Origin of the sequence: Duganella hordei (genome assembly GCF_040369125.1) — a bacterium.
GTDB lineage: Bacteria > Pseudomonadota > Gammaproteobacteria > Burkholderiales > Burkholderiaceae_D > Rugamonas > Rugamonas hordei.
Genome location: NZ_BPWI01000015.1, coordinates 111,485 through 163,311 on the forward strand (window position 1 = coordinate 111,485; position 51,827 = coordinate 163,311).

General features: G+C 64.2%; 49 protein-coding genes and 1 rRNA gene (1 of these 50 cut by a window edge). 16 read left to right on the forward strand and 34 right to left on the reverse strand.

The features are described from left to right. Positions 1–532, reverse strand: the 5' portion of a protein-coding gene (locus tag ABWW33_RS26340; RefSeq protein WP_353404409.1) for a DMT family transporter. Its footprint begins 383 nt before the window's first position; 532 of the gene's 915 nt are visible here — the first part of the coding sequence; it begins with the start codon at positions 530–532; the stop codon falls past the left edge of the window. Between the two features lie 81 nt (positions 533–613). Between ABWW33_RS26340 and ABWW33_RS26345 the strand changes: the two genes are divergently transcribed. The 3 genes from ABWW33_RS26345 to ABWW33_RS26355 all read left to right on the forward strand — a co-directional run bounded on the left by ABWW33_RS26345 (position 614) and on the right by ABWW33_RS26355 (position 2,287). Beyond that, entirely contained in the window at positions 614–1,087 is a 474-nt protein-coding gene (locus ABWW33_RS26345; protein WP_176655774.1) for a MarR family winged helix-turn-helix transcriptional regulator, read from the forward strand. Next, a complete protein-coding gene (locus ABWW33_RS26350) occupies positions 1,084–1,365 on the forward strand; it encodes a hypothetical protein (RefSeq protein ID WP_176655775.1) in 282 nt (93 codons plus the stop codon). The genes ABWW33_RS26345 and ABWW33_RS26350 overlap by 4 nt, the downstream gene beginning before the upstream one ends. 85 nt (positions 1,366–1,450) lie before the next feature. Next, positions 1,451–2,287, forward strand: coding sequence for an HDOD domain-containing protein (locus tag ABWW33_RS26355; protein ID WP_353404410.1), 837 nt, complete (start codon positions 1,451–1,453; stop codon positions 2,285–2,287). 128 nt (positions 2,288–2,415) lie between these two features. On the opposite strand, the gene ABWW33_RS26360 is transcribed toward ABWW33_RS26355, so the two are convergent. The 6 genes from ABWW33_RS26360 to eat form a co-directional block, all read right to left on the reverse strand. Then, positions 2,416–3,033: a glutathione S-transferase family protein gene (locus tag ABWW33_RS26360; protein WP_176655777.1), complete on the reverse strand. Its 618-nt coding sequence runs from the start codon at positions 3,031–3,033 to the stop codon at positions 2,416–2,418. 62 nt (positions 3,034–3,095) lie between these two features. Next, positions 3,096–3,791: a helix-turn-helix transcriptional regulator gene (locus ABWW33_RS26365; RefSeq protein ID WP_176655778.1), complete on the reverse strand. Its 696-nt coding sequence runs from the start codon at positions 3,789–3,791 to the stop codon at positions 3,096–3,098. A gap of 19 nt (positions 3,792–3,810) precedes the next feature. Continuing rightward, positions 3,811–4,656 carry an ethanolamine ammonia-lyase subunit EutC gene (eutC, locus tag ABWW33_RS26370; protein ID WP_353404411.1) on the reverse strand — a complete coding sequence of 282 codons (846 nt, stop codon included), beginning with the start codon at positions 4,654–4,656 and terminating at the stop codon, positions 3,811–3,813. 11 nt (positions 4,657–4,667) lie between these two features. After that, complete coding sequence (locus ABWW33_RS26375; protein WP_353404412.1) at positions 4,668–6,059, reverse strand: ethanolamine ammonia-lyase subunit EutB; 1,392 nt, start codon at positions 6,057–6,059, stop codon at positions 4,668–4,670. A 46-nt stretch (positions 6,060–6,105) separates the two neighbouring features. Then, positions 6,106–6,924, reverse strand: a complete 819-nt coding sequence (locus ABWW33_RS26380) for a TorF family putative porin (protein ID WP_353404413.1) — start codon at positions 6,922–6,924, stop codon at positions 6,106–6,108. 23 nt (positions 6,925–6,947) lie between these two features. Next, positions 6,948–8,327 carry an ethanolamine permease gene (gene eat / locus ABWW33_RS26385; RefSeq protein WP_353404414.1) on the reverse strand — a complete coding sequence of 460 codons (1,380 nt, stop codon included), beginning with the start codon at positions 8,325–8,327 and terminating at the stop codon, positions 6,948–6,950. 159 nt (positions 8,328–8,486) lie between these two features. Here eat and ABWW33_RS26390 point away from each other — a divergent pair, with 159 nt between their 5' ends. Then, positions 8,487–9,467, forward strand: coding sequence for a helix-turn-helix domain-containing protein (locus ABWW33_RS26390; protein ID WP_353404415.1), 981 nt, complete (start codon positions 8,487–8,489; stop codon positions 9,465–9,467). Here ABWW33_RS26390 and ABWW33_RS26395 read toward each other — a convergent pair. Both ABWW33_RS26395 and ABWW33_RS26400 read right to left on the reverse strand, forming a co-directional pair. Continuing rightward, positions 9,460–9,993: a chromate transporter gene (locus tag ABWW33_RS26395; RefSeq protein WP_353404416.1), complete on the reverse strand. Its 534-nt coding sequence runs from the start codon at positions 9,991–9,993 to the stop codon at positions 9,460–9,462. The two genes, ABWW33_RS26390 and ABWW33_RS26395, sit on opposite strands and share 8 nt — an antisense overlap. Next, on the reverse strand, positions 9,990–10,544 hold the full coding sequence (locus tag ABWW33_RS26400) for a chromate transporter (RefSeq protein WP_176655785.1): 555 nt from the start codon (positions 10,542–10,544) through the stop codon (positions 9,990–9,992). The genes ABWW33_RS26395 and ABWW33_RS26400 overlap by 4 nt, the downstream gene beginning before the upstream one ends. A gap of 93 nt (positions 10,545–10,637) precedes the next feature. Here ABWW33_RS26400 and ABWW33_RS26405 point away from each other — a divergent pair, with 93 nt between their 5' ends. Then, positions 10,638–11,525, forward strand: coding sequence for a LysR family transcriptional regulator (locus tag ABWW33_RS26405; RefSeq protein ID WP_353404417.1), 888 nt, complete (start codon positions 10,638–10,640; stop codon positions 11,523–11,525). Between the two features lie 54 nt (positions 11,526–11,579). On the opposite strand, the gene secF is transcribed toward ABWW33_RS26405, so the two are convergent. The 5 genes from secF to queA all read right to left on the reverse strand — a co-directional run bounded on the left by secF (position 11,580) and on the right by queA (position 17,181). Next, positions 11,580–12,602: a protein translocase subunit SecF gene (gene secF, locus ABWW33_RS26410; protein ID WP_353404418.1), complete on the reverse strand. Its 1,023-nt coding sequence runs from the start codon at positions 12,600–12,602 to the stop codon at positions 11,580–11,582. A gap of 12 nt (positions 12,603–12,614) precedes the next feature. Next, positions 12,615–14,477 carry a protein translocase subunit SecD gene (gene secD, locus ABWW33_RS26415; protein ID WP_353404419.1) on the reverse strand — a complete coding sequence of 621 codons (1,863 nt, stop codon included), beginning with the start codon at positions 14,475–14,477 and terminating at the stop codon, positions 12,615–12,617. A 65-nt stretch (positions 14,478–14,542) separates the two neighbouring features. After that, complete coding sequence (gene yajC, locus ABWW33_RS26420; protein WP_176655789.1) at positions 14,543–14,878, reverse strand: preprotein translocase subunit YajC; 336 nt, start codon at positions 14,876–14,878, stop codon at positions 14,543–14,545. 126 nt (positions 14,879–15,004) lie between these two features. After that, positions 15,005–16,144, reverse strand: a complete 1,140-nt coding sequence (tgt, locus tag ABWW33_RS26425; RefSeq protein WP_353404420.1) for a tRNA guanosine(34) transglycosylase Tgt — start codon at positions 16,142–16,144, stop codon at positions 15,005–15,007. A gap of 8 nt (positions 16,145–16,152) precedes the next feature. Further along, on the reverse strand, positions 16,153–17,181 hold the full coding sequence (queA, locus tag ABWW33_RS26430; RefSeq protein WP_353404421.1) for a tRNA preQ1(34) S-adenosylmethionine ribosyltransferase-isomerase QueA: 1,029 nt from the start codon (positions 17,179–17,181) through the stop codon (positions 16,153–16,155). Between the two features lie 117 nt (positions 17,182–17,298). Here queA and recG point away from each other — a divergent pair, with 117 nt between their 5' ends. Continuing rightward, positions 17,299–19,365: an ATP-dependent DNA helicase RecG gene (gene recG / locus ABWW33_RS26435; RefSeq protein ID WP_353404422.1), complete on the forward strand. Its 2,067-nt coding sequence runs from the start codon at positions 17,299–17,301 to the stop codon at positions 19,363–19,365. 91 nt (positions 19,366–19,456) lie between these two features. On the opposite strand, the gene ABWW33_RS26440 is transcribed toward recG, so the two are convergent. The 5 genes from ABWW33_RS26440 to pyrC all read right to left on the reverse strand — a co-directional run bounded on the left by ABWW33_RS26440 (position 19,457) and on the right by pyrC (position 23,763). Then, positions 19,457–19,585 carry a hypothetical protein gene (locus tag ABWW33_RS26440; protein ID WP_353404423.1) on the reverse strand — a complete coding sequence of 43 codons (129 nt, stop codon included), beginning with the start codon at positions 19,583–19,585 and terminating at the stop codon, positions 19,457–19,459. Further along, positions 19,582–20,799 carry an MFS transporter gene (locus ABWW33_RS26445; protein ID WP_353404424.1) on the reverse strand — a complete coding sequence of 406 codons (1,218 nt, stop codon included), beginning with the start codon at positions 20,797–20,799 and terminating at the stop codon, positions 19,582–19,584. The genes ABWW33_RS26440 and ABWW33_RS26445 overlap by 4 nt, the downstream gene beginning before the upstream one ends. Before the next feature lie 68 nt (positions 20,800–20,867). Then, on the reverse strand, positions 20,868–21,863 hold the full coding sequence (locus ABWW33_RS26450) for a Gfo/Idh/MocA family protein (protein ID WP_353404425.1): 996 nt from the start codon (positions 21,861–21,863) through the stop codon (positions 20,868–20,870). 46 nt (positions 21,864–21,909) lie between these two features. After that, entirely contained in the window at positions 21,910–22,707 is a 798-nt protein-coding gene (locus ABWW33_RS26455; RefSeq protein WP_176655795.1) for a DUF3025 domain-containing protein, read from the reverse strand. A gap of 3 nt (positions 22,708–22,710) precedes the next feature. Next, positions 22,711–23,763: a dihydroorotase gene (pyrC, locus tag ABWW33_RS26460; RefSeq protein WP_176655796.1), complete on the reverse strand. Its 1,053-nt coding sequence runs from the start codon at positions 23,761–23,763 to the stop codon at positions 22,711–22,713. A 115-nt stretch (positions 23,764–23,878) separates the two neighbouring features. Between pyrC and ABWW33_RS26465 the strand changes: the two genes are divergently transcribed. Further along, complete coding sequence (locus ABWW33_RS26465) at positions 23,879–24,121, forward strand: type II toxin-antitoxin system Phd/YefM family antitoxin (protein ID WP_353404426.1); 243 nt, start codon at positions 23,879–23,881, stop codon at positions 24,119–24,121. Next, complete coding sequence (locus tag ABWW33_RS26470) at positions 24,118–24,381, forward strand: Txe/YoeB family addiction module toxin (protein WP_353404427.1); 264 nt, start codon at positions 24,118–24,120, stop codon at positions 24,379–24,381. The genes ABWW33_RS26465 and ABWW33_RS26470 overlap by 4 nt, the downstream gene beginning before the upstream one ends. Positions 24,382–24,390: 9 nt before the next feature. Here the strand turns inward: ABWW33_RS26470 and ABWW33_RS26475 are convergent, their stop codons facing one another. Beyond that, positions 24,391–26,376, reverse strand: coding sequence for an oxidoreductase (locus tag ABWW33_RS26475; RefSeq protein ID WP_353404428.1), 1,986 nt, complete (start codon positions 26,374–26,376; stop codon positions 24,391–24,393). Positions 26,377–26,481: 105 nt separating this feature from the next. On the opposite strand from ABWW33_RS26475, the gene ABWW33_RS26480 reads away from it, so the two are divergent. After that, on the forward strand, positions 26,482–27,384 hold the full coding sequence (locus ABWW33_RS26480) for a LysR family transcriptional regulator (RefSeq protein ID WP_353404429.1): 903 nt from the start codon (positions 26,482–26,484) through the stop codon (positions 27,382–27,384). Between the two features lie 2 nt (positions 27,385–27,386). Here the strand turns inward: ABWW33_RS26480 and ABWW33_RS26485 are convergent, their stop codons facing one another. After that, positions 27,387–28,796: an amidohydrolase family protein gene (locus ABWW33_RS26485; RefSeq protein WP_353404430.1), complete on the reverse strand. Its 1,410-nt coding sequence runs from the start codon at positions 28,794–28,796 to the stop codon at positions 27,387–27,389. Positions 28,797–28,835: 39 nt separating this feature from the next. Next, positions 28,836–29,561 carry an amino acid ABC transporter ATP-binding protein gene (locus tag ABWW33_RS26490; protein WP_176655800.1) on the reverse strand — a complete coding sequence of 242 codons (726 nt, stop codon included), beginning with the start codon at positions 29,559–29,561 and terminating at the stop codon, positions 28,836–28,838. Positions 29,562–29,778: 217 nt separating this feature from the next. Here ABWW33_RS26490 and ABWW33_RS26495 point away from each other — a divergent pair, with 217 nt between their 5' ends. Then, positions 29,779–31,032: a dicarboxylate/amino acid:cation symporter gene (locus ABWW33_RS26495; RefSeq protein WP_353404431.1), complete on the forward strand. Its 1,254-nt coding sequence runs from the start codon at positions 29,779–29,781 to the stop codon at positions 31,030–31,032. Positions 31,033–31,081: 49 nt separating this feature from the next. Here the strand turns inward: ABWW33_RS26495 and ABWW33_RS26500 are convergent, their stop codons facing one another. After that, positions 31,082–31,282, reverse strand: coding sequence for a hypothetical protein (locus tag ABWW33_RS26500; protein WP_353404432.1), 201 nt, complete (start codon positions 31,280–31,282; stop codon positions 31,082–31,084). Next, a complete protein-coding gene (locus tag ABWW33_RS26505) occupies positions 31,279–31,689 on the reverse strand; it encodes a hypothetical protein (protein WP_176655803.1) in 411 nt (136 codons plus the stop codon). Before ABWW33_RS26505 ends, ABWW33_RS26500 begins: the two co-directional genes overlap by 4 nt. A gap of 199 nt (positions 31,690–31,888) precedes the next feature. Between ABWW33_RS26505 and ABWW33_RS26510 the strand changes: the two genes are divergently transcribed. After that, positions 31,889–33,463 (forward strand): family 43 glycosylhydrolase, encoded by a 1,575-nt coding sequence (locus ABWW33_RS26510; protein WP_353404433.1) that lies wholly within the window; start codon positions 31,889–31,891, stop codon positions 33,461–33,463. Here ABWW33_RS26510 and ABWW33_RS26515 read toward each other — a convergent pair. Both ABWW33_RS26515 and ABWW33_RS26520 read right to left on the reverse strand, forming a co-directional pair. After that, complete coding sequence (locus ABWW33_RS26515; RefSeq protein WP_353404434.1) at positions 33,460–34,878, reverse strand: M20/M25/M40 family metallo-hydrolase; 1,419 nt, start codon at positions 34,876–34,878, stop codon at positions 33,460–33,462. The genes ABWW33_RS26510 and ABWW33_RS26515 overlap by 4 nt on opposite strands. Before the next feature lie 14 nt (positions 34,879–34,892). Further along, positions 34,893–36,749, reverse strand: a complete 1,857-nt coding sequence (locus tag ABWW33_RS26520; protein WP_353404435.1) for an ABCB family ABC transporter ATP-binding protein/permease — start codon at positions 36,747–36,749, stop codon at positions 34,893–34,895. Positions 36,750–36,810: 61 nt separating this feature from the next. On the opposite strand from ABWW33_RS26520, the gene ABWW33_RS26525 reads away from it, so the two are divergent. The 3 genes from ABWW33_RS26525 to ABWW33_RS26535 are packed head-to-tail and all read left to right on the forward strand — an operon-like array spanning position 36,811 to position 39,195. Further along, complete coding sequence (locus ABWW33_RS26525) at positions 36,811–37,260, forward strand: acyl-CoA thioesterase (RefSeq protein ID WP_176655807.1); 450 nt, start codon at positions 36,811–36,813, stop codon at positions 37,258–37,260. 16 nt (positions 37,261–37,276) lie between these two features. Then, positions 37,277–38,845: an alkaline phosphatase D family protein gene (locus ABWW33_RS26530; RefSeq protein WP_353404436.1), complete on the forward strand. Its 1,569-nt coding sequence runs from the start codon at positions 37,277–37,279 to the stop codon at positions 38,843–38,845. A gap of 53 nt (positions 38,846–38,898) precedes the next feature. Beyond that, on the forward strand, positions 38,899–39,195 hold the full coding sequence (locus tag ABWW33_RS26535; RefSeq protein WP_176655810.1) for a hypothetical protein: 297 nt from the start codon (positions 38,899–38,901) through the stop codon (positions 39,193–39,195). A gap of 40 nt (positions 39,196–39,235) precedes the next feature. Here ABWW33_RS26535 and ABWW33_RS26540 read toward each other — a convergent pair whose 3' ends face one another. The 4 genes from ABWW33_RS26540 to ABWW33_RS26555 form a co-directional block, all read right to left on the reverse strand. Continuing rightward, positions 39,236–40,906, reverse strand: a complete 1,671-nt coding sequence (locus ABWW33_RS26540) for a long-chain-fatty-acid--CoA ligase (protein ID WP_353404437.1) — start codon at positions 40,904–40,906, stop codon at positions 39,236–39,238. Between the two features lies 1 nt (position 40,907). Beyond that, positions 40,908–42,599 (reverse strand): long-chain-fatty-acid--CoA ligase, encoded by a 1,692-nt coding sequence (locus tag ABWW33_RS26545; protein WP_176655812.1) that lies wholly within the window; start codon positions 42,597–42,599, stop codon positions 40,908–40,910. A 191-nt stretch (positions 42,600–42,790) separates the two neighbouring features. Next, the gene (locus tag ABWW33_RS26550) at positions 42,791–43,918 is read right to left on the reverse strand and encodes an aminopeptidase (RefSeq protein ID WP_176655813.1); all 1,128 of its coding nucleotides are present in this window, start codon (positions 43,916–43,918) and stop codon (positions 42,791–42,793) included. Between the two features lie 9 nt (positions 43,919–43,927). After that, positions 43,928–46,006 (reverse strand): molybdopterin-containing oxidoreductase family protein, encoded by a 2,079-nt coding sequence (locus ABWW33_RS26555; protein ID WP_353404438.1) that lies wholly within the window; start codon positions 46,004–46,006, stop codon positions 43,928–43,930. A gap of 148 nt (positions 46,007–46,154) precedes the next feature. Between ABWW33_RS26555 and ABWW33_RS26560 the strand changes: the two genes are divergently transcribed. Continuing rightward, on the forward strand, positions 46,155–47,348 hold the full coding sequence (locus ABWW33_RS26560) for a M20 aminoacylase family protein (RefSeq protein ID WP_353404439.1): 1,194 nt from the start codon (positions 46,155–46,157) through the stop codon (positions 47,346–47,348). On the opposite strand, the gene ABWW33_RS26565 is transcribed toward ABWW33_RS26560, so the two are convergent. Next, positions 47,345–48,235, reverse strand: coding sequence for an NAD(P)-dependent oxidoreductase (locus tag ABWW33_RS26565; RefSeq protein WP_353404440.1), 891 nt, complete (start codon positions 48,233–48,235; stop codon positions 47,345–47,347). The genes ABWW33_RS26560 and ABWW33_RS26565 overlap by 4 nt on opposite strands. Before the next feature lie 118 nt (positions 48,236–48,353). Between ABWW33_RS26565 and ABWW33_RS26570 the strand changes: the two genes are divergently transcribed. Further along, entirely contained in the window at positions 48,354–48,899 is a 546-nt protein-coding gene (locus ABWW33_RS26570) for an acyloxyacyl hydrolase (RefSeq protein WP_353404441.1), read from the forward strand. 77 nt (positions 48,900–48,976) lie between these two features. On the opposite strand, the gene ABWW33_RS26575 is transcribed toward ABWW33_RS26570, so the two are convergent. The 3 genes from ABWW33_RS26575 to rrf all read right to left on the reverse strand — a co-directional run. Continuing rightward, positions 48,977–50,062 carry a L,D-transpeptidase family protein gene (locus ABWW33_RS26575; RefSeq protein ID WP_353404442.1) on the reverse strand — a complete coding sequence of 362 codons (1,086 nt, stop codon included), beginning with the start codon at positions 50,060–50,062 and terminating at the stop codon, positions 48,977–48,979. A 140-nt stretch (positions 50,063–50,202) separates the two neighbouring features. Continuing rightward, on the reverse strand, positions 50,203–51,579 hold the full coding sequence (locus ABWW33_RS26580; RefSeq protein WP_353404443.1) for a L,D-transpeptidase Cds6 family protein: 1,377 nt from the start codon (positions 51,577–51,579) through the stop codon (positions 50,203–50,205). Between the two features lie 144 nt (positions 51,580–51,723). Further along, positions 51,724–51,827 (reverse strand): 5S ribosomal RNA (gene rrf, locus ABWW33_RS26585); the annotation flags it as partial.

The following is a 51,827-nucleotide window of genomic DNA, read 5'->3' on the forward strand; positions in this document are numbered from 1 at the left end:
GGATTTGCGAGGCCGTCAGCACCATCAGCTTCTCGACCTTGCGGGTGGTGCTTTCCATCAGCTTGACGTAGATGCCGAAGAACAGCGCGCACAGCAGCGCCAGCGTGTCGCCGCGGCCCCAGGTGAAGCTGCCTTCCCAGCACAGCGCGAACAAGCCGGCCAGCGCCAGCACCAGCGCGACGACGATGCGGCGCTCCAGTTTGGCCCCGAGCAGCACGCCCAGCAGCGGCGGCACCAGCACGTTGAGGCCGGTGACGAAGGCGTTGCGGTTGGAACTGGTCAGCGCCAGCCCCTCGATCTGGAACACGTAGCACAGGAACAACACCGCGCCGGCGGCGATGCCCCAGCGGATATCGTTCCACCGGGCGCGCCACATAAACGGCAGCAACAGCAGGCCGGCCAGCGCGAAGCGGCACAGCACGATCCAGCTGGCCGACAGGTAGCCGGTCATGTCCTTCATCGCGGGGAAAGTCGTGCCCCACACCAGGGTCACGATCAGCAGAGCGGCGATGCCGCGCAAGTGTTGAGGCATGGCTTTTTTATTATCAATGTTCGTCCGTCATTATAGTACCCGCCCGGGGCTGCCCGTGCGAAACAGCTATAATCACAGTCTATGGGTGAACGATTTTTGAAAAGTATCCGGCTGCTGGCGGATTGCTTACAGAGCTACGAACGGCTCTCTGGACAGTACGTGCGCCAGAGCGGCTTGACGCACGCCCAGTTCGATATCATCGCCACGCTGGGCAATACGCCCGGCATGTCCTATAAAGAACTGGGCGACAAGACGCTGATCACCAAGGGCACGCTGACCGGCGTGATCGAACGGCTGGAGCAAAAAGGATTGGTGGAACGTCAGCGCAACGACTGCGACAAACGTTCCTTCTTCGTGAAGCTGACCAGGGAGGGCGAGCAGGTGTTCTGCGACGTCTTCCCGGAGGTCATCTCACAGAGCGGGAAAGTGTTTGCGCACTACACCGAGGACGATTTCGCGGCACTTGAAAAAACCCTGTCCGAGCTCAAAACTGTGATCATGGCCGGCCACACCGAATGCCCGTCCACCCCTGACTCAACCAAGGAAAACATTTGAAAACGACACTGCTCGAAGGCAAAAAGCCTGCCAAATTCGACAAACACATCATCGGCAACCTGCTGCTGAACCAGGCCACACCAGACGAAGTGCGCCAGGAAAAGCTGCTGATCGGCATCCGCAACGAAGCCGGCGAGATCTATCGTCTGATCGGCGCAACCAAGCACAACAGCTTCATGAACGCGATCGAGGAACTGTTCGACCTGGGCCTGACCGACGAACTGCAAGACACCGACGCCACCCAGGACGGCTGCGACGCCATCTTCAGCGAGCAATAAGCCCGGCGGCGGCGGGCGTGGTACGGCAAAAAAGTATTTTCCCAAGAAGTGCCGCAAGGCAATATTCCGAGTATAATTTTTTTGCATGGACAGACTCGACGCCTTCAAGACCATTGCCGCTCAGGCGAGCCGGGGGGAGCTGACGTTCCCTGCCAACGTCAACGCCTCGCTGCGCCTGCAGCAGGCGCTCAACGATCCCGACTGCCACGTCGAAGCGGCGGCCAAGCTGATCCAGGCGGACCCGTTGCTGGCGGCGCGCAGCGTCGCCATCGCCAACTCGGTGGCCTACAACCGCTCCGGTACTGAAATTTCCAGCGTGCGCGCGGCCGTGCAGCGGCTCGGCGTGCGCACGCTGCAATCGCTGGTCGCGGCGCTGATCGTGCGCCAGATCGGCAGCCAGATCACCGATCCCGCCCTGCTGGCCAAGGTCAACCAATTGTGGGAACACACGGCGCACGTGGCGGCCCTGTCGCAGGTGATCGCGCGCCGGGTCACCCATGTCGACCCGGACACGGCGCTGTTTGCCGGCATCATGCACGAGGTGGCCGGGTTCTACATGCTGTCCTGCGCCGGCGAATACCCGGAAGTGATGGAAGGCGAGCCGGAGGACTGGGTCGAGCACGGTGAGGTGACGATAGGCCGCGGCGTGATGGCCAAGCTGGACGTGCCGGAAGCCGTGTCGCGCGCCATCGAATCGATGTGGGTGGGCTTGCGCGCGCTGCCGCCGGAAACGCTGGGCGACACGCTGCTGCTGGCCAACGACTTGTCGCCGGTCCACTCGCCGCTGTACCAGCGCCCCGGCGCCACCACCCTGCAAGGCGCCCGCACCATCGACTTCGTCGTCGGCGAAGGCACGCTGCACGCGATCATGACCGAATCCGCGCTCGAAGTGCAGTCGCTGTACGCGGTATTGATGCTGTAGACAAAAAAAAGCCCGCTGGGGAGCGGGCAAAGTCCAAAACTAGGGATCTCCTCCAGAGGAGACGTTTCAAGAATACCCCGCCCCCCCGTCCTGCTCTGTGCGCCAGTTCACATAAGGAGCACATTTCCTTACCAGACCGGCACCGTCTGCTTCCACGCCTCCAGCTGCTGCACGCGGCCATACCAGGCCATCAGCTTCGGATATTGCGTGACAGGCAATTTGGCTTGCTCGGTGTACATCAACGACGAAGCCAGCGCGAAGTCCGCCAGGCTCAGCTTGTCGCCGACCACCCATTCGCGCCCCGCCAGGTGCTGCTCCAGCACGGCGGCGAATTGCGCCACCTGGCGCCCGGCGCGCTCCAGTTCCGCCGGATCGGCCGCGCCGTTGCCGGTCAGCCCCTTCCAGATGTTTTCATAGACGATGGCCCCCAGCGCCGGCGCGAAATGCTGCGACGACCACAGCAGCCAGCGGTTGATGTCGGCCCGCGCCACGATGTTGTCGGGATACAGGGTCTGGCCCAGCGTGCGGTCGGCCAGGTATTGCATGATGGCGCAGGATTCCCACAGGATAAAGTCGCTGTCCTGCAGCACCGGCACCTTGCTGTTGGGATTGAGCGCGACCAGCCGCCGCCGGTCTTCCGGGCTCATCAGGTTTACTTCGGTCAGTTCCAGCGGCGTGCCCATGTGGACGGCGGCCAGCATCACGCGGCGCGAGCTGGAGGAGGCGGGGTGGTGGTATAAGCGCATTTGCAAATCTCCGATGACTGGGTTGAGGAGTTCATCGTAAGCCCGCCCCGCGACAGTTTTTGTCAGTAGTCTTCGCGCAGGTTCTGTTGCTGGCGCCAGGTCTTCAGCAGGTCGCTGCGGCGCGCCGGATAGCGCTGCCCGGTCGACTCCACCGAGGCGATGCGGTCGATGCGGAAATGGCGGAAGGCCATGCGCAGCTCGCACCACGCGGCCAGCAGCCGGCGCCCTTCCAGGAACGCCAGCGCAAACGGCCAGACCCACCGGTCCGACGGCTTGCCGTGCTCGTCGCAATAGGCCATGCGCAGGCGGTGCTGGTAACGGATCGCCTCGCGCACCGGCCGCACGTGGACGTCGCTGGCGGCGTTCTGGTCCATGCCCAGCGGCACCCACAGGCTGGTCTCGGCCATGTCGTCGCGCAAGTCCTTCGGCGTGGCGGCGGCGATCTTGGCCAGCGCGTTGTTGGCGGCGGCGGCCAGCGCCTCGTCGCCCTGCCTGCGCACCCAGCGCGCGCCCAGCACCAGCGCCTCCAGCTCGTCGGCGCCGAACATCAACGGCGGCAGGAAGAAGCCGGCCTTCAGCATGTAGCCGACGCCGGCCTCGCCCTCCAGCGGCGCGCCGAGGCCGGCCAGGGTCTGGATGTCGCGGTAAATGGTGCGTTCGGAGACGCCCAGCTGCTCGGCCAGGCGGGCGGCGGTGACGGGGCGGCGGTAGCCGCGCATGGCGTCCATCAGTAGGAAAAGTCGGCCGGTACGGCTCATTGCTGCGATCTCACTTGTCTCACTCCAGCAGGAAATTGCGCTGCGGCGCCTCCATGGCGGCGCTGTCGGCTGCCGTTTCATCCTTCAGCGCGACGCCGGACAATTGGCGCCGGCGCGATTCGGACAGCAGGTAGTGAAGCTTGAAGGCTGCGTCGTCGTAGGTCAAGCCCGCCGGACGCACATTCGAGATGCAATTGCGGGCGGCGTCGCTCAGGCCGACGCGCGGCGCCCAAGTCAGATACAGGCCCATGCTGTCCGGCGAGCTCAGGCCAGGGCGTTCGCCGATCAGCACCAGCACCGCGCGCGCGCCCAGCAACTCGCCCACCTCGTCGCCCACCGCCACCCGTCCCTGGCGGACGATGGACAGCGGCGCCAGCGACCAGGATTCGGCCGCCAGCCGCGCCATCAACGCTGTCAGGAAGGGCCGGACGTTCTGCTCGATGGCCAGCGCCGACAAGCCGTCGGCGATGACGAAGGCGAGATCGTAGCCGGCGCCGTCGCGCGGGCGCTCCAGCAGGGCCCGGCGCGAGGCGTCGTCCAGGCGCCGGCCCAGGTCGGGGCGCTGCAGGTAGATGTCGCGGCTGACGGCCGCGCTGTGCAGCGGCAGGCAGGGCAAGCCGGTGGCGGCCCGCAAGGCGTCGCCCAGCGCGGCGTGATCCAGGGCCAGGTGGACCGCGTCGCGCGCGCGCGCATGCGCCAGCTGGAATTCCAGCTGCGGCGCGGTTGGCTGGCTGACGCCGCTGCGCCCCAGCGCGATGCGCGCCGCCGTGAAACGCCGCAGCGAACCCCACGGATTGGGCGTCACCACGCCGTCGCCGCTGGGGCCGGAGGGACTGGCGGGCAGCAGGTCCTCGTCGTCGTTCATGTGCTTACCCATCAGTTCAGGCTGGCCAGCGCGCGCTGGAAGGAGGCCGGCAGCGCTTCGCCCAGTGTAACGTAATCGTCGCGGGTGAAGATTTCCATCTCCTTCAGCCAAGCCTCGAATTCCGGCGCCGGCTTCAGGCCCAGCACCCGGCGCGCATACAGCGCGTCGTGGAAGGATGTGGTCTGGTAGTTGAGCATGATGTCGTCCGAGCCGGGAATGCCCATGACGAAGGTGCAGCCGGCCGTGCCCAACAGGGTCAGCAGGATGTCCATGTCGTTCTGGTCGGCCTCGGCGTGGTTGGTGTAGCAGACGTCGCAGCCCATCGGCAGGCCCAGCAGCTTGGCGCAGAAGTGGTCTTCCAGCCCCGCGCGCACGATCTGCTTGCCGTCGTACAGGTACTCGGGGCCGATGAAACCCACCACCGAATTGACCAGCAGAGGCTGGAACTTGCGCGCCACCGCGTAGGCGCGCGTCTCGCAGGTCTGCTGGTCGACGCCGTGATGGGCGTTGGCCGACAGCGCGCTGCCCTGCCCGGTCTCGAAGTACATCACGTTGTTGCCCACCGTGCCCCGTTGCAGCGACAGCGCCGCCTGTTGCGCCTCCGCCAGCAAGGCCAGGTTGATGCCGAAGCCGGCGTTGGCCGCCTCGGTGCCGGCGATCGACTGGAACACCAGGTCGATCGGCGCGCCGCGTTCGATGGCGGCGATGGTGTTGGTGACGTGGGTCAGCACGCACGATTGCGTGGGGATGGCGTAGCGGCCGATGATCTCGTCGAGCATGGTGACGATCTTGATCACCTGCGGCACGTTGTCGGTGGCCGGGTTGATGCCGATCACCGCGTCGCCGCTGCCGTACAGCAGGCCGTCCAGCACGCTGGCGGCGATGCCGCTGGCGTCGTCGGTCGGGTGGTTCGGCTGCAGCCGCGTCGACATGCAGCCCGCCAGGCCGATGGTGTTGCGGAAGCCGGTAACGACGCGGCATTTCTTCGCCACCAGGATCAGGTCCTGGATGCGCATGATCTTGGAAACGGCCGCCGCCATCTCCGGCGTGATGCCGGGGGCGACGGCGGCCAGCGCGGCTTCATCGGCGGCGTCGCCCAGCAGCCAGTTGCGGAAGTCGCCCACGGTCAGGTGGGCGATGCGGGCGAAGGCGACGCGGTCGTGGTCGTCGATGATCAGCCGCGTCACCTCGTCCTGCTCGTACGGCACCACCATCTGGTTCAGGAACAGCGACAGCGGCAGCCCGGCCAGCGCCATCTGCGCCGCCACCCGCTCCTCGGCGCTGGCCGCCGCCAGCCCCGCCAGATAGTCGCCGGAACGCGCCGGCGTCGCCTTCGCCATCAAGTCCTTCAGGTCGCGGAACTGATATGTCCTGCTGCCTACCGTATGTGCAAAGCTGCTCATTGCCGTCTCCCGATGCCGCCGGTGTACTCGAGGTTGCTCGATGTTGTTAAAAGTTGCGCGAGGCCGTCACGACCAGGCGCTTCTGCGCCACGTTCTTGCCGCTGCCGTCGGCGTTGAAGAAGGTCCACAAGGGCGTGCCGTTCTTGCTGGCGTCGCCGCTGTTGTAGGTGCCCGCCGCCGAGACCGCCCAACTGTCGAAGGTCTTGGTCACGCCCGCCTTGACGTCGAAGAAATTGAAATCGCTCATGTTGCGCACCTGCTGGCGGCCCGCGTGCAGGTTCAGCACCAGGCCCGGCATCAGTTCGGGATTCCAGTTCACCTCGGCATAGGCGGTGCCGCGCGTATCGGCCAGCTTGCCGCTGTCCGGCTGCACCGCGAAGCCGAACCAGTATCGGCTCAGCGCCACCCAGGCGTAGGCGTTGAAGGCGCCGATGTTGACACCCAGCTTGGCCTCCTGGGTATGATACTTGATGTCCCTGCCGCCGGCCGCGTAGTGCGCGCCGGGGTACCAGTAGGTGACCAGGCCGGCGTCGATATTGCTGTCCGCGCTGAATGGATAGCGGTATCCGCCATAGACATCGATCTCCGAACCGCTGCCGTTGTTATAGGCCGCGTGCGAGACGCCGGAGCCGAACAGGCCCATGTAGAAGCCGCTGACGTGGGTGAAGTCCAGCGTGGCCTGCGCCGTCGGCTTGGCCTGCGTCTGCGAGATGCCGCGGAACAGATAGTCGGACGCCAGCGTGATGTTGCCGGTATTGGTCCAGTCGGGCGCGGGCGCCGCCGGCGCTGCGTCGGCGGCCAACGCGCCGCCTGCCGCGCAAGCCAGGCCGGCCGCGGCCAGCAGAGAGAAAATGGATTGGGACATGAAGAGTGCTCCGTTGATGTAGGTTAGGCAGCGTCAAGCGCCGCGTGCTGCTGGCGATTGCCCTTGGTGGCCAGGAAGAAACCATAGCCGACGGCCAGGAAGCCGACGAACACGCCAAAGATCAGCAGGTTGTAATAGATCATCGTCACCAGGCAGATCAGCGCGCCGGTCAGCGCGATGGCCGGGAACAGCGGATAGAACGGTGCGCGGAAAGGACGCGCCATGTGCGGCTCCATGCGGCGCAGCTTGAACAGGCTGAGCATGCTGAGGATGTACATGGTGATGGCGCCGAACACCGACATGGTGACGATGTTGGCGGTCAGAGTCTGGCCGCCGATCTTGATCAGCTCGTCGCTGTAGATGGCGGCGATGCCGATCACGCCGCCCGCGAGGATGGCGCGGTGCGGCGTCTTGAAGCGCGGGTGGATCTTGGCGAAGTAGTGCGGCAGGTAAGCCTCGCGGGCCAGCGCGAAGATCTGGCGCGAATAGCCGAGGATGATGCCGTGGAAGGAAGCGATCAGGCCGAACAGGCCCAGCCATACCAGCATGTGCAGCCAGTTGCTGTGCTCGCCGACGACGATCTTCATCGCCTGGGGCAGCGGATCGTTGATGTTGGCCAGCTTGGTCCAGTCGCCCGCGCCGCCGGCAAACACCATCACGCCGATCGCCAGCAGCACCAGCGTGATGATGCCGGCGATGTAGGCGATGGGAATCGACCGTTTCGGATCCTTGGCTTCCTCGGCCGCCATGGCCACACCCTCGATCGCCAGGAAAAACCAGATCGCGAAGGGGATCGCCGCGAACATGCCGGGGATCGATGCGATGCTGAAGCCGTCCTGGCCCGACCAGCCGCCCTTGACGAAGTTCGCCACCGAGAAGCCGGGCGAGACGACGCCCATAAACACCAGCAATTCGAAGATGGCGAGCAGCGTCATCAGCAGCTCGAAGGTGGCCGCCACCTGCACGCCGACGATGTTCAATGTCATGAACACGACGTAGGCGCCAACCGCCGCCGTCTTCGGATCGACGGTGGGAAACTGCACGTTCAGATAGGCGCCGATCGCCAGCGCGATCGCCGGCGGCGCGAACACGAACTCGATCAGCGTGGCCGCGCCGGCCAGGTAGCCGCCGACCGGGCCGAAGGCGCGCTTGCTGTAGGCGAACGGTCCGCCCGCGTGCGGGATCGACGTGGTCAGCTCGGTAAAGCTGAAGATAAACGTGGTGTACATGGCCGCGATGAACAGCGCGGTGATGGTAAAGCCCAGCGTCCCCGCCGAGGCCCAGCCGTAGCTCCAGCCGAAGTACTCGCCCGAGATCACCAGGCCTACCGCGATGCCCCACAACTGGAAGGTGCCCAGCGACTGTTGCAGCGCCGGTTGCCCGGCCGCCTGTTTTGCATTCATGTGATTCTCCCTAAGGTAAAGCGCTCTGGTATGGAAGTTGCAGCGGAATCGAGTATAGAAGCGAGCCAAATGCAAGCGTTATCGAAAATCGGCAAACTTGCGGTGGACTGGTGTCCACAGGAAGAAATAACGGGAAAACAACAGCGGGAGAAAAATAATATGCACCAGACTGCGACAGGATTGGTACACAGTGCGCCAGATTTGCGCACCGTGATGGCGCACGACGCCGACGAACTGGCCAGCAAGCTCACCAACTGGCAACAAAGCTACGACCAGATCAGCTCCGGCCTGTTCCGTGGCGCGCTGACCGAGTTGCGCCTGCCGCAGCTGCAAGTGTTCCGCGAAAGCCTGAGCCAGTCGGTGCGCCAATCCTGCCGCGTGTGGCCGGACGCCATCTGGTTCGGCCTGCCCGACCACGGCGCCAGCACCCGCATCAACGGCCGCCAGACCGAGGCCGACCGGATTATGGTTCAGCCTGGCAACGTTGAGTTCGAACTGGTAACACCGAGCGCCTACAGCATCTTCGGCATCGTCGCCAGCCGCGAGCTGTTGGCCGAGACGGCGCGCCGCTACGGTTCCCGGATCGACTGGCAGCGGGTGCAGTCGGCCGAGCTGTTGCAGGTGGATGCGCAAGCCCAGGCCAAATGCCTGCGCCTGCTGTCGCAGCTGCTGCCGGCCGAGGGGCCGGCCGCGGGCGGCCTCGGCGGCGGTGACGGACCATGGCAGGAACTGCTGCTGGGCGCGCTGATCGACATGCTGGACCACAGCAGCGTGGAGCCGGCGCTGGCGGCCAGCCTGAAACGCCGGCGCCACGTGGTGTCGCTGGCGCGCGAGTACATCATGGCCCATCGCGGCGATTCGATCACGGTGCCGGAGCTGTGCGAGCGCGTGCACGTGAGCCGCCGCACGCTGCAATACTGCTTCGAGGATGTGCTGGGCATGAGCCCCATGCTGTACCTGCGCATGGTGCGCCTGAACGGCGTGCGGCGGCAGCTGCAGGACGGCGGCGCCATCGGCGACGTGGCCGGCTCCTGGGGGCTGAGCAACTTCAGCCAGTTCTCCAGCGACTACCGCAAGCTGTTCGGCCAGTGTCCATCGGCGTCGCTGCGCTCACGCTCCACGGCGCACGCGCTCAGATGAGACGCAACGCGCCGGCCAGCGCGCCGGCCGCGATCAGCAGCACCGGATTGATTTTGGAGCGCAGCAGGATCAGCGCGGCCAGCACCGTCAGCACGTCGGCATGCCAGTTGACGTTGGAGATCCGGGCGAACAGCCAGGCCGTGGCCGCCAGGAAGCCTATCGATATCGGCGCGAAGGCGCCGCCCAGCGCTTGCGTCCATCGCCCTCCGGCGTGGCGGGCCTGCAGGCGTATCGCGGCCAGCGTCAGCAGCGTCGAAGGCGCCAGCACCGCCAGCGTGGTGAAGATCGCGCCCGCCCAGCCGGCGATCAGCCAGCCCACCAGCGAGACGAACAGCAGGTTGGGGCCGGGCGCCGCCTGCGCGATCGCATAGGCGGCCGAGAACTGCTCATTGTTCAGCCACTGCTTGCCTTCGACCACGTAGTGCCCCACCTGTGGTCCCAGCAGCACCACGCCGCCGCCCACCGCCATCAACGACATCAACGCTATGTGCAGCGAGAGTTCCAGCACCGGAGATTGCTCGTTCATTTCTTTTCTCCCAGCAGATAGGTCGCGCCGGTGCCCAACGGCGCCAGCACGCAGAACACCAGCGCCAGCTGCCATTGCAGCAGGCCCAGCCCGATGAAGGCCAGCGCCAGCAAGGCCGCCTGCAACAGCGTGCGGCGCTCGCGCCAGCCGGCCTTGGCGAACATGGCCTTGGCCATCTTCACGGCGGTGGCAAGGATGAGCCCGGCCGCCACCGCCGCCATGCCGCGTATCGCGTGGCGGAACATCTCGATGTCGCCGAAGCGCTGGTATACCACGCCCAGCGCGACCACCACCAGGAACGGGCCGCCGACCATGCCGGCCAGCGCCGCCAGCGCGCCGGCGGTGCCGGCGTAGCGGTTGCCCACCATCAGGGAGACATTGCAGATCGTCGGGCCGGGCAGCATCTGGCTACTGGCGAGATACTGCGCGAACTCCTCGGCCGTCAGCCACTTGCGCTGCTCGACCAGGGCACGGTAAGCGAACGGCATCACGCCGCCAAAGCCCATCAGCGCCAGCTTGGAAAACACCAGGAATATTGTCGATAAGGGCATGATGCGCTCCTCTTGGTTTCGATAGGGAGAATTTTCTTCTTCCCGGAAATATAAGTACAATGAATTTATTTAGACTATTCATTCATTTTTCTGATGAAAATCGACATACTCGGCGTGCAGGCGTTTGTCGCGATCGCGGACTTCGGCGGCTTTCAAAAGGCGGCGGAGACCTTGTACGTAACGCAGACCGCCGTCACCCAGCGGCTGCGCAACCTGGAGGACTTCCTCGGCGTGATGCTGGTCGAGCGCACCACGCGCTCGATCGCGCTGACCAGCATCGGCAAGGACTTCCTGCCGCAGGCGCGGCGCTTGCTGCAGGAGCTGTCGTCCACGCTGAACGAGATCCGCGAGACCGGCAAGGCGCAGCGCGGCGAGGTGGCGATCGCCTGCGTGCCGACGGTCGGCATCCAGTACCTGCCGCAGATCATCCAGGAATATTCGTCGCGCTTCCCCGACAACCGCATCAAGATCCTCGACCACGCCTCGCTGCGGGTGGCCGAGGCGGTGCTGCGGCGGGAGGCGGAGTTCGGCATCAACCTGGCCGGCAGCACGCACCCGGAGCTGACCTCCGTGCCGCTGCTGGACGATCACTTCGTGCTGATCTGCCGCGACGATCATCCGCTGGCCAAGCGGCGCTCGCTGACGTGGTCGCAGATCCAGTCCTACCCGCTGATCTTCTCGGGCGACGTCAACGGCAACCGCGCGCTGCTCGACAGCTACCTGGGCAGCAAGAGCATGGACCTGGACCTGCACTTCCAGTACGAGGTGCAGCGCAGCTCGACGGCGGTGGGACTGGTGGCATCGGGCATCGCGGCGGCCATCGTGCCCAACCTGGCGATCCTGAAAGGCAGCTATCCGCGCGTGCGCATCATCCGGCTGAAGGAGCCGGTCATCTCGCGCCAATTGGCGCTCATCAGCCGCAAGGCCGGGCACCTGTCACCGGCGGCGCAGGCGCTGTACGACATGATCAAGCCCAAATAAAAAAATCCCTCCCGGCGCGCACGCGGGGAGGGATCTTGATGAAGCCGGCGACGCTTACACTACCGCGCCATCCGTTTCGTCTTTTTCCTTGATCGGCTTGATCAGGTCTTCGCGCTTCACGCCCAGCCACATGGCGACGGCGGCGGCGACGAACACCGACGAGTAGATACCGAAGCAGATACCGATGGTCAGCGCGACGGCGAAGTAGTGCAGCGTCGGACCGCCCAGGAACAGCATCGACAGCACCATCATCTGCGTGCAGCCGTGGGTGATGATGGTACGCGAGATGGTCGAGGTGATCGCGTTGTCGATCACTTCATGCACCGACGCCTTGCGCTGCTTGCGGAAGTTTTCGCGGATACGGTCGAAGATAACCACCGACTCGTTGACCGAGTAGCCCAGCACCGCCAGCACCGCCGCCAGCACCGTCAGCGAGAACTCCCACTGGAAGAAGGCGAAGAAGCCGAGAATGATGACCACGTCGTGCAAGTTCGCCACGATCGCCGCGACCGCGAATTTCCACTCGAAGCGCACGGCCAGGTAGATCATCACGCCGATGATCACCATCACCAGTGCGTTCAGGCCGTTCTGCGCCAGCTCGTCGCCGACCTGCGGGCCGACGAATTCCACTTTTTGCAGCGATACGGCTTCGGCGCCGGCGGCGTCCATGCAGGCGGACTTGACCACGTGCTCGCCCTTGGCGGTCACGTTGTCGACCTGCTTGGTGGTGCCCTGCTCGGCCGCGCACAGTGCATTGAACACCAGCAGCGACGCATCCTTGGAGGTGACCGACTTGATCACCGGCAGGCGCAGCATGACGTCATGCGCGGTGCCGAAGCTGGTCACTTCCGGCTGCTCGTAGCCGATCTTCTCCAGCGAGTGACGGATCTGCTCCAGCTTTGCGGGCTGCTGGTATTTCAGTTCCATCACGGTGCCGCCGGTAAACTCCACCGAGAAATGCAGGCCTTTATGGATCAGGAAGAACACGGCCGCAACGAAGGTCAACGCGGAAATCACGTTGAACACCAGCGCGTGGCGCATGAAAGGTATGTCTTTTTTAATGCGGAAAAATTCCATGTGAACCCCTGTTTATTTCAGACCCGGTACCCAGACGGTACCGATGGCGATCGATTGCAGCTTCTTCTTGCGGCCGTACCAGAGGTTGACCACGCCGCGCGAGATGAACACGGCGGAGAACATCGAGGTCATGATGCCCAGGCAGTGCACCACGGCGAAGCCGCGGATCGGGCCGGAACCGAACACCCACAGGGCCACGCCGACGATCAGCGTGGTCACGTTCGAGTCGATGATGGTCGCCCACGCGCGGTCGAAGCCGGCGGAGATCGCCGCCTGCGGCGTGGCGCCCGAACGCAGCTCCTCGCGGATACGTTCGTTAATCAGCACGTTGGCGTCGATCGCCATACCCAGCGCCAGCGCGATAGCGGCGATACCAGGCAAGGTCAGCGTCGCCTGCATCAGCGACAGCAGGGCCAGCAACAGCAACAGGTTGCAGGCCAGCGCCAGCACGCTGAAGAAGCCGAACATCATGTAGTAGGCGATCATGAAGATGGCGATGGCGGCGAAGCCGTACATCGTCGAATGCAGGCCCTTGGTGATGTTCTCGGCGCCCAGCTGCGGGCCGATGGTGCGTTCTTCGATCACGTCCATCGGTGCGGACAGCGCGCCGGAGCGCAGCAGCAGCGCCAGCTCGGCGGAGTTTTCCGCGTTGCCCATGCCGGTGATCTGGAAGCGGCTGCCCAGCTCCTGCTGGACGGTCGCCACGGACAGTACCTCAGGCTTGCCTTTTTCGAACAGCACGATGGCCATCTTCTTGCCCACGCGGTCGCGGGTGGCATCGCGCATCTTGCGGCCGCCGTCGCCGTTCAGGTCGATGCTGACGGCAGGCTGCTGGTTCTGGTCGAGGCCAGCGGTGGCGCTGGAGATGTAGTCGCCGGTCAGCACCACGTCCTTGTACAGCACCACAGGCACGGCCTTGCCGACCGTGAACAGCTCCGAGTTGAACGGAATCGCCGCCGACAGTTCGGTGCCCGGCGTGATGGTCTCGTCGACCATGCGGATTTCCAAGGTCGCGGTGCGGCCGATCACGGCGCGCGCGCGGGCCACGTCCTGCACGCCAGGCAGCTGGACCACGATGCGGTCAGGGCCTTGCTGCTGGATGATAGGTTCAGCCACGCCCAGTTCGTTGACGCGCTTGGACAGGGTCGAGATGTTTTGCTTGACGCCGTCGTCGACGGTTTGCTTCAGCGCGGCCGGTTTCAGACTCACGGTGGTTTTCAGCGCGTCGCCCTCGCCGGCGTCGACGAACAGCAGGTCGGCCATCTGGCCTTGCAGCACGTCCTTGGCTTTCTGGCGGGTGGCATCGTCGCGGAATTTGATTTCGATGGTGTCGCCGACGCGGTCGATACCGGCGTGACGCACGTTCTTGTCGCGCAGCAGGCTGCGGGCGGCGGCCTGCATGCCTTGCACGCGCTTGGCCAGCACCGCCTTGGTGTCGACCTGCATCAGGAAGTGCACGCCGCCGCGCAAGTCGAGGCCGAGGTACATCGGCAGCGCATGCAGCGCCTGCATCCATTTCGGCGTGTCTTTTTGCAGGTTCAGCGCGACCAGGTAGGTCGGATCGGCCGGATCGGCGTTCAGGCCTTTTTCCAGCACCGACTTGGCGCGGAACTGGGTGTCCGGATCGGCGAAGCGTGCGCGCACGGAAGCGTAGTTGCCGGTGCCGTCGTAGGCGATGCCGTTATAGGCGATGTTGGCGCCCTTGAGCACCTCCTCCACCTTGGCCGTCATGGCGGACGACATCTTGACGGTCGATTTGCCGCTCGTAACCTGAACCGCAGGCGATTCGCCATAGTAGTTGGGCGCGGTGTACAGCGCGCCCAGCAGGATGGCGACTACGATCAGTATGTATTTCCAGAGGGGATAGCGATTCATATTGTTCAACGTTCAAAGTTAGGCGTCGGATGCAATACGGCCCGCGCAGCGCGGGCCGGGACCAATTAGAGCGCCTTCAGCGTGCCCTTAGGCAGCAGCATGGTGATGGAGTTCTTTTGAACCACCATTTCTGCACCGCTGGAGATTTCGATGGTCACATACAGGTCGGTCACTTTGGACACTTTGCCCAGCACGCCGCCGGCGGTAACGACTTCGTCGCCCTTGGCCAGTGCTTCCATCATGGCCTTCTGTTCTTTGGCGCGCTTCTGCTGAGGACGGATCATCAGGAAGTACATCGCTACAAACATCAGGATCAGCGGCAGGAAGCTGCCGATGTTGCCGCCCAGGCCGAGCGCGTCGAGTGGGGATGCCGATTGGGCGTAAGCGTTGGAAATGAACACAGGTGACTCCGATAATAGTTTGAAAAAATAGCGCTGTATTCTAGCACTGGCCGGGAGACGCTAGGCCTTCCGGCTATGTGGGTGGCATAAATCTTTTTACAAGAGTTACAACACTTTTAGTTGTTTTCAGACGCCGCGCGCCCGATCGGCATGGAATTGCAGGGTCCAGGCGTGGAAACGGTCCTCGTCCAGTGCCTCGCGCATCTGGCGCATGATGTCCAGGTAGTAGTGCAGGTTGTGGATGGTGTTCAGGCGGGCGCCGAGGATTTCCTGGGTGCGGTTCAGGTGATGCAGGTAGGCGCGCGAGAAGTTGCGGCAGGCGTAGCAGGCGCAGGTGCTGTCCAGCGGTTCCTTGTCTTCCTTGTAACGGGCGTTCTTGATTTTCACGTCGCCGAAGCGGGTGAAGATCCAGCCGTTGCGGGCGTTACGGGTAGGCATCACGCAATCGAACATGTCGACGCCGTTCGACACGCCCGCCACCAGGTCTTCCGGCGTGCCGACGCCCATCAGGTAGTGCGGCTTGTTGGCCGGCAGGCGCGGGCCGACGTGGGCCAGCATGCGCATCATGTCTTCCTTCGGCTCGCCGACGGACAGGCCGCCGATGGCGATGCCGGGGAAATCGATCTCTTCCAGGCCGGCCAGCGACTCGTCGCGCAGGTTCTCGAACATGCCGCCCTGGACGATGCCGAACAGCGCGTTCGGGTTCTCGCCGCGATGGAACTCGTCATGCGATCGTTGCGCCCAGCGCAAGGACATCCGCATGGATTTTGCCGCCTCGTCAAGAGTTGCCGGGCGGTTATCGATTTCGTACGGGGTGCACTCGTCGAACTGCATGACGATGTCGGAGTTCAGCACGCGCTGGATCTGCATCGACACTTCCGGCGACAGGAACAGCTTGTCGCCGTTGATCGGCGAGTTGAAATGCACGCCCTCCTCGGTGATCTTGCGCATCGCGCCCAGCGAAAACACCTGGAAACCGCCGGAATCGGTCAGGATGGGCTTGTCCCAGCCCATGAAGTCGTGCAGGCCGCCGAACTTGGCCATGACGTCGTTGCCCGGGCGCAGCCACAGGTGGAAGGTGTTGCCCAGGATGATCTGCGCGTCGATTTCCTTCAGTTCCAGCGGCGACATCGCCTTGACCGAACCATAGGTGCCGACCGGCATGAAGATCGGGGTCTGGACCACGCCGTGGTTCAGTTTCACCTCGCCGCGGCGCGCCTTGGTCAGGCCGCTACTGTCGGTCTTGTGTAGTTTAAATTCCAGCATATTGTTCCTTATTTTGCTCGTGCTTGCGTCGTCAGCAGCATGGCGTCGCCATAGCTGAAGAAACGATATTCGTTGGCGATCGCATGGGCGTAGGCCTTGCGGATCTCTTCAAAACCGGCGAAGGCCGACACCAGCATCAGCAGGGTCGACTTCGGCAGGTGGAAATTGGTGATCAGGCGGGTGACCGTCTTGAACTGGTAGCCGGGCGTGATGAACAGCGCGGTATCGGCGCTGCCCGCCTCCAGCTGGCCGCCCTGCGAGGCCGATTCCAGCGCGCGCAGGCTGGTGGTGCCGACCGCCACCACGTCGCGGCCGGCGGCGCGGGTGGCGCGCACGGCGTCCACCGTTTCCTGCGGCATGGTGTACCACTCGGTGTGCATCTTGTGCTCGGCCAGCACCTCGGCGCGCACCGGCTGGAAGGTGCCGGCGCCCACGTGCAGCGTGACGTAGGCGAAGTTGACGCCCTTGGCCTTCAGCTCGGCCAGCAGTTTTTCGTCGAAGTGCAGGCCGGCGGTCGGCGCCGCCACGGCGCCCGGCACCTTGTTGAACACGGTCTGGTAGCGGGTTTCGTCGAAGCTGTCGGCATCGTGCTCGATGTACGGCGGCAGCGGCAGGCGGCCGTGGGCCTCGATCAGGTCGAACACGTCGGCATCGAAATGCAGCGTGTAGAACTCGCCGGCGCGCTCGCCGACGGTGACGTCGAAGGCGTCCGCCAGGCGGATCTTGACGCCGGGGCCGGGCGACTTGGAGGCGCGCACCTGTGCCAGCACGGTGCGGTTGTCCAGCACGCGCTCGACCAGCGCCTCGATCTTGCCGCCGCTTTCCTTGACGCCGAAGAAACGCGCCTTCAGCACGCGGGTATCGTTCATCACCAGCAGGTCGCCGGGCTGCAGCAGGCCGACGATGTCGGCGAACTGGCGGTCGATGATCTGCCCGCCGTCCAGGTGCAGCAGGCGGGAGGCGCTGCGGTCGGGCAGCGGGAATTGCGCAATACGCTCTTGCGGCAAGTTAAAATCGAAATCGGAAAGCGAATACATTTGCGGACTTCTGGAAACTGTTGAAGAAAATACGGGTAGGCCCGATCGCGGTGCTAGCCTTACAATACCGGCGGCCAACCCTCTATTTTACGCTAGTGCCCGAAAAACGCTCCAAATATGCCTGTTTCAACGTCTAAACCCGTCAAGAAGACCGTCAGTCCGGAAGCCAAGCTGGCCAAGCTGGGCCTGCACACCGACATGGACCTGGTGCTGCACCTGCCGATGCGCTACGAGGACGAAACCCAGGTCATCACCATCGAGGAAGCCCGGCTGCACGGCGGCGAGACCTCGCAGGTCGAGGGCGTGGTGGTCAAGAACGAGATCAGCTACAAGCCGCGCAAGCAGCTGCTGGTGCACATCGCCGACGAAACGGGCGATCTGCAGCTGCGCTTCATGAATTTCTACGGCAGCCAGGTCAAGCAGCTGGCCGAGGGCACGCGGGTGCGCGCACGCGGCGAACTGAAACATGGCTTCTTCGGCGCCGAGATGGTGCACCCGGCTTACAAGATCGTCAACGAAGGCGCGCCGCTGCCCACTTCGCTGACGCCGGTGTATCCGTCGGGCGAAGGCTTGTCGCAGCCGATACTGCGACGCGCGATCGGCGACGCGATGAAGCGGATCGACTGGACCGACACCCTGCCGGCCGACTTGCGGGCCGAGATGCAGCTGTCCGACTTCGAACCGGCGGTGAAGCTGCTGCACTATCCGCCGCAGCAGGTGGACGAGCACGCGCTGGCCGACCGCTCGCATCCGGCGTGGACGCGCATGAAGTTCGACGAACTGCTGGCGCAGCAGCTGTCGCTGAAGCGCGCGCAGCGTGCGCGGCGCTCCAAGGGCGCGGCGGCGCTGAAGAAGATCGGCGCGTTGTCGGAACGCTTCCAGGCGGCGCTGCCGTTCAAGCTGACGGGCGCGCAGCAACGCGTGCTGAACGAAATCCGCGCCGACCTGCGCCATCCGTATCCGATGCAGCGGCTGCTGCAGGGCGACGTCGGCAGCGGCAAGACGGTGGTGTCGGCGCTGGCCGCCGCGCAGGCGATCGACAGCGGCTTCCAGGCCGCGCTGATGGCGCCGACCGAAATCCTGGCCGACCAGCACTTCCGCAAGATCGCCGCGTGGATGGAACCGCTGGGCGTCAAGGTCGCGTGGCTGACCGGCAGTTTGAAGAAGAAGGAAAAGCTGGCCGCGTATGCGCTGATCGAATCTGGCGAGGCGCAGTTGGTGATCGGCACCCACGCGCTGATCCAGGAGGCGGTGCTGTTCGCCAACCTGGGGCTGGTGATCGTCGACGAGCAGCATCGCTTCGGCGTCGGCCAGCGCCTGACCTTGCGCAACAAGGGCAACGAAGGCGCCGTTCCGCACCAGTTGATGATGTCGGCCACGCCGATCCCGCGCACGCTGGCGATGACCTACTACGCCGACCTGGAAGTGTCGGTGATCGACGAACTGCCGCCTGGCCGCACGCCCATCGTCACGCGCGCGATCGACCAGAACCGCCGCGACGAAGTGATCGAGCGGGTGCATGCGGCCGCGCTGGAAGGCCGGCAGGTCTACTGGGTCTGTCCGCTGATCGAGGAATCCGAAGCGCTGCAGCTGCAAACGGCCACCGACACCCACGCGCTGCTGGCCGAAGCGCTGCCGGACCTGAACGTGGGGCTGGTGCACGGCCGCCTGAAGCCGGCCGAAAAGCAGGTCATCATGGACGCCTTCAGCGCCAACGAGATGCAGGTGCTGGTGGCCACCACGGTGATCGAGGTGGGCGTGGACGTGCCGAATGCGTCGCTGATGGTGATCGAGCATGCGGAACGCTTCGGCCTGTCGCAGCTGCACCAGCTGCGCGGACGGGTGGGACGAGGGTCGGCGGCGTCGGTGTGCCTGCTGCTGTATCAAAGCCCGCTGGGAGGCGTCGCCAAGCAGCGTCTGATGACGATGCGCGAAACCACGGACGGTTTCGAGATCGCCCGCCGCGACCTGGAGATCCGGGGCCCCGGCGAATTCCTCGGCGCGCGCCAATCGGGGCAGGCGATGCTGCGCTTCGCCGACCTGGAAACGGACGGCTGGCTGGTCGACCAGGCGCGCGACGTGGCCCACGACCTACTCCACGCCAACACCCCCGAAAAAGCCGCAACGGTGGAAGCCCACCTGGCCCGCTGGCTCGGCGGCCGCGAGGAATTCCTCAAAGTCTAAACCCGGGGTCAGATCTGAAAATTGGACACGGCCTCTGCCGTAGCGGCCGCTACGGCAGAGGCCGTGTCCAATTTTCAGATCTGACCCCGGATTAAAAGCACAGGTAGATGCGGTTGGCGAGGTCCATCATGAAACCTGGACTCAGGTAGGCCATGAACACCAGCGCCAGCACCAGCGCGCCGGCGGCGTATGCTGCCACGCGTGCCGGCCGCAGCTTCATGCCGGCTTCAACTCGCCGCGTACCAGCGGCTTCTCATTGATCGGCAGGTTGGCCAGCGCCGCCATCAGCCCCAGTCCGATCGCTATGCCCCACACCGCGTCATAGCTGCCCAGTTTGGTGAACAGATACCCGCCCAGCCATACGCCGATAAAACTGCCCAGCTGGTGCGAGAAGAACACCATGCCCGCCAGCATAGCCATGTGCTTGACGCCGAACACGCCCGCGATGATGCCGTTCGTCAGCGGCACCGTCGACAGCCACAGGAAACCGATCGCCGCCGCGAACACGTACACCGACGCCGGCGACAACGGCGCCAGCAGGAACAAGGTGATCACGATGGAGCGCATCAGGTAGATGCCCGACAGCAGATAGCGCTTGGGCATGCGCCCACCCAGCTTGCCGGCATAGTAGGAGCCGACGATGTTGAACAAGCCTATCAGCGCCAGCGCCATCACCGCCACATTCGGATTGGCCAGGCCCTTGTCGCGCAGATAGGCCGGCATGTGCACGCCGATGAACACCAGCTGGAAGCCGCACACGAAATAGCCGGCCACCAGCAGCAGGAAGGAGCGGTTGCCCAGCGCCTCGCTCATCGCTTCGCCTATGCTTTGCTGCGGGCCGTGGCCATGCTCCACCGCCGGCTCGCGCAGGAAGAACGACATCGGTACCATCGCCACCACCACCAGCCCTGCCAGCAGATAAAACGCGTGCTGCCAGCCGATCGCGGATATCAGCTGCTGCTCGACCGGCATCATCAGGAACTGGCCAAACGAACTGCAGGCGCCCGATACGCCGAACGCCCATGACCGCTTTTCCATCGGCGCCACGCGGCCGATGATGCCGCTGACCGCGCCGAACGCGGTACACGCCAGCCCGAGGCCGACAAAGACGCCGGAGCCCATGACGAACAAGGTCGGATTGGTGACCAGCGCCATCCAGATCAAGCCCGCCATGTAGCTGACCGCGCCCACCAGCACCACGCGCATGGTGCCGAAGCGGTCGGCCGCCATGCCGGCGAAAGGTCCGAACACGCCCCACAGCAGGTTTTGCATGGCCATCGCCAGCGAGTAGGTTTCGCGCGTCCAGCCGTTGGCCTGCGAAATAGGTTGCAGCCAGAAGCCGAAGCCGTGGCGCACGCCCATCGCCAACGTCAGCACGACGCCGCTGGCCAGCAGCACGGTTTTCAGGGAGGGAGCGCGGGTGGCGATGAACATGGCAGGTCCTGGTTATCGAAACGACATCCGCCGATTCTACCTAGTTCCCGCCACCCGCGCTTGGAGGGCTATCGGTCGGCGCTGTAACTCAGGCCGATCTGTGCGCGGATCTCATCCAGCGTACCCATGATGGAAAGCGTTTCCTCGTGCGGCATGACCGGGCTTTCGATCAGGCCGGCGCGGATGCAACGGCCCACTTCCTGTGCTTCATGCGTATAGCCGTTGCCGCTGCGGGGCAGGTTCAGCCTGCGCTCGCTGCGCGAGGTGCCGTCCACCAGCGTGATGGTGATGGTCTCGGCGTTGTGGAAGCGGTCGTGCAGGCGCACGAAGCCCTTGGTGCCGGAGATCGTCAGCTCGGTCGGCGTGCGCGCACGCAGGCTGCAGGCGCACGACGAGACGCCGCCGCCCTTGTGCGACAGCGTGAACGCGGTCTGCATGTCGACGCCGGTGGCGGCCATCTCGGACTGCGCCTTCACGGCGGTGACCGCGCCGAGGAAGAACGAGGACATCGACAGCGGATAAATCCCCAGGTCCAGCAGCGCGCCGCCACCCAGCTCCGGATTGAACAGGCGATGCTCCGGGCCGACGTCGGCGGTAAAGCCGAAGTCGGCGCTGACGTGGGCCGGCACGCCGATCTCGCCGCTGTCGACGATGCGCTTGGCCTCGACCACGGCCGGCATGAAGCGGGTCCACATCGCTTCCATGACGAACAGTTTTTTGGCGCGCGCCAGGTTGATGATGTCCTCGGCCTGACGGCGGTTCATCGTGAACGACTTCTCCACCAGCACCGCCTTGCCGCCGTTCAGGCACATCAGCGCGTTTTCGTGGTGCATGGGGTGCGGCGTGCCGATGTAGATGACATCGACGTCGGGATCGTCCGCCAGCGCCTGGTAACTGCCGTGGAATCGGTCCGCGCCAAACTCGGCGCCGAATTTGGTAGCGCTATCTACGGTGCGCGAAGCAACCGCGACCAGTTTTGCATCAGGCGTGTCCTGCAATGCGGTGGCGAAGGCCTTGGCGATCTTGCCCGTTCCCAGTATGCCCCAGCGAATTACCTGCGTCATGGCGTGCTCTTTCTGCCGCGTCGGCGGCGAAGTCGGTTAAAAAAGACTATTTTACTGCCGTTGGCCGCTTGGGGCGGAACACCGTTGCGTCGTTATAGAAATCGTCGTCCTGGTCCGGCCACCAGCCCGGCACGCCCAGCGCCTGCATCGGCGTGAAGTCTGCGGTACTGAGGCCATGCCCGACCAGCTCCTGCGCCACGCGCTCGTCCAGCCAGCGGCGGCGTGCGTCGTGGTCCATGGCGAAGAAGTCGTCGCCCGCCACCACCACCCGGGTGTGCGCGGTGATCGCCTTGCGCGGCGCCACCAGCTTTTCCATCAGCGCGTGGCCGAACAGCCAGACCTGCGCATCCGGCCCGAAGCTGGCGCGCCGCTCGATGAAGGCCTCGCGCCATTGATGGTCACGCAGCGCCGCCGTCAGCGCCTGGCCCGCGGCGCAGTCGCGCACCACCAGCAGGGCGGCGTTTTCGTCGAAGATGGTGGCGCCGTCGCGCGCCGGGCCGCGCGATTTGCCCACGCCGTCCAGCGCTATCTGCGCCGCCTGCAGGGCGTTCAGTTGCACTTTGATGCGGGGGAAACTCAGCCAGACAAGGCCGTTGAAGAAGTCATGCAGGTTGTCGCGCGTGGGCACGCCGCCGGTCGCTCCAATGAAGGCTTCGTAGGCGGTACCGTCAGGCAGCGCCTCCTGCGGCACGAACGACAGCGGCAGGCCCTGGTGGTTGCGCAGGCCCAGCGCCGCGGCCTGCGCGTTGAAGCTGTCGCGGAAGTGCGCATCCGCCGTCAATTGGCCGGCCGCCGTCCGTACCGATTCGTACCAGGGACGCGACCAGTCGATTGCCTGCAGCACTGCTTATACCATTTTCCAGTTGATGGTTTCGCCGGCGTTGAGCGGCACTACCTGCTGGTCCGCCAGCGGCAGCGTTTCCGGCAGCGTCCACTGCTCGCGCTTGAGCGTGATGGTGTCGGTATTGCGCGGCAGGCCGTAGAAGGCCGGGCCGTTGAAGCTGGCGAAGGCTTCCAGCTTGTCCAGCGCGCCGGCGCGTTCGAAGGCTTCGGCATACAGCTCCATCGCGTGCAGCGCGGTGTAGCAGCCGGCGCAGCCGCAGGCGGCTTCCTTGGCGCCCTGCGCGTGCGGCGCGGAGTCGGTGCCGAGGAAGAAGCGTTCGTCGCCGCTGGTGGCGGCGGTGACCAGCGCCAGGCGGTGTTCCTCGCGCTTCAGCACCGGCAGGCAATAGTAGTGGGGACGGATGCCGCCCTTGAAGATGTCGTTGCGGTTGTACAGCAGGTGATGCGCGGTGATGGTCGCTGCGATCGGGCCTTCGGCTTCGGCCACGTACTGCGCCGCGTGCTTGGTGGTGATGTGTTCAAAGACGATGTTCAGCGCCGGGAAGTCGCGGCGCAGCGGGCGCATCACGCGTTCGATGAAGACGGCCTCGCGGTCGAACAGGTCGATGTCCTGGTCGGTGACTTCGCCGTGGACCAGGAAGGGCATGCCCACTTCCTGCATCATTTCCAGCGTCTTGTAGCAGTTGGACAGGTCGGTCACGCCGGCGTCCGAATTGGTGGTGGCGCCGGCCGGATACAGCTTGACCGCGTGGACGATGCCGCTTTCCTGAGCGCGCAGGATTTCGTCCGGCGGCGTGTTGTTGGTCAGGTAGAGCGTCATCAGCGGCTCGAATTTCATCCCTGCCGGCAGCGCCGCCACGATGCGGTTGCGATAGGCCTCGGCGGCGGCGGTGGTGGTCACCGGCGGTTTCAGGTTGGGCATCACGATGGCGCGGGCGAACTGGCGGGCACTGTGCGGCAGCACGCTGGCCAGCGTGGCGCCGTCGCGCAGGTGCAGGTGCCAGTCGTCTGGACGGGCGATGGTGATGCTGTCTGGGGTGTGTTCGAGGTCGGACATGGCGGCTGGCTTTCAGGCTATCAATGGCGAATACCGCCATTTTACCCTCTTGCGCTGGTCGCTTGACAGTGCGTACGTTAAAGCGTACGTTTTAACCTCAACCGAGGGAGTTTCCATGGATACCATCTCAGCCAGCGACGCGCGTGCACGGCTCTACAACCTGATCGACGAGACAGCGGCCAGCCACGTGCCGATTACCATCACTGGCAAGCGGAACAACGCGGTGCTGGTTTCCGCCGAAGATTGGACGGCGATACAGGAAACGCTGTACCTGCTGTCCGCGCCTGGAATGCGCGAGTCCATCATGGCGGCTCGTGAGGAGCCCCTCGATGGCAGCGACAAGGAATTGATCTGGTGAGCTGGCAGCTGGTGTACTCCCACCAAGCCCAGAAAGACGCAAAGAAGGTAGCCGCGGCCGGAATGAAGAAGCAAGCGCAGGCACTGCTCGACTTGCTGGCCGACGCCCCCTTCGCCCGGCCGCCGCCTTTTGAAAAGCTGGTCGGCGACCTGGCGGGCACCTACTCGCGCAGGATCAACATACATCACCGCCTCGTCTATGAGGTTTTTCCGGATCAGCACATCGTTCGCATCCTGCGCATGTGGACGCATTACGCTTGACATCATTTGTCAGAAGCGGACCACCGTCTTGCCGGCGCCGTGGCCGGTTTTGTTGCGCTCGATGGCGTCTACGGCCTGCTCTGCAGTGACGACTTCGGAGATCACCGCGGTCAGTTCACCGCTCGCGACTTGCGCCGCGATCCGTGCCAGCAGTTCGCCATTCTGCTGCAGGGCGAACCAACTGCCGCGACGTCCCGCAGGCACACGCGCGGCGATGTCCGGCGCGGCGGTGCTGATGATACGGCCTTGCGGCGACAGCACCCGCCACGAGCGGTCCAGCGTTTCGCCGCCTACCAGATCGAACACCAGGTCGACGTTATCGACCAGCTCCTCGAAGCGTGTGGTCTTATAGTCGATCACTTCATCGGCACCGAGACGGCGCAGCAAGTCTGCATTGCGGCTTCGCGCCGTGACCAGCACACGGGCACCTGCCTGTTTCGCAAACTGCACCGCGTAGCTGCCGACGCCACCCGCCGCGCCATGGATCAGCACCGTCTCTCCGCGCTGCAGCTTGCCCGCGTCGAAAAGCGCCTGCCACGCCGTCATGGCCGCGACCGGGATCGCGGCCGCGGTCGCGTCGTCAATCACCGCGGGCGTCGGCACCAGCTTTGACGCGGCGAGCGCAACGTGCCGTGCATAGGCGCCAACGCCGCCCAGCGCACCGAAGACGCGCGAACCGATCGCATGACCTGTCACGCCCTCGCCCACGGCCACCACCTCGCCGGCCAGCTCGATGCCCAGCGTGGCGGGTAGCGGCAGCTTGAACACGTCCTTGACCAGGCCGTCGCGAATTTTCCAATCAAGGCCGTTGACGCCTGCAGCGGCCACCCGCACCAGCACCTCGCCCGGCGCCGCTTGCGGCATCGGCACTTCATCCCACTGCATCACCTCCGTGCCGCCGTAGGCATGGATGCGCAACGCGCGGTTCGATTCGCTGTCGGCCAGCGCCGGATAGTCGATATAACCCTGCGCGCCCGGCGCGTAGAACAGGGCCGGGTTCGGCATGTTCAGTTCGGCCTTCAGCGCAAAGCGGCGCGGCAGGTCCGGGTTGGCGAGGAACGCGCTGCCATATGCCACCGCGTCGGCTTCGCCGGCCGCGATGCGCTGCTCGCCTGTTTCGCGGGTCTGGCCGGCGCCCAGGATATAAGTCCCGTTGAACAGCGGACGCAATGCGCCGTGGTAGTCGTATTCCGCCTTGAACGTGGCCACGTGCAGATAGGCCAGGCCCAGCGCAGCCAGTTGCCGCACCAGATAGGTGTAGGTCTCGACCGGCGATTCATCCTTGATGTCGTTGAACCCCATCTCCGGCGAGATCTTGATGCCGACCCGGTCACTGCCCGCCTCCAGGATCATCGCATCGAGCACCTCCAGGATGAAGCGTGCGCGGTTCGGAATCGAACCACCGTACTGGTCGCCGCGCTGGTTGGTGCCGGACGACAGGAACTGCTCCGGCAGATAACCCGACGCCGCATGCAGCTCGACGCCGTCGAAGCCCGCCTCCAGCGCACGGCGCGCCGCCAGTCGGTATTCGGCGACGACGCCCGCCACTTCCGAGGTTTCCAGCGCACGCGGCGTCACAAAGTCCGCCAGGCCGCTGGCGGTGTAAGCCTGCCCGGCCGCCTTGATGGCCGACGGCGCCACCGGCTGCGCGCCGCCAGGCAGCATGCTCGGATGCGAGATGCGGCCGGTGTGCATCACTTGCAGGAAGATGCGGCCGCCTTCGGCATGCACCGCGTCCGTCACCTGCTTCCAGGCGGCGACCTGCGCATCGGAGTAAATGCCCGGCGTACGCACGTAACCCTTGCCCATCGCGCTGGGGAAGGTGCCTTCGGTGACGATCAAACCTGCGCTGGCGCGCTGGCGGTAGTAGGTGACGGCCAGCTCGGACTGCACGCCGTCGGCGTCGTTGGCGCGCGAACGGGTCATGGGCGCCATGACCATGCGGTTGCGCAGGGTGTGACGGCCGATTTGTACTGCTGTCGATAAGGTGTTCATGGAGAGCCTCGCTAAGTGAGTGAATGTGCAGCCATCATCCATTGATTCACTCTTGGGATAAATAGCTTAAAATGAAATCACTGATCCACCCACGGAGCAATCAAAATGTCACTGTTATCAAGCATGGAGCTGTTCGTGGCGGTCGCCAACGCAAGGGGCTTCCGCAAGGCAGCCGACATGCTGGACATGCCCAATTCGACGCTGTCGCGCCGCATCTCCGATCTGGAAAAAGAAATCGGCGTGCGCCTGTTTCACCGCTCCACGCGCAAGGTGGAGTTGACCGAGGCCGGCCAGGCTTACTTCCGCCGCTGCGAGAGCATAGTCGCGGAGGCACGCATCGCCCATGAATCGCTGCTCGAACTGGCGGAGCGTCCCAGCGGAACGCTGCGGGTATCGATGCCGGTGGACCTGGCGATCACCTACCTTTCCCCCATGCTGAAGGCGTTCGGTGAACAATACCCGCTGATCGATTTCGAGATGGACCTGACGCCGCGCCGGGTCGACCTGGTGACCGACGGCTTCGACTGCGCGATCCGCATGGGCGCGCCGCCGCCGACGCCGTCCACGCTGATCGCCAGGCAGGTCGGCCTGCTGCCGCGCTACCTGTATGCGTCACCGGCCTACCTGCGCGGCGCGCCGCCGCTCAGGCATCCGGACGATCTGCGGCACCATCAGTGTTTGATCGGGGCCGGCACCGGAAAACAAGCCCAGTGGACGCTGACGTCCCGCAAGAAGAGCGTGACCACGGCCGTCTCCGGCCGCTACACCTGCAACAACGTCGGCATGACGCGGACGCTGGCCGCGCTGGGCCTGGGCATCGCGGTCTCCGCCGGCCCCCAGGCGCGCGAGGACATGGAACGCGGCGATTTGCAGCGCGTGCTGCCGCAATGGGATTTCGCGCCGATACCCGTCTACGCCATCATCGAATCGCGCCTGATCCCGTCGCGGGTGCGGCTGTTCATCGACTTCGTCCAGGCCAGCCTGAAAGGCTACTCCTCGCCGCCATAGGACTACTGCTGGGCTGCGACCCAGGCCTTGGTCTCGGCCAGCATCCTGTCGAGCCGCGCGCGGTCGTGGACCTGGCCCCGGCTGACCACCGTGCGGATCTCGCGCGTGGCGGCGATGTCCTGCAGCGGATTGGCGTCCAGCACCAGCAGGTCGGCCGACTTGCCGGCCTCCAGGCTGCCGTAGCGATCCAGCTTGCCGAGGAAGCGCGGGCCGTTCACCACCGCCGTCCGCAGCGCCTGCACCGGCGTCAACCCGTACTGCACGTACAGGCCGATTTCGTCATGCAGCGCCTGGCCCGGATAGTCGTAGGAATTCAAGAAGCCGGCATCGGTGCCGGCGATGATGCTGACGCCTTCCTGCGCCAGTATCGGCAGCAGCGCGGCCGATTTTTCAAACGTCGCCTTGCGCAGCGCGATGGCTTCCGCGTTGTCCAGCGCAGCGCGCTGCACGCGCCAGTCGTAGGTGGCGCGCAGTCCCTTGCCGATGTACTGCAAGGCCGGATCCTTCGAATGATCGTCGCGGTCCAGGTAGGCGACCACGCGCGATACCGACAGCGTCGGCACCACCGCCGTGCCTTTCGACGCCATGTAGCGGAACGATGCGCGCGCGGTCTGCTCGTCGTAGCTCGCCAGGCTTTGCCTCATCGCTTCCTTGCCGGTCAGCGTGCCGGCAGCCACTTGCGCGGTCAGCTCCTTCTCCCGCGGCGTCGACGCGCGCAGCAGGTAGGACTGGTGCTCCACCGTGCCCAGGCCGGCGTCGAACATCTGCGCCAGCGTCAGCTGCACGGGAATGTGGCCGGAGGTGCGCATGCCGCGCTCCCTGGCCTGGCGCAGCGCTTCGAGATAAATTTCCGGCTTCAGCGTGTTCTCGGTGATCTTGACGAAGTCCACCTTCTGCGCCTGCAGGCCGTCCAGCGCCTTGCTCACCTCTTCCGGCGTGCCGACTTCGATGGTGCCCTTCCACAGCGGCTTGTAGCCTTCCAGCTTGGCGCCGGAGGTGAAGATGGTCGGCCCTTCCATCTGGCCGGCGTTGATCTGGCCGCGCCAGGCCAGCACGGTGTCAGGCAGGTCGCCGGAGCAGTCGCGCACGGCGGTGATGCCGTTGGCCAGGTACAGCGCCAGCAGATGCCTGTTCTCTTCGATCAGGGCCGGGCCGCCGCCGAAGTGCACGTGGGTGTCCCACAGGCCGGGCATCAGGTACTTGCCCGGCAGGCGCAGGGTCTTTTTGGCGGCATAGCCGGACAGCTGACGGTCGTCGACCACGGCGACGATGGTGTCGCCCTTCAGCAGCACCGACTTGCCGGTGACGGCCTTGCCGCCCGCCACATCGATCAGCGTGGCCCTGGTCAGCGCCAGGTCGACGGCGATCCTGTGACCCGCATGGGCGGCGCCCAGCAATCCCAGAGCCAGCATGGCGCCCGCCAGAGGCTTGAGAATGTTCATTAGTGAATATTAGTGGATTATCCGTGCCAGGAAGTCGCGCGCCCGTTCCGAACGGGGCGCGCCGAAGAACTCGTCCTTGCTGCAATCCTCGAGGATGCGGCCCTTGTCCATGAACACCACGCGGTTGGCCACCTTGCGGGCGAAGCCCATTTCGTGGGTGACCACCATCATGGTCATGCCGTCCTGCGCCAGGCCGACCATCACGTCCAGCACTTCGTTGATCATTTCCGGATCCAGCGCGGAGGTCGGCTCGTCGAACAACATGGCGATCGGGTCCATCGCCAGTGCGCGGGCGATGGCCACGCGCTGCTGCTGGCCGCCGGACAGCTGGCTGGGGAATTTGTCCTGCTGCGCCAGCAGGCCCACCCGGTCCAGGTACTGCAAGCCGCGGGCGGTGGCCTCGTCGACGCTGCGGCCCAGCACCTTGGTCTGGCCCAAGGTCAGGTTGTCGCGTATCGACAAATGGGGAAACAGCTCGAAATTCTGGAACACCATGCCGATGCGGGCCCGCAAGGCCGGCAAATCGGTGTTTTTGTCGCCGACGGCGATGCCATCGACGGTAATTTGCCCTTGCTGGAACGGTTCCAGCCCGTTGACGGTCTTGATCAGCGTGGACTTGCCGGAGCCGGACGGCCCGCAAATCACCATCACATCGCCCTTTTCGACCCGGGTGCTGCACTCGCCGAGCACCTGAAACTGGCCGTACCACTTACTGACGTTCTTAATTTCGATCATATGTACGCTGAATAAAAAAGCCGGTCCGCACCTGTGTGGATGCGGCCCTACATGCGCTTGACAGCGCCTCTGCCCACAAGGATACTGCGGAACTTGCCAATAGTTTCATCAACCGGACCATAAAATACCGGTTGCAGCCAATGCAGAACCACAGCAGCGGCGGACACCCCGCCCTCTGCGCAGGCCCAGAGAGACACTACCACAGGAAGCTTATAACATGCACAAACAAAGCCGATTGACCACCTACATACTCGTCGCCCTGGCGCTGGGTATCGTTGCCGGCTACCTGGCAAACCTCAACCTGGCCAAGCCGGTCGAGTATGCGGACTACATGTCGCTGATCACCACGCTGTTCCTGCGCCTGATCAAGATGATCATCGCGCCGCTGGTATTCTCGACGCTGGTGTGCGGCATCGCCAAGATGGGCGATGCCTCGGAAGTGGGCCGCATCGGCATCAAGACGCTGGGCTGGTTCTTCATCGCCTCGGTAATGTCGCTGAGCCTGGGCCTGGTGCTGGTGAACATGTTCCGCCCTGGCGACGCACTGCTCGGCCACATGGCCGCCACCACCGCCAAGGCCGACATCGTCACCTCGGGCCTGACCTTGAAGGAATTCGTCACCCACCTGGTGCCGGCCTCCATCGTCGAAGGCATGAGCAAGAACGAGATCCTGCAGATCGTGATCTTCTCGCTGTTCTTCGGCTCGGCCGCAGCCGCCGTCGGCGAAAAGGCCAACGTCATGATCAACGCGCTGGACGGCGTGGCGCACGTGATGCTGAAGGTCACCGGCTACGTGATGCAATTCGCGCCGATCGCCGTGTTTGCGGCGGTGTCGGGCGTGATCGCCAAGAGCGGCCTGGGCGTGCTGCAGACCTACGGCGTGTTCATGGCCGAGTTCTACTTCGGCATCGCGCTGCTGTGGGCACTGCTGATCTTTATCGGCTTCCTGTTCCTCAAGGGCCGCATCTTCTCGCTGCTGAAGGAACTGCGCAGCCCGGTGCTGCTGGCCTTCTCCACCGCGTCGAGCGAAGCGGCCTATCCTAAAACGCTGGAAGGCCTGGAGCGCTTCGGTGTGCGCAACCGCATCGCCGCCTTCGTGCTGCCGATCGGCTATTCGTTCAACCTGGACGGCTCGATGATGTACTGCACCTTCGCCACCGTGTTCATCGCGCAGGCTTACGGCATCGAGATGTCGCTGGGCCAGCAGATGACCATGATGATGGTGCTGATGCTGACCTCCAAGGGCATGGCCGGCGTGCCGCGCGCCTCGCTGGTGGTGATCGCCGCGACGCTGGGCCAGTTCAACATTCCGGAAGCGGGCATGCTGCTGTTGCTGGGCATCGACCACTTCCTCGACATGGCGCGCTCGGCGACCAACGTCATCGGCAACGGCGTGGCCACCGCGGTGGTCGCCAAGTGGGAAGGCGAGCTGGCCGCTCCCGGCGAAGTCGAGCTGGTCAAAGCCGCTTAAGCAAGCAGCGCCCCAACAAGATGGCCACCTCGCGGTGGCCATTTTTTTATCAGAACCAGGTACGCTTGCCTTCCGGCTTATAGCCCAGGTCGCGAAGCTTGCGTCGCAAGCGCGCGTTGTCCCAGATGGCGCATACCAAAGTCACCAACATGATGACGCTGAACGCAGCGTTGCCGAGATACTTAAAAAACAGCCAGGCACCGACTGAGCACGCTATCGCGGTAAGCAACAACAACAAACCATCTTTCATTTAGCTCTCCTAACTTGCGCAACCTTGCGTCGGCTATAAATTTCAGGATGGCGCATCATTACAGCCGCCAGCCAAGGACGATGAAGGTGATTCATTTGGGCATTCAACAGAACATCGGAAAGAGAGGTTCCGCCCGCCAAGGCGCGCCCTGTTGCAATGGCGATACTACCAATAACCGCCCCCACATAATATGATGCATTCGCCGCCCCTAGGACCGCCAGCTTTTCAATACCTGTGCCAGCTCCGATCATCTCCGCTACCGTTACCTTTTTTCCGAACCTATCAATCAACGCGAGCAGCGTCGAAGCCGTCGAAACTGCCGATTGGCTGCTGCCGAAGAGGTTTTCAGGAGTAGCTAATCCCAATCCATCCATATTCTCTTTGAAGTATTTGTAAAAGTCAGACATAAGGCCTCCGTTGTCTACAAGTGTTTCACCGGAGGGTAGTTTGAATAAATATGATGCGCCTTGCGCCACCTCACAGCAAGCGGGCGGAACTATAGCTGACATTGCGCGGAATCGTTATCGGGCTTGGTGAGATTCGTAATTGCGACGGCCGGTGGGCTGATGCACCATCTACGCACTATTTTGCACAGATGGAGACGACATGACATCATCCCGGCGCACCGCGCTCAAGACGCTGTTGGCGGGCGCCGCGGTCCGGCCGCAGCTGGCCCACGCAGCCGAGCCGAAATGGGGCCGCGGCGTAGAAGGCCAGCGCAAGGCCGACCTGGGCAACGGCACCTACCTCAATCCCATCCTGTCCGGCGACCATCCCGATCCCACCATCCTCAAGGATGGCGCGGATTACTACATGACGTTTTCGTCCTTCCTGTCCTATCCCGGCGTCATCCTCTGGCACTCGCGCGACCTGGTGAACTGGGAGCCGATCGGCCCGGCTCTGACCAAGCCGATCGGCAGCGTGTGGGCCATGGACCTCGTCAAGCACAACGGCCGCTACTTCATCTACATCCCCGCCACCCCGGACGGCAAAGGCACCATCTTCGTCATCTGGGCCGACAACATCAGGGGCCCGTGGAGCGATCCGATCGACCTGCACATCGACGCCATCGATCCCGGCCACGCGGTCGGCGAGGACGGCAAGCGCTACCTGTTCGTCAACGGCGTGCGCCGCATCGGCCTGACCGACGACGGCCTGGCGACCGTCGGAACGCTCGAAAAAGTCTATGAGCCGTGGCGCTATCCATCCGACTGGGTGGTGGAGATGTTCGCGCCCGAAGGACCGAAGCTGTTGCGCCGCAACGGCTGGTTCTACCTGGTGCTGGCGGTGGGCGGCACCTCCGGCCCACCGACCAGCCACATGGTGATCGCCGCGCGCTCGCGTTCCATCCATGGCCCGTGGGAGAACTGTCCTCAGAATCCGCTGGTGCGCACCAAAAGTGCCGAAGAACGGTGGTGGTCGCGCGGCCACGCCACGCTGGTCGAAGGCCCGGCCGGCGACTGGTGGATGGTCTACCACGGCTACGAGAACGGCTACCGTACTCTCGGCCGCCAGGCGCTGCTCGAACCGATCGAATGGACGGCGGACGGCTGGTTCAAGCCCAAGGGCGGCGACCTGTCGTCGCCGCTGCCGATGCCGAAGAAAGGTACGGCCGTTCCAGCAGGCTTCGCCAAATCGGACGACTTCACGAAGAACAAATTCGGCGTGCAGTGGTGCTTCTTCAATCCGGGGCCGGACGAGACGAGGCGCGTGCGCTTTGAACAGGGTTCGGTAGTCATCGCGGGCAAAGGCACATCTCCGGCCGACTGCTCGCCGCTGTCCTGCATCGTCGGCGACCACGCTTATGAAGCCAGCGTCACGCTCGAGATCAGCGGCGCGGGCCATGGCGGCCTGCTACTGCACTACAACGAGCATATGTTCGTCGGCGTCGGCTTCAGCGCCACGCACATGCTGACCTATCACTACTCCCGCGAACAGAGCTGGATGCGCGAAGCCGTAAAGGCTTCCACGGTACGCATCCGCGTCAGGAATGACCGGCACATCGTGACGTTCTTCTACGCGCTGGACGACGGCAAATGGATACAGCACCCGTGGCAGATGGAGACCTCAGGCATGCACCACAACGTCTTCGGCGGCTTCCTCAGCCTGCAGCCGGCGGTGTACAGCGCCGGTGAAGGCGCTGTACGCATGCGGGACTTCCAGTACCGCGCGCTGGCTTAGTTCTGGCCGGCGTAGACCTTCACCAGGTCATACAGGAAGGTGCGGCCTTCCATCAGCGACTGAACGCCGATGTATTCGTTCAGGCCGTGGATGTTACCCAGGTCCGGTGTCAGGAAGATGCCGCTGATGCCGTAGGTCGGAATGCCGGCCGCGTTCAGGAACTGGCCGTCGGTGGCGCCCGATTGCAGGATGGGCAGCACCGGCACGCCGGGCCACATCTTCGCGGTCAGCTTCTCGACCGGCTCCATGATGGCGCGCGTCAGCTCCGGCGGCGCTGAATTCTCGCCACGGATTTCCAGCGTCTCCACCTTCACAGCAGGATCGTTGATCGCTTTGACCAGCGCCTCGCGCACCGTCTCCTGCGTCACGCCGGGGAAAATGCGGCAGTTGATGTTGGCGCGCGCGCGCTGCGGCAGGGCGTTGGTGGCGTGGCCCGCATCGAGCATGGTCGCCACGCAGGTCGTGTGCAGCATCGCACCCCAGCTGGCGTCGCGACCTGAGACCAGCGCCACCGCCTTGGCGTCCTTCGGATTCTTCACTACCGCCAGCATCGCCGCCGCCACGTCCTTGTGTCCCTCGGCCGTCTGGATTTTTGCCATGCCGTTCAGGTAGCCACGGCTGCCGTCGGCCAGCTGGATCGGGAAGGTGTAGCCTTCGATCTTCTTCAGCGCGCCGGCCAGGTGGTAGATCGCATTGTCCTTTTGCGGACGCGAACTGTGCCCGCCGCGATTAGTCACTTCCAGCCGGTAGTTCTGCGAGACTTTTTCGCCCGCCTGCACCGTCATCGACACGCGCTTGCCGGCAGCATCGAGCTCGCCGCCCGCGCCTTCGTTGATGGCGAAACCGGCGTCGATCAGTTCGCGGCGGTTCTTGGTCAGCCACTCTGCGCCGTTGAAGGCGCCGCCGGTCTCCTCGCCGCAGGTCAGCGCCATCTTCAGCGTGTGGCGCGGCACGTAGCCCTCGTTCTTGAAACGCACCAGCGTGTCGGCCCAGATGGCCGCCTGCGCCTTGTCGTCCACCGCGCCGCGCGCGTAGAACTTGCCGTCTTCCTCGACCAGCGTGAACGGATCCCGGGTCCAGTCTTCACGCTTGGCTTCGACCACGTCGATGTGCGCCAGCAGCAGGATCGCTTTCGCCTTTGGATCGCTGCCCGGCATGACGGCGACCAGGCCGCCCTCCTTCGGATGCGCCGGATCGGCGAACAGATGCAGCTCGGCGTCGGCAAAGCCGGCCGTCTTCAGTCGCGCGGCGATACGCTCGGCGGCCAGCGTGCAGCTGCCGGACGACAGCGTGGTGTTGGTTTCGACCAGCTCCTTGTAGAGGGCGCGGAACTGCGGTTCCGTAGGATCGGCATACGCACTCTGAACACAAGCCATCAAGACAGTTACTGCACCCAGCGCAAAACGAGACTTCATAGTCGTTTCCTTATTTAGACTGCGTCAACGACGTCGTCGGGGGACGACGCCAATTCTTCATCGGCCTTGGCCTGCTGCCGTTGCCACATCTGCGCATACAAGCCATCGGCCGCCAGCAGCGACTGGTGCGTGCCGCGCTCGACGATGCGGCCGTGGTCCAGCACCAGGATCTGCTGCGCGTCCGCCACCGTCGACAGGCGGTGCGCGATCACCATCGTCGTGCGGCTCCTGGCGATTTCCTTCAGCTGCGCCTGGATCGCCTGCTCGGCCTTGGAGTCCAGCGCCGACGTGGCTTCGTCGAAAATCAGAACGGCGGGATTCTTCAGCAGCGTGCGGGCGATCGCCACGCGCTGCTTCTCGCCGCCGGAGAGTTTGAGACCGCGCTCGCCGACCATGGTCGCGTAGCCGTCCGGCAGGCTGTCGATGAAGTCGTGGATCGACGCCGCGCGCGCCGCCGCCACGATCTGCTCCTTCGTCGCGCCGGGCTGGCCGTAGGCGATGTTGTATTCGATGGTGTCGTTGAACAGCACCGTATCCTGCGGCACGATGCCGATGGCGTGGCGCAGCGTGTCCTGCGTGATCGAGCGCAGATCCTGGCCGTCGATGGTGATGCCGCCGGCGTTCACCTCGTAGAAGCGGAACAGCAGTCGCGACAAGGTCGACTTGCCCGAGCCGCTATGGCCCACCACCGCCGTCGTCGTACCCGGCGCGATGGTGAAGTCGACGTCGAACAGGATCTGGCGCTTCGATTCGTAGCTGAAGTCCACATGGTTGAAGCGCACTTGCGCGCCGTGCGTGACCAGCGGCTGCGCATCCGGCGAGTCGGCCACTTCGCGGTTCTGGTCCAGCAGCGAGAACAGCTTCTCCATGTCCGCCAGGCTTTGCTTGATCTCGCGGTAGATCACGCCGAGGAAGTTCAACGGGATATACAACTGGATCATGAAGGAGTTCACCAGCACCAGGTCGCCCAGCGTCATCTTGCCGTCGATGACGCCTTGCGTGGCGCGCCACAGGATCAGCGTGACGGCGGTGGCGATGATCAGCGACTGCCCGGTGTTCAGCAGCGACAGCGAGGTCTGCGACTTGACGGCCGCCGATTCGTAGCGCTGCAGGCCTTCGTCATAGCGCCTGGCCTCGTAGTCCTCGTTGCCGAAGTACTTGACGGTTTCGTAGTTGATCAGCGAGTCGATGGCCTTGGTGTTGGCTTTCGAATCCAGCTCGTTCATCGTGCGGCGGAAGTGCGTGCGCCAGTCGGTGACGAAGATGGTGAACGAAATATAGGTCACCAGCGCGACGAAGGTGATCACCGAGAACCAGATGTCGTAGTGCGTGACGAGGTAGCCCAGCACCAGCGTGATCTCCACCAGGGTCGGCAGGATGTTGAACAGCGTGTAAGAAATCAGCGAGCCGACGGCGCGCGTGCCGCGCTCGATATCGCGCGTCATGCCGCCGGTCTGGCGGTTCAGGTGGAAGCGCAGCGACAGCGAATGCAGATGGCGGAACACCTGCAGCGCGATGGTGCGCACCGCGCGCTGCGTGACGCGGGCGAACAGGAATTCGCGCAGCTCGGTGAACAGCGTGGTCGACACGCGCAGCACGCCGTAGGCCACCAGCGCGCCGAGCGGCAGCACCAGCAGTGCCTGCGGATGCGAGGGCGAGACGCTCAGGCTGTCGATCAGGCGTTTCATCACCACCGGCACGCCGACGTTGGCCAGCTTGGCGCCGATCAGGCAGCCCAGCGCCAGCAGCACGCGCCATTTGTAGACCCACAGGTAGGGAAAGAGGGTTTTCAGCGTGGCCATGTCGCTGCGCTCGGCGGCCGGGGCTGCTTTACTGGAGGTGTCTGGCGGGGTATTCGGGTAACGGCGCATGGCGGATGTCGGCTTTTTATGGTTCAATCCCGGTAATTGTAGCCCTTCAAGAGAATTCACGATGACCGCGTCCCAAAATCCCCCGTCCACCAATGTCGAAACCGTCAACCGCGGCCTGCCGCCGGGCAAAATGCCGGAATTGCGCATGATGCCGGCGCCGTCCGACGCCAACGTCTACGGCGACGTGTTCGGCGGCTGGATCATGGCCCAGGTCGACATCGCCGGCTCGCTGCCGGCCACCCGCCGCGCGAACGGCCGCGTGGCCACCATTTCGGTGAATTCCTTCGTGTTCAAGAATCCCGTGTTCGTCGGCGACCTGCTGTCGTTTTATGCTGATATCGTCAAGGTTGGCAATACGTCCATCACCGTCAACGTGGAAGTGTACGCGGAGCGCAACCGCCTGCAGGCCTGCACCGTCAAGGTGACCGAGGCCACGCTGACCTACGTCGCCACCGATTCGGACCGTAAGCCGCGCAAGGTACCGCCTATCGAAACACTGATCAACGCCTGATCCGCCGCGGCGACGCATGGACCAGCAGCGCCGCGCCCTCCTCCTCGCCGCCGGCCGCCTTTCCGCGCTGGCGCTGGCCGCCGTGCCAGTGCCGGCCAGCGCCAGCTCCAACTCCGGCGCCTATCCCTTCAGCCTCGGCGTCGCTTCCGGCTCGCCACTGCCGGACGCCGTCATCCTCTGGACCCGCATCCTGCACGATCCGCTGAACGCCGCCGCCACGCCGCCGGTGGCCTTCAGCGTGCGCTGGGAAGTCTCCGAGGACGAGCGCTTCAGCCGCATCGTCGCCAAGGGCACGGCCAGCGCCGTACCCGGGCTGGCGCACAGCGTCCATGTCGACGTCACCGGCCTGGCGCCGGCTCGCTGGTACTGGTACCGCTTCATGCTGGGCGACGCCGTCAGCCCGGTCGGCCGCACCCGCACCGCGCCCGCCGCCGGCGCCATGCCGGACCAGCTGAAACTGGCCGTGGCCTCGTGCCAGCACTGGGAGTTCGGCAGCTACGCGGCGCACCGCCACATCGCCGCCGCCGCGCCCGACCTGGTGGCCTTCCTGGGCGATTACATCTACGAGTGGGGACCATACCAGCTGAAGCACCCGCAAAGCGCGCTACGGACCGCTGAGAGCTTCACGTTGGCCGATTACCGCGCCCGCTACGCCCAGTACAAGACCGACCGCGACCTGCAGGCCGCGCACCTGGCCGCGCCGTGGATCGTCACCTGGGACGACCACGAGGTGGCCAACGACTACGGCAGCGACCGCGACGAGCGGCTGGCGCCGGATTTCCTCCACCGCCGCGCCGCGGCCTACCAGGCCTTCTACGAACACATGCCGCTGCGCGTGGCGCCGGCCGGCTTCGCGCACCTGCGCATGTACCAGCGCTACGACTGGGGCCGGCTGGCGCGCATCCACGTGCTGGACGACCGCCAGTACCGCGCCCACCACGCCTGCACGCCGGCCGGGCGCGGCGGTTCCAGCTCCGTGCTCAGGCGCGATTGCCCGGCGCTGGCCGATCCCGCGCGCACCATGCTCGGCGCCGCCCAGCAGGACTGGCTGGAGCAGGGCTTGAAGTCGTCGCCGGCGCGCTGGAACATCCTGGCCCAGCAAACGCTGATGGCGCAAAACAGCCAGGTTCCCATCGTCAAGGAATCGGACGGCCGCTTCTGGACCGACGGCTGGGACGGCTATCCGATGGCGCGCCAGCGCCTGTTCGACGCGCTGCACGCCAGCGGCGCGCGCAATCCGCTGGTGCTGGGTGGCGACGTCCACAGCTTCTTCGCTGCCGAGCTCAACCGAAATCCGGCGCGTCCGCGCTCGGCCGCCAACCCGGTCATCGCCACGGAATTCGTCGGCACCTCGGTCACCTCGCCGTCGCGCCCGCAGGCCCGTACCGAGCAGTTTGTATCGATGAACCACGCCATCAAATACGGCCGCAGCGACAAGCGCGGCTTCATGCTGCTCAATATCACGCCGGCCGACACCACCACGCTGTTCCTCGCGCTGGACGACGTGCACGATCCCGCCAGCCCGATCGGCGCCGCCGCCAGCTTCCTGGTGCGCGACGGCCATCCCGGACTGGTCCGCGCTTGAATTGACGCGCTCATTGCCTATACTGGCTAGACCACCCTGTATGGAGGTGCTTCATGTTGAAAGTCACAGAGAGTGAAATTGCGCGCGAGCTCGATAGCTATCTGCACCAGGCTCTGACGCAAACGATAGTCGTAGAAAAAGCCGACCACGACGCTGTGGTCGTGCTGTCGCTAGCCGAGTTCGAACGGCTGCAGGATGTCGACGACCAGCACTGGGCCGAATGCGCCCGCAAGGCCAACGTCGAAGGCTACATCGATCACGATCATGAGGTGCGCCAGCGACTGGCCGCCGCCATGAGAGAAAAGCGGCTCGCTTGCATCAAGAAAGGGCCGCGATCAGACCACCATTGAGCTAAAAAAATCGCCTGGCTCAGCAGGCGATTTTTTTGCCTTACGCGGCGACTTTTTCGTCGCGCAGCTGGCGGCGCAGGATCTTGCCGACGTTGGTCTTCGGCAGCTCGTCGCGGAATTCGATGTACTTCGGCTTTTTATACGCGGTCAGCTCGTGCTTGCAGAACTCCAATATCTGCTCGGCGGTCAGGTTCGGATCCTTGCGCACCACGAACAGCTTGACGGCCTCGCCGGAATTCTTGTCCGGCACCCCGATGCACGCCACTTCCAGCACGCCCGGATGCGACGCCACCACGCCCTCCACTTCGTTCGGATACACGTTGAAGCCGGACACGATGATCATGTCCTTCTTGCGGTCGACGATGCGGGTGAAGCCCTGCTCGTTCATGATGCCGACGTCGCCGGTCTTGAAGAAGCCGTCGGCCGTCATCGATTTGGCGGTCTCGTCCGGACGGTTCCAGTAGCCGGCCATCACCTGCGGGCCGCGGATGGCGATCTCGCCGGTCGAACCCAGCGGCAGCACGTTGCCGTCGTCGTCCAGGATGCACACCTCGGTCGACGGAATCGGCAGGCCGATGGTGCCGGTGAATTCCTTGATGTCGACGCGGTTGGCGGTGGCCACCGGCGACGTTTCCGACATGCCGTAGCCTTCGATGATCGGCGTGCCGGTCAGCTTCAGCCAGCGGTCCGCCACCGCCTGCTGCACGGCCATGCCGCCGCCGTTGCAGACCGAGTAGGACGAGAAGTCCAGTTTGGCGAACTCGGGGTTATTGAGCAGCGCGTTGTACAGCGTGTTCACCGCCGGGAACACGGCGACGCGGTACTTGGCCAGTTCCTTGACGAAGCCCGGGATGTCGCGGGGATTCGGCACCAGCAGGTTCAGCCCGCCCATGCGCATGCCCATGAAGGCGCTGATGGTCAGCGAATAGATGTGGTACAGCGGCAGCGCGCACACAAACACCAGCTGCTCCTTCTGCTGCTTGAACTGCAGCCACGCTTCGTTCTGCAGCACGTTGGCGATGATGTTACGGTGCAGCAGCACGGCGCCTTTCGACACGCCGGTGGTGCCGCCGGTGTATTGCAGGAAGGCGATGTCGTCATGGCCCTGCTTGACCGGCTGCAGCGTCAGGCGCGCACCTTCGGCCAGCACCTGCTTGAACGACACCGAACCCGGCAGCGAAAACGCCGGCACCATCTTCTTTACCTTGCGCACCACCAGGTTGACCAGCATGCCTTTCAATCCGCCCAGCATGTCGCCCATGGTGGCGACGATCACATGCTTGACCTGGGTCTGCGCGACCACCTGCTGCACCGTGGTGGCAAAGTTTTCCAGCACGATGATCGCTTCCGATCCCGAGTCGACCAGCTGGTGCTGCAGCTCGCGCGGCGTGTACAGCGGATTGACGTTGACCACCGTGTAGCCGGCGCGCAGGATGGCCGCCATCGCCACCGGATATTGCAGCACGTTGGGCAGCATGATCGCCACGCGCGCGCCCGGCTGCAGGCCCTTGCTTTGCAGCCAGGCGCCCATCTGCAGCGACAGCTTGTCCAGCTCGCCGTAGGTCAGGAACTTGTCCATGCAGACGTAGGCGTTGCGGTCGGCATACTTGCGGAAGGATTCCTCCAGCAGGTGGGTCACCGAGCGGTACTGCGTGCTGTCGATTTCCGCGGGGACGCCTTCGGGGTAGGACTTCAGCCAAATCTTTTCCATCTTATGCAGCTTTCTGGTTCTGGCCGGGTGGTTCATCGCGCAGCATGCGCCGCAGGATTTTCCCGACATTGGTTTTGGGTAGCTCCTCGCGGAACTCGATATATTTCGGCTTCTTATAGCCGGTAAATTGTTCTTTGCAATAGGCCATCAGCTGCTCGGTGGTCAGGTTCGGATCCTTGCGCACGACGAACACCTTGACCGCCTCGCCCGAATGCTCGTCCGGCACGCCGATGCAGGCGCATTCGAGCACGCCGGGGTGGGCGGCGATCACGCCCTCCAGCTCGTTCGGATAGACGTTGAAGCCCGACACCAGGATCATGTCCTTCTTGCGGTCGACGATCTTCACGTAGCCGCGCTCGTCCATCACGCCCACGTCGCCCGATTTGAAATAGCCGTCGGCCGTCATGACCTTGGCGGTTTCGTCCGGACGGTTCCAGTAGCCGGCCATCACCTGCGGACCGCGGATAGCGATCTCGCCCGGCTGGCCCAGCGCCACCTCGTTGCCGTCATCATCGAGTATGGCGATATCGGTCGACGGCACCGGCAAGCCGATGGTGCCGCTGAAGGCGGTGCTGTCGGCGCGGTTGCAGGTGGCCACCGGCGACGTCTCGGACAAGCCGTAGCCTTCGATGATGGACACGCCGGTGACCTTCAGCCACTTGTCGTTGACCGACTGCTGCACGGCCATGCCGCCGCCGTTGCAGATCTTCAGCCCCGAGAAATCCAGGTTGCCGAATTGCGGATGGTTCAGCAGCGCGTTGTACAGCGTGTTCACCGCCGGCAGCATGTTGAACTTGTACTTGGCCAGTTCCTTGATGAAGCCGCCGATGTCGCGCGGGTTCGGAATCAGGATGTTGAGCGCGCCCACGCGGGTGCCCCACATCGCGCAGCAGGTCAGCGCGAAGATGTGGTACAGCGGCAGCGCGCACACGATGGTGGTCTGTTCGGTCACGCCGCCCAGCGCCGGCGCCGACCAGGCCTCGCTTTGCAGCAGGTTGGCGACCACGTTGCGGTGCGTCAGCGTCGCGCCCTTGGACACGCCTGTGGTGCCGCCGGTGTACTGCAGGAAGGCCGGATCGGTGGGCTGCAGCGCCACCGGCGTCAGCTTCATCGCGCCGCCCTGCGACAGCGCATCCTTGAAGCGCACCGCGTTCGGCAGCGAGAACGGCGGCACCATCTTCTTGACGCTGCGCACCACGAAATTGACCAGCATGCCCTTCAGGCCGCCGAGCATCTCGCCCATGCTGGCCACGACGATGTGCTTGACCTGCGTGCGCCCCAGCACCTGTTCCAGGGTGGTGGCAAAATTTTCCAGGATGAGGATGGCTTCGCTGCCCGAATCGTTGAGCTGGTGCTCCAGCTCGCGCGGCGTGTACAGCGGGTTGATGTTGACCACCGTGTAGCCGGCGCGCAGGATCGCGGCGATCGCGATCGGATACTGCAGCACGTTCGGCATCATGATGGCGACCCGCGCGCCCTTTTTCATGCCGCGGCTTTGCAGCCAGGCGCCCAGGCGCTTGGAATAGGCGTCCACTTCGGCATAGGTGAGGAACTTGTCCATGCAGACGTAGGCGTTGCGGTCCGCGAACTTGTGGAACGACTCTTCCAGCAGCTGCACCAGCGAACCGTATTGGCCGGGATCGATGTCGGTCAGCATGCCGGGAGGGTACGACTTCAACCAGATTTTTTCCATCCTGTGCCTCGTGTCTCAATATTATCGTTGTATGGTCCGGCGCACAGTGCCGGTTCAGCGTCGGGGGTGTCGTCTGCGCGAGTTACCGGAGCTTACTTGTTACGATGCTATCGGGCAGCAAGCTCGGACGCAAGCGCATTTAACCATATTTGAATGCGGCTTCTAACGGCTTTTTATGTTGCGTCGCAACATCAATGTGTGCCTTCCGGGGCGGCCGCCGGCTCCTTGCTGGTCTCTGCATTGAGCATTACCGGGCGGCCCAGTTGTTGCAACTGCTGCTGGCGTTGAACTAGATCAAGAGATGCTAAATTTTGCACTGCAGCATAAAATCGCACGAACGTTCGTTCTTGCTTTAACAACGTGCGAAAGGCGGGCAAATAATCGTGGTAAGTTCCCACCGCGCTGAGGTGGGCGTTGGTCAGCGGCTCGGCAAACCAGCGGTCGTAGCCGGCATAACCGCCCCAGCTGTCCTTGAGCTTCTGGTAGTCGGTTTTCAGATGGGCGAAGATGCGCAGCTTTTCCGCGCGCTTGTGGCGGGTGCTGGTTTTGCCGGCGTACAGGTCGGCCAGCATCTTGCGGTGGGCGACCAGCAGCGCCAGGAAATCCTGGCGGCGGGCGTTGTAGCGCGTATAAGCCTCGCGCATTGGATCGGTGCCGTACAGCTCCAGCCAGCGCGCCACGCCGGCCTCCTCCACCGCCGTGGCGAAGCCTTCGTTGAATTGCGAATCGCCCTGCACGTACACCACCTGGTGCGCCAGTTCGTGGAACACCATGCGCGCCAGTTCGGCGTCCGAATAGTTGATGAAGGTCGACAGCAGCGGGTCGCTGAACCAGCCCAGCGTGGAATACGCGGGCACGCCGCCCACCTGGACGTCGTTGCCTTCCTTGCGCAATTCGTCGGCATAGGCCATCGCGTCTTCCTTGCTGTAGTAGCCGCGGTAGCTGACGCAGCCGGCGATAGGGAAGCACCACTGGATCGGCCGCAGCGACAGTTCCGGCGTCGCCACCACGTTCCACAGCACGAAGGGCCGCGACAGCGCCGCGTAGTTCTTGTAGCTGGCGTTGTCGGGCAGGCCCAGTTCCCGGACCGCGAACTTGCGTATCAACAGGGCTTTTTCCAGGCGGGCCTTGAGCTGGGGATCGGTGGACGGATCGCCCAGCCAGTCGTCAATCGGACGGGCGTCCGACCACAATGCGTACTGGCCTTGCGCGGCCTGCATGTAGTACTTCAGTTGCGCGCAACCCGCCAGCAGAAGTGCTGCACATGCCGCCGCCAACCAGTACCTGGCGCGGACGATCCGGCGGGCTAAATTGCGCATACATTACCTTCAAGCAGCGACTCTTTCGACTTGTACCAGTGTATCGTAAAAAGTTGGTGCGCGGCCCATATCGGTTAACTGTTGGCTGGTAACCTCATTGGCGTTTTTACCATCCCGCCCGAGCTTTTTCCACCACACTGACAAGCCGACAACAAGACCGGCGCGGGCCTTGTCCGTCACGCGCGCCTTGGCGATGAAGGTGCCGCGGTCATTGAAGATGCGCACCATGTCGCCGTCGACGATGCCGCGCGAAGCGCTGTCGTCAGGATGGATGTCCAGGTGCGGCTCGCCCTCCGCCGAACGCAGGCTCTTGACGTTGACGAAGGTGGAGTTGAGGAAGTTGCGGGCGGGCGGAGAAATCATCGCCAGTGGATAGCGTTTTGCCAGTTCCGGGTTGCTCGCCACCGATTCGTACGGCGGCAAATACGTGGGCAACGGATCGAGTCCGTCGGCCTCCATCGCGGCCGAATAAAACTCGCACCTGCCGGACGGCGTAGGGAAGCCGCCCCGCGCGAACGGCGCCTCCGGCATGTTGAGTTTTTGCCAGCCTTTGCGCTTCAGCGATTCCCAGTCGAAGTGGATGGCGCGCGCGTCCTGCGCGTTGAAGGCGATGGCCGCCAGTTCGTCGTCGCTGTCCTTGAAGCAGGGATCGTCGTAGCCCATCGCCGCCGCCAGCAGGCGGAAGATTTCGGTGTTGGCCTTGGCCTCGCCCATCGGCGCGATGGCGGCGTTGTTGGCCATCATGTACAGGTGACCGTAGGAGGTGTGCGCGTCGACGTGCTCCAGCTGCGTGGTGGCGGGCAGCACGATGTCGGCATAGTCCACGGTGTCGGTCTGGAAGTGCTCCAGCACCACGGTGAACAGATCCTCGCGCGCGAAGCCGGCCATCACCTTCGACGAATCCGGCGCGATCGCCAGCGGGTTGGCGTTGTAGACGATCACCGCCTCCACCTGCGGGCCGAACTCCGGCGAGGATGGGCGCAGCAAGTCGTCGCCGATGGTGGTCATGTTGATGGTGCGCGGCAGCTGCGTCAGCAGGTCCGGCCGCTGCAGCGCCGCCTTGTTGGTCGGGAACGAGCCGCTGGACGACAGCTGGATGCCGCCGGCCGGATGGCGCCACGCGCCCACCAGCGCCGGCAGGCAGGCCATGTTACGCACCGACATGCCGCCGCCGCGCACCCGTTGCACGCCGTAGTTGGTGCGGATCGCCACCGGCTCGCCGGCCCTGGCCATGCTGCCGTACAGGCGCGCCAGGTCGACCACTTCCGCCACCGTGATGCCGCAGGTGTCGGCGGTGCGTTCCGGCGTCCATTCCGCCGCGCGCGCCTTCAGCTGCTCGAAGCCCAGCGTGTAATTGGCGATGTAGTCGTGGTCGAGCAGGTCCTCGGCGATCAGCACATGCATCATGCCCAGCGCCAGCGCGGCGTCGGTGCCAGGCAGCAGCGCGATGTGCTGGTGACACTTCTCCGCCGTCAGCGAGCGGTAGGGGTCGATGGCGATCAGCTTGGCGCCGTTGCGCTTGGCCTCTTGCGCGCGGGTCCAGAAATGCAGGTTGGAGGCGATCGGATTGCCGCCCCAGATCAGGATCAGCTTGGCATGCTGGAACTGCTCCATGTCGATGCCGACCGAGCCGCCGATGGTGTACTTGTAGCCGGTAAAGCCGGCCGTCGCGCAGATGGTGCGGTCCAGCAGCGAGGCGCCGATCTTGTGGAAGAAACGTGAAGACATCGATTCGCCCTGCAGCAGCCCCATCGTGCCGCAATAGCTGTACGGCAGGATCGCTTGCGGCGCGCGCTCGGCCAGCGGCTTGAGCCGCGCTGCGATGGCCTGCAGCGCCTCGTCCCAGCTGATGCGCTCGAACTTGCCCTCGCCCTTTTTGCCGACGCGGCGCAGCGGGTACAGCAAACGGTCCTCGTGATAGGTGCGCTCGGTATAGCGCGCCACCTTGGTGCACAGCACGCCGGCGGTGGTCGGATGATCAGGGTCGCCCTTGACGGCGGTGGCGACGCCGTCCTCCACGGTCACCAGCAGGGCGCAGGTATCGGGACAATCGTGCGGGCAGACCGCGCGAACTTGTGTCGTTGTCATGTCAAAAGTCCAAAAAGCGTACACTGAAAGCAGTATGGTAAACGATTAGGCGACCATTCCGTCCGCTCTGGATTTGTTTGGCTGACAAGGGCTACAATGGCTGTTCTCGCTGCTCAAAAGGCAGGCGAACCCTACATTGGAGAAGCAGATGAAATTAGTTGAACCCATCATTGCATTTCAATCGGAAATCCAGCAAATCCGGCGTGACCTGCACGCCCATCCAGAGCTGTGCTACGAAGAAAAACGCACCTCGGACGTGGTGGCCGACAAGCTGAGCGAATGGGGCATCCCCGTCATTCGCGGCCTGGGCCTGACGGGCGTGGTCGGCATCATCAAGAACGGCAGCTCCACGCGCGCCATCGGCCTGCGCGCCGACATGGACGCGCTGCCGATGCAGGAGGTGAACACCTTCGCCCATGCCTCGCGCCATCCCGGCAAGATGCACGCCTGCGGCCACGACGGCCACACCGCGATGCTGCTGGGCGCCGCCAGGCACCTGGCCGAGCACCGCAATTTCGACGGCACGGTGTATCTCATTTTCCAGCCGGCGGAAGAAGGCGGCGCGGGCGCGCGGCGCATGATCGAGGACGGCCTGTTCGAGCAATGCCCGATGGATGCGATCTACGGCATGCACAACTGGCCGGGCGCGCCGGTCGGCACCATGAGCGTGGTCGAGGGACCGATGATGGCCTCCAGCAACGAGTTCTACGTCACCGTCAAAGGCAAGGGCGCGCACGCGGCCCAGCCGCACAAGGGCATCGATCCGGTGATGGTGGCGGTGCAGATCGCGCAAAGCTGGCAGACCATCATCAGCCGCCAGAAGAGCCCGCTGGACACGGCCGTGCTGTCGATCACGCAAATCCATGCCGGCAGCGCCACCAACGTGATCCCCGACGAGGCCGAGCTGGTCGGCACGGTGCGCACCTTCACGCAGCCGGTGCTGGACATGATCGAGCAACGCATGGGCGAGATCGCCAGGCACACGGCGGCCGCGTTCGGCGCCGAAGTCGATTTCACGTTCCGCCGCAATTACCCGCCGCTGGTCAACCACGCCGCCGAAACGAAGTTCGCGGTCGAGGTGATGAAATCGGTGGTCGGCGCGGACAACGTCGACGACAATGTCGAACCGACCATGGGCGCGGAGGATTTCGCCTTCTTCCTGCAGGCCAAGCTGGGCTGCTACGTCTTCATCGGCAACGGCGAGGGCGACCACCGCGACGGGGGCCACGGCCTCGGTCCGTGCGTGCTGCACAACGGCAGCTACGACTTCAACGACCACCTGCTGCCGATCGGCGCCAGCTTCTGGGTGCGCCTGGCCGAACAGAGCTTGCCGATGGCCTAAGCCAATTTATCGGGGGCGGTGCCGACGCGCTGCCCCGGATTCAAGGCTTCCAGTCCCAGCAGCGCCGCCGAGTGGTCGGCCTGCGGGACGGTCTCCACCAGCGACTGGTAGCGCTCGGTCACCAGCTGGGTCACCGGCAAGGTGATGCCGGCCGCCTCTGCCGCGGCCAGGATGTTGCGCTGGTCTTTCAGCTGCGTCTTCACCTGCCCGCCGGCGACGAAATTACGCTCCAGCATGCGCTGGCCGTGCACGTCGAGGATCTTGCTTTCGGCGAAGCCGCCGCGTATCGCCGCCCGCATCGCCGCCGGATCGGCGCCTGCCGCCTGCGCCAGCAGCATGGCCTCGGCCACGATGTTGATGGTGGCGCCGACGATCAGCTGGTTGCACAGCTTGGCCACCTGTCCGCTGCCGGCCGGGCCGACCAGCGTAGGCCGGCCCATCGCCGACAGCACCGGTTCCGCCTCGGCGAAATCCTCGGCGCTGCCGCCCGCCATGATGGCCAGCGTGCCCGCCGCCGCGCCGCCCACGCCGCCGGACACCGGCGCGTCGACAAAACGCCGGCCCTGCGCCGTCAGCAGCGCGTGGAATTCCTGCGCCTCCGATTGCCGCGTCGAGCTCATGTCTATCCACAGCGCGCGCGGCGCCAGCGCCGGCAAGGCGTCCTGCATCACGCCGCCGACGATGGGGCCGGCTTCCAGCATCGAGATCACGATGTCGGCGCCGCGCACCGCCTCGTCCAGCTGAGCGGAGGCCTGCGCGCCGGCGCCGGCCAGCGCCTGCGCCTTGGAAAAAGTGCGGTTCCAGACCGTCACGGGGTAGCCCGCCGCCAGCAAGCGGCGTACCATCGGGTCTCCCATCAAGCCGATACCCAGAAAGGCGATACGCATAGATACTCCAACTCCTGAAATAGTCAAAACGGCCGCCTCCGGAATTATTTTTGGAACCCCGGTACAATCTCGGCAGCCGTATTAGTGAGAAATACAGCACAAACCTTGCAAGGATACTATGTTCGCTAAAAAAATGATGGCGGCTGCAGCCGCTCTGCTGCTGGCCCAGGCAGCTTACGCCGAAGACAAACTGATCGATTCCGTGTCGGTCGACTATGGCAACGCCGCCAAGGTCCAGATGACCCGCATCAGCGTGCAAAAAGACTGGAGCGCCCGCTGGTTCCAATCCAACGGCACGCACCTGAGCGGCTACTGGGACCTGACCGCCGGCTTCTGGAAACAGAACCAGTACCAGAACGTTTCCGGCCGCTCCAAGAGCCTGTGGGACATCGGCCTGGACCCGGTCTTCCGCTGGGAAAATGATAACAAGAAGGGTATTTACTACGAAGGCGGCATCGGCGTGCACCGCCTGTCCGAGCTGTATGACAACGACACCTATCGCTTGTCGACCCACTTCCAGTTCGGCGACCACATCGGCATCGGCTATGTGGTCGACAACAACTGGGAAATCGGCGCCAAGGTGCAGCACTTCTCGAACGGCGGCTACAAAAAGCCGAACACCGGCGTGAACTTCATCGTCGTCAAAGCGGCCTACCACTTCTGATGCATGTGTAAAAAAGCGGGGGTCAGTTCCGGCAATCTGCCACGCGTGGCAGATTGCCGGAACTGACCCCCGCTTTTTTACACGTTCGATTCAGCCACAATCTTCCAGTTCTTGCCTTCCTTGGCCCAGTACTGCTTCTTGCGCACCGCGTGGCGGTATTTGCCGACCACGATCTGCTGCGTGAAGCTGCTGACGATGACCTCTTCCTGGCTGGGCTGGCGGAAGAAGCTCGGCTCGGTGACCGTCACGCTGATCTTCTTCGCACCCGGCAGGAAGCGATTCTTGTCCAGCCAGGCATTCACATCCTCGTCGGCCGCCGACTTGAAGCGCGCCGAATACAGCGCGCGCAGGCTGGCGTCGTCGCGGTTCTCGACATCGCGGCGCCAGCTCTCCACCAGCGAACTGGCGACCAGCAGGTCGCGCTCCATCTGTTCCTTGCTGACGAACTCGACCTGATCGCCGATCAGGATCGGCGTCTTGCCGATTTCCACGGTCCGGGTCAGCGTATTCAAATCATCATTGCTGACCACCACGCAACCGTCGGTCGACAGCGGCGGACGGCTGAAGGTTTCCGGCGGCGTGCCGTGCACCCAGATGCCGGAACCGCTGCGGCCCTGCACCTTGTCCCAGTCGTTCGGATAGTCCAGCGGCAACGCGCCCTTGCCGTACATGTCAGGCAGCTTGATTCCCGGCAGATGGCCGATGATGTAGTACACGCCCACCGGCGTGCGCATATCGCCTTCCTTCAGCTTATGAATGCCCAGCTTGCCCTGGCTGACGTAGAAGTCCGACAGCAACCGGATCTGGTCGTTGCGGTTTTCATACAGGTAAAGGCGCGAGTGCTTGGCGTCGACGATCAGCGCGTGTCTCTGGTCCTTGCGCATCTGCAGCAGCGCGCGCGGCACCAGCGCCGACGATGGACGGCCAGGCTCGGCCTGCATGCGCACCGCGGCCTCGCGCCGCAGGTCGGCCAGTTTGGAGTCGGTTCCTTGCGGTGCGGCGGCGCCTATCGTGGTCACCGCGCGGGTATGCATCAGCAGGATATCGCCGCGCACCAGGTGGCCGAGGCGGAAATTGGGATAGGCAACGACCAGCGCATCGGCCTTCTGCTGGGCGACGCGCAGGTTGTGCTGGGACAGCTCTTTGTAGATATCAGAGAGCATGTCCTCAGGGTTGGCTTTACGGGCAGCAGCCCGTACCGGCTTTTTTGCGGCGTAGCTGACCTCTCCTCCCAATACGCTCAGAAGGGCTACGCACAACAAACTCCTTGCACGCCAGTGTTGCGAAAATCTAAAGTGTGACATCAGCTACCCGAGGACTCCTGCTTGATCTGCCATTTTCCACTATTTTTGATCAGCACGAGCGTCTTCCGGCTTTTGGCGGTCAAACGATCCGATTCATAGGTCTGGCGGAAGGTAACTTTCGCCGTATTGCCATTCACAACCACTTCCGGTCCGCCCACTTCCACGCGGATGCGGCCCTTGCCTTCGATGCGGGCGCGGCGCTCATCGGCCCACGCCTTGCGCGACAAGCCCTTGGGCGGCTCGAACTCGTGGCTGTAGTAACCCAGGTAGGAATCGACGTTTTGCGAGGCCCAGGCCTTGGCCCAGCCATTCACTTGGGCCAGCACCGCGTCGCGTTCGGCAGTGTCCGGCTTGGCGGCTTTTTCCGGTTCAGGCTTGACTGGTTTGGGCGGCTCGATCTTGGCCGGTTTGGCCGGTTCGACCTGGGCTACCACCGGCGCAGGCACTGGTTTGGCCGGCACAGGCGTCGGAGCAGGTTTGACCGGCTCGGCCTTGGCCACCACCGGAGCCGGCACCGGTGCCGGCTTCGACGGTTCGACTTTGGCGATCACCGGCGCAGGAACAGGCGCGGCCGGCTTGGCGGCAACAGGCGCCGGTATCGGAGCAGGTGCTGGCGTCGGCGCGGCGGCAACCTTGGCCGCAGGCACTGGCGTTGGCGCCGGCGGCGTGACGGACAATGCCGGGATCCGCTGCTGCGTAGTCTGCTTGCCGGCGTCCGCAGGGATTTGCGAAATCAGCGGTGGCGCCGAGCTGGCGGTGCGGGGCGGCGTCGCCTGCGCCACTTGCGCAGCAGGGGCCGGTGCGGGCGTTGGCGCCGTCGCGTCCGGCAGGCCAACCTTGGCGCCGGTGCTGCTGGAGAAGTTGCGCAGCAAAGTCAGCTTGGACTTGACCGGCGCATTGTTCGAACCCAGCGCCAGCGCCTTGTCGTAGGCCTGGCTGGCCATCTTGCCATACACGTCGCCCAGGTTTTCGTAGGCGGTCATATAGCTCGGATTGGTGCGGATCGCCCGTTCCAGCGCAACGCGCGCCTTGTCGTACTGGCCGTTGGCCGCATACAACACCGCCAGGTTGTTATACGGCTCCGGCAGGTCCTTGTAATCTTCAGTCAACCTGGTGAAGATGGCGATGGCCTCGTCCGACTTGTTTTGCTCGGTCAGCAGCACGCCCTTCATGAAGCGCATCTGCGGATCGGCTGGATGTTTGCTCAGGTATTCGTTGGTCTTGTTCAGCGCTTCGACGACTTTGCCGGCCTTGGCCAGTTTGCTGACGTCGGCCATCTCATCGGCGCGCGCAGGCGCTTGCGTGAAGATACTTGCTACGATGCCGGCGGTAGCCAAGGCACGATACAGCGTGGATTGGGCTGTCTTATTTTTCATTGAAGTGTGAAGCAAGCGCGAAAGAACACATGGTACACCTTTAGTTTCCTTAGATCAAAATCTAGCGTGTATCTTAAATGCGTCTTTAACCACAAAAGCAAAAAACCCCACCAGGATCACCTGGTGGGGTTTCTTATATAACTAGCCTGACGATAACCTACTTTCACACTGGTTGCAGCACTATCATCGGCGCAGAGTTGTTTCACGGTCCTGTTCGGGATGGGAAGGGGTGGGACCAACTTGCTATG

What these genes read in the sequence shown, in the direction of transcription:
- ABWW33_RS26345 (WP_176655774.1), top strand. Translation starts at nt 614, where the DNA reads ATGGGTGAACGATTTTTGAAAAGTATCCGGCTGCTGGCGGATTGCTTA.
- ABWW33_RS26355 (WP_353404410.1), top strand. Translation starts at nt 1,451, where the DNA reads ATGGACAGACTCGACGCCTTCAAGACCATTGCCGCTCAGGCGAGCCGG.
- ABWW33_RS26360 (WP_176655777.1), bottom strand. Translation starts at nt 3,033, where the DNA reads ATGCGCTTATACCACCACCCCGCCTCCTCCAGCTCGCGCCGCGTGATG.
- ABWW33_RS26365 (WP_176655778.1), bottom strand. Translation starts at nt 3,791, where the DNA reads ATGAGCCGTACCGGCCGACTTTTCCTACTGATGGACGCCATGCGCGGC.
- eutC (WP_353404411.1), bottom strand. Translation starts at nt 4,656, where the DNA reads ATGAACGACGACGAGGACCTGCTGCCCGCCAGTCCCTCCGGCCCCAGC.
- ABWW33_RS26375 (WP_353404412.1), bottom strand. Translation starts at nt 6,059, where the DNA reads ATGAGCAGCTTTGCACATACGGTAGGCAGCAGGACATATCAGTTCCGC.
- ABWW33_RS26380 (WP_353404413.1), bottom strand. Translation starts at nt 6,924, where the DNA reads ATGTCCCAATCCATTTTCTCTCTGCTGGCCGCGGCCGGCCTGGCTTGC.
- eat (WP_353404414.1), bottom strand. Translation starts at nt 8,327, where the DNA reads ATGAATGCAAAACAGGCGGCCGGGCAACCGGCGCTGCAACAGTCGCTG.
- ABWW33_RS26390 (WP_353404415.1), top strand. Translation starts at nt 8,487, where the DNA reads ATGCACCAGACTGCGACAGGATTGGTACACAGTGCGCCAGATTTGCGC.
- ABWW33_RS26395 (WP_353404416.1), bottom strand. Translation starts at nt 9,993, where the DNA reads ATGAACGAGCAATCTCCGGTGCTGGAACTCTCGCTGCACATAGCGTTG.
- ABWW33_RS26400 (WP_176655785.1), bottom strand. Translation starts at nt 10,544, where the DNA reads ATGCCCTTATCGACAATATTCCTGGTGTTTTCCAAGCTGGCGCTGATG.
- ABWW33_RS26405 (WP_353404417.1), top strand. Translation starts at nt 10,638, where the DNA reads ATGAAAATCGACATACTCGGCGTGCAGGCGTTTGTCGCGATCGCGGAC.
- secF (WP_353404418.1), bottom strand. Translation starts at nt 12,602, where the DNA reads ATGGAATTTTTCCGCATTAAAAAAGACATACCTTTCATGCGCCACGCG.
- secD (WP_353404419.1), bottom strand. Translation starts at nt 14,477, where the DNA reads ATGAATCGCTATCCCCTCTGGAAATACATACTGATCGTAGTCGCCATC.
- tgt (WP_353404420.1), bottom strand. Translation starts at nt 16,144, where the DNA reads ATGCTGGAATTTAAACTACACAAGACCGACAGTAGCGGCCTGACCAAG.
- queA (WP_353404421.1), bottom strand. Translation starts at nt 17,181, where the DNA reads ATGTATTCGCTTTCCGATTTCGATTTTAACTTGCCGCAAGAGCGTATT.
- recG (WP_353404422.1), top strand. Translation starts at nt 17,299, where the DNA reads ATGCCTGTTTCAACGTCTAAACCCGTCAAGAAGACCGTCAGTCCGGAA.
- ABWW33_RS26440 (WP_353404423.1), bottom strand. Translation starts at nt 19,585, where the DNA reads ATGAAGCTGCGGCCGGCACGCGTGGCAGCATACGCCGCCGGCGCGCTG.
- ABWW33_RS26445 (WP_353404424.1), bottom strand. Translation starts at nt 20,799, where the DNA reads ATGTTCATCGCCACCCGCGCTCCCTCCCTGAAAACCGTGCTGCTGGCC.
- ABWW33_RS26450 (WP_353404425.1), bottom strand. Translation starts at nt 21,863, where the DNA reads ATGACGCAGGTAATTCGCTGGGGCATACTGGGAACGGGCAAGATCGCC.
- pyrC (WP_176655796.1), bottom strand. Translation starts at nt 23,763, where the DNA reads ATGTCCGACCTCGAACACACCCCAGACAGCATCACCATCGCCCGTCCA.
- ABWW33_RS26465 (WP_353404426.1), top strand. Translation starts at nt 23,879, where the DNA reads ATGGATACCATCTCAGCCAGCGACGCGCGTGCACGGCTCTACAACCTG.
- ABWW33_RS26475 (WP_353404428.1), bottom strand. Translation starts at nt 26,376, where the DNA reads ATGAACACCTTATCGACAGCAGTACAAATCGGCCGTCACACCCTGCGC.
- ABWW33_RS26480 (WP_353404429.1), top strand. Translation starts at nt 26,482, where the DNA reads ATGTCACTGTTATCAAGCATGGAGCTGTTCGTGGCGGTCGCCAACGCA.
- ABWW33_RS26485 (WP_353404430.1), bottom strand. Translation starts at nt 28,796, where the DNA reads ATGCTGGCTCTGGGATTGCTGGGCGCCGCCCATGCGGGTCACAGGATC.
- ABWW33_RS26490 (WP_176655800.1), bottom strand. Translation starts at nt 29,561, where the DNA reads ATGATCGAAATTAAGAACGTCAGTAAGTGGTACGGCCAGTTTCAGGTG.
- ABWW33_RS26495 (WP_353404431.1), top strand. Translation starts at nt 29,779, where the DNA reads ATGCACAAACAAAGCCGATTGACCACCTACATACTCGTCGCCCTGGCG.
- ABWW33_RS26500 (WP_353404432.1), bottom strand. Translation starts at nt 31,282, where the DNA reads ATGAAAGATGGTTTGTTGTTGTTGCTTACCGCGATAGCGTGCTCAGTC.
- ABWW33_RS26505 (WP_176655803.1), bottom strand. Translation starts at nt 31,689, where the DNA reads ATGTCTGACTTTTACAAATACTTCAAAGAGAATATGGATGGATTGGGA.
- ABWW33_RS26510 (WP_353404433.1), top strand. Translation starts at nt 31,889, where the DNA reads ATGACATCATCCCGGCGCACCGCGCTCAAGACGCTGTTGGCGGGCGCC.
- ABWW33_RS26515 (WP_353404434.1), bottom strand. Translation starts at nt 34,878, where the DNA reads ATGAAGTCTCGTTTTGCGCTGGGTGCAGTAACTGTCTTGATGGCTTGT.
- ABWW33_RS26520 (WP_353404435.1), bottom strand. Translation starts at nt 36,749, where the DNA reads ATGCGCCGTTACCCGAATACCCCGCCAGACACCTCCAGTAAAGCAGCC.
- ABWW33_RS26525 (WP_176655807.1), top strand. Translation starts at nt 36,811, where the DNA reads ATGACCGCGTCCCAAAATCCCCCGTCCACCAATGTCGAAACCGTCAAC.
- ABWW33_RS26530 (WP_353404436.1), top strand. Translation starts at nt 37,277, where the DNA reads ATGGACCAGCAGCGCCGCGCCCTCCTCCTCGCCGCCGGCCGCCTTTCC.
- ABWW33_RS26535 (WP_176655810.1), top strand. Translation starts at nt 38,899, where the DNA reads ATGTTGAAAGTCACAGAGAGTGAAATTGCGCGCGAGCTCGATAGCTAT.
- ABWW33_RS26540 (WP_353404437.1), bottom strand. Translation starts at nt 40,906, where the DNA reads ATGGAAAAGATTTGGCTGAAGTCCTACCCCGAAGGCGTCCCCGCGGAA.
- ABWW33_RS26545 (WP_176655812.1), bottom strand. Translation starts at nt 42,599, where the DNA reads ATGGAAAAAATCTGGTTGAAGTCGTACCCTCCCGGCATGCTGACCGAC.
- ABWW33_RS26550 (WP_176655813.1), bottom strand. Translation starts at nt 43,918, where the DNA reads ATGCGCAATTTAGCCCGCCGGATCGTCCGCGCCAGGTACTGGTTGGCG.
- ABWW33_RS26555 (WP_353404438.1), bottom strand. Translation starts at nt 46,006, where the DNA reads ATGACAACGACACAAGTTCGCGCGGTCTGCCCGCACGATTGTCCCGAT.
- ABWW33_RS26560 (WP_353404439.1), top strand. Translation starts at nt 46,155, where the DNA reads ATGAAATTAGTTGAACCCATCATTGCATTTCAATCGGAAATCCAGCAA.
- ABWW33_RS26565 (WP_353404440.1), bottom strand. Translation starts at nt 48,235, where the DNA reads ATGCGTATCGCCTTTCTGGGTATCGGCTTGATGGGAGACCCGATGGTA.
- ABWW33_RS26570 (WP_353404441.1), top strand. Translation starts at nt 48,354, where the DNA reads ATGTTCGCTAAAAAAATGATGGCGGCTGCAGCCGCTCTGCTGCTGGCC.
- ABWW33_RS26575 (WP_353404442.1), bottom strand. Translation starts at nt 50,062, where the DNA reads ATGCTCTCTGATATCTACAAAGAGCTGTCCCAGCACAACCTGCGCGTC.
- ABWW33_RS26580 (WP_353404443.1), bottom strand. Translation starts at nt 51,579, where the DNA reads ATGAAAAATAAGACAGCCCAATCCACGCTGTATCGTGCCTTGGCTACC.